The following is a 56,643-nucleotide window of genomic DNA, read 5'->3' on the forward strand; positions in this document are numbered from 1 at the left end:
TCACATTCCGAACCCGGAAGCTAAGACTCTTTGCGCCGATGGTACTGCAGGGGGGACCCTGTGGGAGAGTAGGACACCGCCGGACTTAACTTAGCAACAACAGAAAAGCCACCCCACCGGGGTGGCTTTTCTGCGTTTAACCCCCACCCCATCCCGCGAGCCGTGAGTAAAGCACCAGGATGAGCGCGTTTTCGGGGCTTACCTCACAGCTCGCGAACCACGGCAACCCGCGCGACGACCCCCGAGGGCGCACCACCCGCCGGTCGAGCCCGTCGAGACCCCGTGACCCGGCCTACCCAACGCAAAGGCGCTCGTCACCCGGTCTTGACGAGCTCGACCAGCGAGGCGGGCGCGACCCACACACATCCGCGAGCTGTGAGCAAAGCACCAGGATGAGCGCGTTTTCGGGGCTTACCTCACACCTCGCGAACCACGGCAACCCGTGCGACGACCCCGGAAAGGGCACCACCCGCTGGTCGAGCCTGTCGAGACCCCTTGAGCCGGCCTACCCACCGTCACCTCACGCCCGTCACCGGGTCTCGACGAGCTCGACCAGCGAGGCGGGCGCGACCCACACACATCCGCGAGCTGTGAGACAAGCACCAGAACACACGAGTTTTCGGGGCTTGCCTCACAGCTCGCGAACCACGGCAGCCGTTGAGAACCGCGCGACGACCCCGGAACACGACCCTCCGCTGGTCGAGCCTGTCGAGACCACGCGAAACGGACTGCCCAACGTACCCCACGCCCCGTCACCGGGTCTCGACACGTCCGACCAGCGGGACGGGCGCGACCCGCCGAACAGCGAGGCGGGCACGTCCGGCGGGGTGCAGCGGGGGTTAGCGGTCGGGGAAGCCGTGGGGGTGGCCGGTGAGGACGGGAGACAGCGTGTCCAGGCGGCCACGCTCGAGCAGGTGGCTGGTGTACTCGCGGTTGCGTCGTACATCGGCCACGCCGATGAGCAGGTATTCCGCCGGCACCGGCGGGAGCGGCGAGACGAACGGCGCCACCTCGGCGGCGAGGCTCTCGGCCAGTCGCACCCGGGTGGTGGGGGAGAGTTGGTGAGCCTGGCGCAGGAACTGCGCCACCCGACGGGAGAGCCGGTCCGGCAGGCGTGCGACGTCCACCGTGGCCGCCCAGGACTCGAGCACGGGCGGCAGTACGAACGTGGGTTCGCTGAACCGTGGCACGCGTTCGTGTTGGCTGTACGTGCCGGCGAGCAGGTCGCCCAACCGCTTCGACCGGGAGTTCAACAGCGCGCAGGTCACTGCGAGTCCGCCGAAGGTGAGGAAGATCTCAATCACGCCCATCAGCGCGCGGATGAAGGAGTGTCGCAGGCTGATCGCGCCGCCGTCGTCCCGCACGATGCGCGCCCCGATCGCCCACCGCCCCAGCGACCGGCCGCGGGAGACCGATTCCACCACCATGGGCACGACCAGGAGCGAGAATACGAGCCCCGAGATCGCCAGCGCCTGGGCCAATGCCTCGTCGATGCCGTCGCCGAACAGCAGCGAGACCACGAGCGCCATCAGCAGGAAGAACCCGACGTAGGCGAGCCAATCGATCATGGTTCCCGCGCCACGCAGGATCACGCTGGCCGGCCGAACGTCCAGCGCAACGGCCTCGCCGGTGACAAGCTCGTGCTCGATCAGGGAATCTTCACCATGATCGGCCGCTTTCCAGGGCTGCGCCATGTCTACTATTGAACCAGATGGATCTCGACGCGTATTCAGCGGCGCACCGCGCCGAGTGGGACCGCCTGACCGAACTCGGTCGTCGGCGGCAGCTCAGCGGTGCCCAATCCGATGAACTTATCCAGGGCTACCAGGCCGGAGCCACCCAATTGTCGGTGATCAAGACCGCGGCCGGCTCCACCGTGCAGGGCGACAGGCTTTCGGTGATCCTGTCCCGGGCGCGGCTGCGTTTCACCGGCACGGGCACGAACGTGCTCTCCCAGCTGCCGACCTTCTTCCTCGCCCAGTTGCCGGCGGCGCTCTACCGACTCCGCTGGCTCACCCTGGCCGTCGCGGCGTCGACCGCGATCATCGCCACCCTCTACGCCGTGTGGGCCACGAACAACCCGCAGGTGCTCGCCAACTTCGGTAGCCCGGCCGAACTCGCCCAACTCGCCAACCAGAACTTCGTCGGGTACTACTCTGAGAACCCAGCGGCCTCGTTCGCCGGTCGGGTGTGGACCAACAATGCCTGGGTTGCCGCGCAGTGCATCGCATTCGGCATCCTCGGCGTGTATGTGCCGTACATCGTGCTGCAGAACGCCCAGAACCTGGGCGTGACGGCGGCTGTGATGTTCGCCTACGACCAGGGCGACACGTTCTTCCTCTACATCGCCCCGCACGGCCTGCTCGAGCTGACCGCGATCTTCGTGGCCGCCGCTGCGGGCCTGCGCATCTTCTGGGCCTGGATCGCCCCGGGGCCGCGCACCCGCGGTCAGGCCCTGGCCGAAGACGCGCGCGCCCTGTTCACCGTGGCCATCGGGCTGGTGTTCGTGCTCTTCGTCTCCGGCATCCTCGAGGGTTTCGTCACGCCGGCACCCTGGCCGTGGCCGGTGAAGATCGGCATCGGCGCGCTGGCGCTGATCGCCTTCCTCGCCTACATGCTCGTCCTCGGCGGCCGGGCCTGGCGGGCCGGCCAGACCGGTGACCTCGCCGAATTCGAGGCCGGCAGTCCACGGGTCTTCGCGGGCTAGTCACTTCCGCGAACTGTGAGCTAAGCCCCCAAACTCTCATGTTTTAGGTGCCTTGCTCACGGCTCGCGAACCGGAGGGCTAGAGTCGGCCGGCGGCCTTGAGGGCGATGTACCGGTCCGCCAGCGCCGGCGGCAACTGTTCGGGTGAGCCCGTCACCACGTCTGCTCCGAGCTGCCGCACCGCGGCCGCCACCCGGGCCGAGTCCAGCATGGTGCGCTCGGCCGACGCCGCTCGGTAGAGGTCTTCCCGGTTCGACCGGTCCCGCACGAGATCGACCACGGCCGGGTCGGTGACGGATGCGACCACCACGGTGTGCCGCTGGGTGAGCTGCCCGAGAACCGACAGCAGCCCGGTCGACGCGCCAGGAGCATCCATCGGGGTGATCAGCACCACGAGGGCATGCTGCCCGGTGATCGCCCGAATCTGTCCCGGCACGGCGGTCCAGTCGATCTCGATGAGTTCGGGTTCGATCAAGGCCATTCCGTCGACCATGCGGCTGAGCAGTTCGGCCCCGGATGCGCCCTGCACGCGGGCGCGCACCCGGCGGTCCCAGGCCAGGAAGTCCACCCGGTCGCCGGCCGTCGACGCCAGGGCGGCCAGAAGCAGCGCTGCCTCGAACGCGGTGTCGAGGCGGGGCTCGTCGACTACCCGTGCGGCCGAGGTGCGGCCGGTGTCGATCACGATCACGATTCGCCGGTCACGCTCCGGCCGCCAGGTGCGTACAACGACATCGTTGCGCCGGGCGGTGGCCCGCCAGTCGATCGATCGAACGTCGTCGCCGCGAACGTACTCGCGCAGGGAATCGAACTCAGTGCCCTGCCCGCGCACGAGCACGCTCGTGCGGCCGTCCAGTTCCTTGAGCCGGCTGATCCTGGACGGCAGGTGCTTGCGGGAGTGGAACGGCGGTAGGACCCGGATGCGCGCGGGCGCGAGCAGGGTGGCCTGCCGGGCCCACAGCCCGAACGGCCCGGTCGAGCGAATCGTGACATGCGCTGCGGTGCGCTCACCGCGCCGGTACGGCCGGAGGGTGAGGGACAGCATCCGGCGCTCACCCGGCGGCAGGACGATCGCGGTGCGGTTGTTGCCCGCCCCCGCGGACGGCTGCCAGGCGTCGCGCACGATGCCGCGCAGCCGGCGCCGGCCCTCGTTGGAGAGGTAAAGCTCGCTGGTGACTTCTTCGCCCAACCGCACCCGGCTGGGCAGCACGCGGGAAATACCGACCCGGCGGGGCGATGCGGCCAGGGCGAGGTCGATCCCGCCCAGCACCAGAGCGAGCAGCAGCCAGCCGCCGAGCACGGCCAGGGCCTCCTCGGGGGTACCCCCGAGCAGCACGATCGGCACGACGCCGAGGGCGACGAGGAGGACGAAACGGCCGGTCAGCGTCATCGTTTAGATCGGAACCTGGACCTGCTGCAGCACGCCGTGCAGGATGGTGTCGACGGTGATGCCCTCGAGTTCGGCCTCGGGGCGCAGCTGGATGCGGTGCCGCCAGACGGGCAGCACCATGGCCTGCACGTGGTCGGGGGTGATCGACGAGTAGCCGCTGAGCCAGGCCCAGGCCTTGGCGGAGGCGAGCAGGGCCGTCGTACCGCGCGGGCTCACGCCCAGTTTGGCCGACGGGCTGTTGCGGGTGGCCCTGGCCAGGTCGACGATGTAGGCCAGCACGTCGGGGCTGGCCCCGACCGCGGCAACGGATGCCTGCGCGGCGGCCAGCTCGGCCGCCCCGAGCACCGGGGTCACACCGGCCGCCGTGAGGTCGCGCGGGCTGAACCCGGTCGCGTGCCGTCGCAGCACTTCGAGCTCGACATCGCGCTCGGGGATGTCGAGCACGAGCTTGAGCAGGAACCTGTCGAGTTGCGCCTCTGGCAATGTATAGGTGCCCTCGTACTCGATCGGGTTCATGGTCGCGGCCACGATGAACGGCTCCGGCAGCGCGAGCGACAGCCCGTCCACGCTGACCTGGCGTTCTTCCATCGCCTCCAGCAGCGCCGACTGGGTCTTCGGCGGCGTGCGGTTGATCTCGTCGGCGAGCAGGATGTTCGTGAAGACGGGACCGTTGCGGAACTCGAACTCGCCGGCCTTGGCGTCGTAGATCAGTGACCCGGTCACGTCGCCGGGCATCAGGTCTGGAGTGAACTGCACCCTTTTGGTGTCCAGGCTGAGCGCCTGGCTGAGCGAGCGCACCAGCAACGTCTTCGCCACCCCCGGTACGCCTTCGAGCAGCACGTGGCCGCGGGCAAGCAGGGCGATGATCAGCCCGGTCACGGCTCCGTCCTGGCCGACGACGGCCTTGCCCACCTCGGTGCGCACCTGCGCCAGCGCGTGGCGCAGGCTCTCGACCGACTCGTCGGCGGGGCCCTCTGCCGGAAGGCCGGCGGGGGCAGCGTCAGCGGATGTTGCGGGGTGACTGGTCATGGTTCCATTCTTCCGGTTGACGGAGGGGATGCGGGGGAGTCGCCGGCACCGGGCGCTGAGCCCGGCGGCCGGGCGGCGAGCACCGTGGCGCTTTCGAGGTCGTCGATGGCGTCCGAGAGGGTCATCATGGCGGCGTCGCCGGCCGGCTCCTCGCCGACGAGGACCGCGTGCACCCGGTCGGGGGAGCGCCCGGTGAGAGCGGCGACGGAGCGGATCACTTGGTCGAGGGGCGCCGTGCGGGGAAGCCCGGCCGCCTGCGCCATCCGGGTGATCGCCCCCATCCGGAGTGCGTCGATCGCCCGCAGGCGGGCGTTGCCGCGGGCGTAGAGCCGGGCGCGCCCCTCCATGGTCTCGCTGGCCCGCACGACCACCGGCAGGTTCTCGGCCACGAGCGGGCCGAACCGGCGGCCACGCCACACCATGGCGGCAGCGGTGACGACGAACAGGAGCAGCAGCACCGGCGTCACCCAGCCCGGCGTGAGCGCGCCCAGCGAGGGCGGGCCGGTCACCGGCACATCCGCCAGGGTGGGCAGGTACCAGACCAGGGTGTCCTCGGTGCCGAGGAGGTTGAGGGCCAGGGCGGCGTTACCGAAGCTGGCGATGGTCTCATTGGCGAAAACGGCGGTGTCGGCCACCAGGGTGAGCGTGTGGTCGGCCGTGACCCGTTCAATCACGGAATATGCCGCGTCGCCGCTCGGGAAGCAGCCGGTGTAGCCGGCGGCGTCCGAGGGCAGTCCGAGGGTCTTGCCGCCGGGTGAGATCGTCCCGGCGCGCTCCGCCGCGGCAACCGGGCAGTCGGCGTCGAGGGAATCGGCCGTGGAGACCCCGCCGAATCCGACCCCGGGCGCCAGAGCCTGCAGGGCGGTGAAGTCCGGGTCGACCAGCACGGTGTGCCGGGCGAGGCCGGGGAGGTCGGCCAGCTGCTCCGAACTGAGATACCCGGATGCGTCGGTGACGAACAACGTCGCGTTCCCGGCCTTCCCGGTTGCGTCCGCAGCCTCCTGCAGGGTGTTCACCGGAACGACGGTGACGCCCTGCTGGCGGAGCACCTCGACGACCGCCATGCCGCCCACCGGTGCGGGGTTGTCGGCGGCGAGCGGAGGACCCGCTGTGCCGCCGGCACCGGCGAAGAGGAAGGCGATGATCGCCACGACGATCGCGCCCGCACCGGCCACCAGCCAGAATGCCGAGCGGCGAAGTGCGGCGCGGATGGTGGGGGTGCTTGACCGGGCGGAGAAAGTCGGCGTGGCGGTGCTCACCGGGTCACCAACGCCGCCGGCTGTGTCGATGCCGGGCGGGCGGCGCGGAGATCGAGGTCAAGGGCGGTCAGTGCGCGATAGCCCGGTTCGGAGCCCTCAGCGCCCAGATATCGAACGCTCTCGAACACACTCGCGCTCTCCTGCAACCGGCCGCGTTCGGTGGGGAAGGCCGTGGCCGCCAGCTCGGCCACCGTATGGGCCGTCGTGCCGGGGGTGGGTCGCACTATGGTGCGTTCGGCCAGGCCCTGGGCAATGGCCCGGAACGCCTCTTCGCTCGCCAGTGCCCAGTCGCCGGCGGTCGCCGCAGCGGCTGCCGCCCGCCGGATCTGGTCGGCGGTGCGGCGGTCGTCGGCGGTGAACAGCCCGGCCGCCTGGGCGCGGCGCCGAGCGCGCCGGGGCAGCCCGAAGATCAGGATGGCGGCAACCAGCAGGCCGACGGCAACCAGGGTGGCGACCACGGGAACCCAGGCGGTGCTGCCGTCGCCGACGAACGACAACGACGAGAACCAGTCCAGGATGGCCTGGGACAGCCGGTCGAACCAGGTGGGCTGGGCCGCTTGATAGGGGGCTTTGGCGAGCTCGTCCCGCAACCACTGCTGGGCTTCCGGCGCGTCGGGATCGACCGGGATCCCCGACCACACCCCGCCGAGCGCCCCCAATGCGATCATGCCCAGGGCGACCCGGGGTCGGGCCGGCCGGCCTCGGCCCCGGGCAGATCGCCGCCGCCGACGAGATACGGGTCGGTCACGCCACTGCCGGGAGCCGCTTCGACGAAACGCTGCAGTTCGAGGTCGAGGCCTTCCTTACGCATCCGCAGGTCGATATAGACCAGGGCGACCGCGGCGGACTGCACGACGGCCGCGACCGCGCCAAAGACCAGGCTGATCAGGATGGTGAGGATGTAGAGGATGCCGGCTGGGATGTAGGCCTCGAAGCTGGCGTTGGGGTCGATCAGGCTGATCACCACGCTGAACAGCAGCGAGAGCGGGGTGGCCACGATCTGGGCCACGACATTGACGATCAGGGCGATGAGCCAGAGTACGCCGAGGGTGCGCCAGAAGAAGCCGCCCGTGAGCGACCAGGACCGGCGGATCGACTGCCGGATGCCGAGGCGCTCGAGCACGATCAGGCTCGGCACCACGGCGGTCTTCGTGCTGATCCAGGCGGCCAGCACGATCAGGCCGAGCCCACCGAAGACGCCGACGAGTACGGCCAGTGCGATCCACGCGCCGCCCAACAGGGCGCAGACGAAGACCAGGCCGCCGACGAGCAGCACCCCGACGAGCAGTGCCGCCGTCAGGAGCAGGGTCCATCCGACCAACGGCCAGACCCGGCTGCCCACCCGGCGCCACAGCGCCATCATCCGAAGCTTCTCGCCCAGGGTGGCCCTGGCCACCTCCTGCACGATGATTCCCTGCAGCAGGGCAGACGCCACCACCGCCAGGGCCATCGGGATCAGGGCGGAGAGCACGATGGTGAGCACGGCGCCGGCCTCGACGGCGTCCTGCTCGTCGACGGGGGCGGACGCCACCCGGCTGAGCGCGAAGAAACTGACAGCGCCCACGGTGACGAGGGTGACCAGCACAATGGCGGCCTGCACGAGCAGGGCGCTGCCGAACGTCGCCTTGGGGTTGCGGCGCAGAACCTGGAACGGCGCCCCGAGCAGGGTGCCGAAACCGAGCGGCCGCAGCGGGATCAGGCCCGGCTTGGGCGGCGGGGTCCACGCCGGTGGTGGGGTGCTGGCCCCGTAGCCGCCGCCGGGCGGAGGTGTCGGTGGCGAGGCCGGCGGCGGGAAGGCGGGGGGCGTGGGCGGGCCCGATGGGGCGTACTCGCCGTAGCGGGGTACGCCGGGAGGGGTGGTCGGGGGGTGCCAGTCTGGGTCCGTCACGCCTCCATGCTGGCATACCCGCGCGCCATGCGGGGCGCTGTCAGAAATCTTGCGGCCGTGTCGACTATTCTGGTGCCAGAGATTGCCCGCGTACTGCGCGTAATTGCCCGGTGACCGGGCGGAAAACGGATGTATGAACTCACGCATTTTGGTTGTCGACGATGACCCCGCACTGGCTGAGATGATCGGCATCGTTTTGCAGGGGGAGGGCTTCGAGCCGCACTTCTGCGCCGACGGCTCGCTCGCGCTCGACGCCTTCCACAGTGTCGCGCCCGATCTGGTGCTGCTCGACCTGATGCTGCCCGGCCTCGACGGTATCGAAGTGTGCAGCCTGATCAGAGCCGAATCCGGCACGCCCATCATCATGCTGACGGCGAAGTCCGACACCACGGATGTCGTGAAGGGCCTGGAATCGGGCGCCGACGACTACATGGTCAAACCGTTCAATCCCAAGGAACTCGTCGCCCGCATCCGCACCCGGCTGCGCCCGGTGCCGGTGGAGACGCCCGCCAGCCTGCAGATCGGCGACCTCATCGTGGATGCTGCCGGCCACGAGGTCAAGCGCGGCGACCAGAGCATCAACCTCACGCCGTTGGAGTTCGACCTGCTCCTCGCGCTGGCGTCCAAGCCGCAGCAGGTGTTCACCAGGGAGATGCTCCTCGAACAGGTCTGGGGATACCACTACAAGGCTGACACCCGACTGGTGAACGTGCACGTGCAGCGGCTGCGCGCGAAGGTCGAAGACGACCCGGACAACCCGCGCATCGTGATGACAGTGCGCGGTGTCGGCTACCGGGCCGGCGCGGCCGGCTAGGTTCCCCGGTGTCTGCGCGGTTCGACATGAACAGGGTGGACTGGCGCTGGTGGGGGTCGTGGTCTGCCCTGACCCGCCGGGTCAGGCACGGCTGGCGGCGCTCGCTGCAATGGCGCACGGTGGTGATCACCGTCGCGGCGTCCGGCGCGGCCATCGCGCTGGTCGGTGTCTACATGTCGGTCAGCGTCGGCAACGACCTGTTCCAGTCGCGGCTCAACCAGGTTCTGGTGGACTCCAACCGGGCGGCAACGGCGGCCCAGGGCATCCTGGATTCCTCCGACGCCGCCGACCGGGTGCAGGTGCAGACCCTACTTGAGTCCGCGCGCACCTCGATCTCTGCAGCGTCGTCGAGCCGCCTGGTCGCGGTGTTCAGGGTGCCGGGCCAGGAGTCGTCCACCGTCGCGCCGCAGGACTCGTCCACATTCGGCTCGTCCACCGAGGTGATCTCGCCGTCGCTGCGCAAGTCGGTGCAAGAGGATGCCGACGGCCAGTTCTGGCAGTCGGTGACGCTGGCCTCCGACGACGGTTCGTTCGTGCCCGGCATCGTCGTCGGCTCGCAGATCACCGTTCCGGTCGCCGGACGGTACGAGCTCTACATCGGCTACAGCCTCGCCGACGCCGAATCGACGCTCCTGTTCGTGCAACGCACCCTCGGCGGAGCCGGCCTCGCCCTGATCCTGCTGATCGGCGCCGTCACCTGGATCGTCGTGCGGTTCGTGGTCAACCCGATCCAGGTGGCCGCCGAGACCAGCCAGAAACTGGCGTCCGGCGACCTCGGCGTGCGCATCCCGGAGAAGGGCGAAGACGTGATCGCGACCCTGGCCCGGTCATTCAACGGCATGGCCGACAGCCTGCAGAGCCAGATCAGGGAACTCGCCGACCTGTCCGAGGTGCAGCAGCGCTTCGTCTCCGACGTCTCCCACGAGCTGCGCACTCCGCTGACCACCATCCGTCTGGCCGGCGACCTGCTCTACGACCAGCGGGAGAGCTTTCCTCCCGCCACCGAACGCACCGCGGAACTGTTGCACACTCAGGTGGAACGCTTCGAACTCCTGCTCGCCGACCTGCTGGAGATCAGCCGGTACGACGCCGGATCGGTCGAGCTCGAGTCCGAACCCACCAACCTCGTCCACCTGGCCGAGGGGGTCATCGACGGCATGCGCTCGCTCGGCGACTCGAAGGGCAGTGAGATCAGCCTGGTCGCGCCCGGCGGGCATCTCAACGCCGAGGTCGACCCGCGCCGGGTGCGCCGCATCGTCAACAACCTGATCGGGAACGCGATCGAACACGGGGAGGGCAAAGCCATCATCGTGTCGGTCGACAGCAACGAAAGCGCGGTCGCCCTGTCGGTGCGGGACTACGGCATGGGCATGACCGAGGAACAGATCCTGCATGTTTTCGACCGGTTCTGGCGGGCGGACCCCTCCCGCAAGCGCACCATCGGCGGCACCGGTCTGGGGCTGGCCATCTCCCTCGAAGACGCCACAGCGCACCGCGGCTGGTTGCAGGTGTGGTCGAGCCCGGGGGCCGGGTCCTGTTTCCGGCTCACCCTGCCGCGGCGCGCGAACGGGGCCATGACCCGGTCGCCGAACCCGCTGCCGCCGGCGGATGCCGCCGCACCCGGATTCGTCTCCACCCACGCCGAACCGAGAAGAGACCACCATGTCTAGGCCGATCAGGCTGCTGGCCGCCGCCGTGGGCCTGGCGCTCGTGCTGGCCGGCTGCTCGAGCATCCCGCGCAGCGGACCCGTGCAGGTCGGGCAGGATGCCGTCACCGGCGAGAATCCCGCGCCGGTGTTCCTGCCGTTCGGCCCGCGCGCTGGGGCCACGATGGAAGAGATCCTGGCCGGGTTCATCGACGCCGCCACCAGTCCAGACAACAACTACGAGATCGCCCGGGAGTTCCTCACCCCCAGTTTCAGCACGGCCTGGAAATCCGACACCGGCGTCACCGTCGACGACGGCTCCGGCCGGACCTTCGCCGCCCTCAACGAAAGCACCATGCAGTTCTCGGTGCGCCCGGTGGCCGAAGTGAATGCGATCGGCGAGTACCACGAGGAGACCCCGTCGGCGAGCCTGCCGCTGCGGTACGAGTTCATGCAGGTGGACGGGGAATGGCGCATCAGCGTCGCCCCGAACGGCACCGTGCTGGACCAGACCACCTTCAAGGATGTCTTCAGCGCGCAATCGCTGTACTTCTTCGACCCCGACTATCGCTACCTGGTGCCGGACGTGCGCTGGTACCCGCGCGGTGCATCCACCCCGACCAAGATCGTCAACGGCGTGCTCAGCGGCCCGAGCGAATGGCTGGCCGGCGCGGTGACGAGCGCGTTCCCCGAGGGCACGGCCCTCACCGCCGATGCGGTCACCGTCGTGGCCAGGGATGCCAAGGTCGACCTCAACAGTGAGGCGCTGAACGCCGACCGGATCACCCTGCAGAGAATGAAGAGCCAGCTGGAGAACAGCCTGCCGAGCGGCCTGACGGTGTCGATCACCATCAACCAGAATTCCCAGGACATCGACGCGCTCGGTGCGGCTGAACCCGTGGTCAACCCCCGCGTGGACGCCAGGGCCCTGGTGCTCCGCGACGGCGAATTCGGCTTCCTGGCCGCGACCGGCAAGACGGTCAACCCGCTGCCGGGACTGAGCGAGGCCATAGCCGCCCTGTCCCCGACCTCGGTGACCCTGTCGCCGTCCCAAACGGCGGCGGCGGCCCTCACCGCGCAGGGTGTGTACGGCATCCGGGTGGGCGATGAGGCCCGGATGCTCGATCCGCGGCAAGGCCTGATCGCCCCGTCCATCGACGGATCCGGCTACGTCTGGTCGGTGCCGGCCGACCGGCCCAACGAGCTGTTCGCCTACAACACCCAGGGCGCCGCCCTGGCCGTTCCCACGCCGTGGCAGGACGCCGCCACGATCGCCGCGCTCAAGGTCTCCAGGGACGGCACCAGGGTGATCGCCCTGCTCAGCGCCGGCGGTGAGACCCGCCTGGTCGTGGCAGCGGTGCTGCGGGAGAACGGTGCGCCGGTCGGCCTCGGTGACCCTGTGCAACTCGCGGTGGGAACGGGAACCCCGGTCGACGCGACCTGGATCGACCAGAGCACGGTGGCCTACCTGAGCGTGCAGGCCGACGGAGAGGACCGCATGGTCTCGCACGAGATCGGCGGAACCAGCGTGCGGCTCGAGTCCTCGACCGGCATCAAGACCATCACGGGCAGCAACCTGCTGCGGGACCTGCGGGCTCTCTCCACCGACGGTTCCCTGCTGGTGCAGCGCGGGGTCGGCTGGCAGGAACGGATCGACGGCGTCACCCTGGTCGCGACTCAGCAGGGCATCGGCGGCTGACCGGCCGCTCCTGCACGGGGCCGGCCGGCCGGCGGTTCTGCACCGGCCGTGCTCTCGCCCGCCCGCGCCGGGTGCCACCGGCCAGGGTGGGCCGATGGAACCGGAACACCGGATGCAGGGATGGGTGCGGCAAGCCGTGCGCGCGGCAGTGCTCGACGCCTGGGCGGTGCTGCTGCCCGCCGAGTGCAGTGGGTGCGGCCGGCCCGACCGCGCCCTCTGCGCGGCCTGTGCGGCCGCTCTGCGAGCCGACCCGCGCCCATCGGTCCGGGGCGAGCTCACGGTCTGGTCGGCCGTCGACTACAGCGACGTGACCGGCCGGGTGCTGGTGGCGTTCAAGGACGGCGGCCGCACGGATGCCGCGCCGGCGCTCGCCGCGGCCCTGTCCGTCGCGGTCGCGGCGGCTCTGGCGGCCACGGCCGACGCGGAGCCCGGCATCCTGCTGGTCACCGTGCCGTCCTCCCGGCAGGCGTGGCGGGCCAGGGGATTCCATCCCGTCGACCTGCTCCTGGCGCGCGGCGGCCTCCGCCCGGCCGCGCTACTCCGGCCGGCGGGCCGGGTCGCCGACCAGGTGGGGCTCGGCCGGGACCAGCGCCTCGACAACCGCCGCGGCTCGCTGGTCGCCGCCAGGGACCTCACCGGCTGCCGGATCGTGCTCGTCGACGACATCGTCACCACCGGTGCGACACTGCGGGAAGCCGCGCGGGCCATCCGTCATGCCGGCGGCGAAGTGGTCGGCGCGGCGACTGTGGCCGAAACCCGTCGGCACCACCCGGACAACTCCCGTTCACCGGAAACAGATTGACAAATACTGTGACTTATCCAGCTGGCACGACTACGGTTGTGCCAAAGGCGCGTACCAATCGCCCGGATCAGGGGCGGTTCGCCAGATCTGGAGGTCGTCATGGAAACTAACATTGTTGGACGAAACCTGGGGATCACTGATCGCTTCCGGGAATATGCGACGGAGAAGGCCGAGAAGATCGCCGGCCTTGCTGAGAAAGCCCTCGCCCTGGAAATCAAGGTCAGTCGTCACACCGAGAAGAGCGGTGCCGCCGGTAACGACCGCGTGGAACTCACCCTCATCGGTAAGGGTCCGATCGTTCGGGCCGAGGCCGAAGGCAGCGACAAGTATGCCGCCTTCGACATCGCTCTCGGCCGGTTGCTCGAGCGTGTTCGCCGGGCCAAGGACCGCAGGAAAGTGCACCGCGGCGGAGCCCACCGCCCGACCTCGCTGCACGACGCTTCGTCCTCCGGCTTTGCCGTGATCGACATCGTCCCCGCCGACGGGGAAACGCTGGAGCGCGTGCGCACCGGCGCCATCCCGGTCGTGCAGGAGGACACCGAAGCCGCGGTCGAGGCCGAAGAGGTCTACTCGCCCGTGGTCATCCGCCGCAAGGTCTTCGCTGCGGCCCCCATGACCGTAGACGACGCCCTCTATTTCATGGAGCTCGTCGGGCACGACTTCTACCTGTTCCAGGATGCGGAGTCGCACCGGCCCAGCGTGGTCTACCGCCGGAAGGGCTGGGACTACGGTGTCATCGAACTGGACCCGGATTCCGACCAGGCGCGGGTGCTGGCCTCGGTGGCCAGCGAGTCCAGCTCCTGACCAACTAGCATTGCTATAGTTGCCGGCTAGGTCGGCGCTACGTGCGTCCGACCGGACGACAGGCGTGTTCAACGCCGTGACGACTAGTGGAGTGCATTCGTGGCCTCAATCCTGGAAAAAGTTCTTCGTGTTGGCGAGGGGCGCATTCTGCGCCGGCTCGAAAGCTATGCGAAGGCCATCAATGCGTTGGAAGACGACTTCAGCACCCTCAGCGATGAGGAACTGAAGAACGAAACAGTGTCGCTGCGTGAGCGTTACTCGGGCGGCGAGTCACTCGATGACTTGCTGCCCGAGGCGTTCGCCGCCGTGCGCGAAGCATCCACCCGCACCCTGGGACTGCGCCACTTCGACGTGCAGCTCATGGGCGGCGCGGCCCTGCACCTCGGCAACATCGCCGAGATGAAGACCGGTGAGGGCAAGACCCTGGTCGCCACGACGGCGGCCTACCTCAACGCCATCACCAGCCGTGGTGTGCACGTGATCACGGTCAACGACTACCTGGCCAGCTACCAGAGCGAGCTGATGGGTCGTGTGTTCCGTGCCCTGGGCATGACCACCGGATGCATCGTCTCCGGCCAGACCCCCGCCGTGCGGCGCGAGCAGTACGCCTGCGACATCACCTACGGCACCAACAACGAGTTCGGTTTCGACTACCTGCGCGACAACATGGCGTGGCAGGCCACCGACATGGTGCAGCGCGGCCACTACTTCGCCATCGTCGACGAGGTCGACTCGATCCTCATCGACGAGGCCCGCACCCCGCTGATCATCTCCGGCCCCGCCTCCGGCGAGGCGAACCGCTGGTTCACCGAATTCGCCAGCCTGGCCAAGCGCCTCGTCGTCGACGAGGACTTCGAGGTCGACGAGAAGAAGCGCACCGTGGGTGTGCTCGAACCCGGCATCGAAAAGGTCGAGGACTACCTCGGCATCGACAACCTCTACGAGTCCGCGAACACCCCGCTGATCTCGTTCCTGAACAACGCCATCAAGGCCAACGCCCTGTTCAAGAAGGACAAGGACTACGTGGTGATGAACGGTGAGGTGCTCATCGTCGACGAGCACACCGGCCGCATCCTGATGGGCCGACGCTACAACGAGGGCATCCACCAGGCGATCGAGGCCAAGGAAGGCGTCGCGGTCAAGGCCGAGAACCAGACCCTGGCCACCGTGACCTTGCAGAACTACTTCCGGCTGTACTCGAAGATCTCCGGCATGACCGGTACCGCCGAGACCGAAGCCGCCGAGTTCATGAGCACCTACAAGCTCGGTGTCGTCGCGATCCCCACGAACAAGCCGATGCAGCGCATCGACCAGTCCGACCTGATCTACAAGAACGAAGAGGCCAAGTTCGGCCAGGTCGTCGAAGACATCGTCGAACGCCACGCCAACGGCCAGCCCGTTCTGGTGGGCACCACGAGCGTGGAGAAGAGCGAGTACCTCTCCCGCCTGCTGGCGAAGAAGGGCGTGCGGCACGAAGTGCTGAACGCGAAGAACCACGCCCGTGAGGCGGCCATTGTGGCCCAGGCCGGCCGCCTCGGCTCGGTCACCGTCGCCACCAACATGGCCGGCCGTGGCACCGACGTGATGCTCGGGGGCAACGCCGAGTTCCTGGCCGTCGCCGCGATGAACGCCAAGGGCCTGAGCCCCGTGGAGACGCCGGAAGAATACGAAAAAGAGTGGGACGACGTCTTCGCCGCGGTCAAGGCCGAGGTCTCCGTCGAAGCCGACAAGGTGATCGAGGCCGGCGGACTCTACGTGCTCGGCACCGAACGCCACGAGTCCCGCCGCATCGACAACCAGCTCCGCGGCCGCAGCGGCCGCCAGGGCGACCCGGGCGAGAGCCGGTTCTACCTGTCGCTCACCGACGACCTGATGCGCCTGTTCAACGCCGGTGCCGCCGAGAGCCTGATGGGCCGCCAGGGTGTGCCCGACGACATGGCCATCGAGTCCAAGGTCGTCAGCCGCGCCATCCGCAGCGCCCAGTCGCAGGTCGAGGGCCGCAACGCCGAGATCCGCAAGAACGTGCTCAAATATGACGACGTGCTCAACCGCCAGCGCGAAGCCATCTACGGCGACCGCCGGCACATCCTCGAGGGTGACGACCTGCACGAGCGCACCCAGCGGTTCCTCGAAGACGTCATCGACGAGGTGCTCGACGTGCACACCGGCGAGGGCAACGGCGACGACTGGGACTTCGACGCGCTCTGGACCGAGCTGAAGACGCTCTACCCGGTGGGCCTGACCATCGACGAGGTCATCTCCGAGGCCGGCAACAAGGGCAAGATCAACCGCGACTTCATGCGCCGGGAGATCATCTCCGACGCCAAGGTGGCCTACGCCCGCCGCGAGGAATCTCTCGGCTCACCGGCCATGCGTGAACTCGAACGCCGCGTGGTGCTCTCGGTCATCGACCGCCGCTGGCGCGAACACCTCTACGAGATGGACTACCTCAAGGACGGCATCGGCCTGCGCGCCATGGCGCAGCGCGACCCGCTGGTGGAATACCAGCGCGAGGGTTTCGCGATGTTCCAGCAGATGATGGGCCAGATCCGCGAAGAGACCGTCGGCTTCCTGTTCAACCTCGAGGTCGAGGTGTCCCAGCCCGCCGGCGCCGTCGACGCCCCGATCGTCGCGGCCAAGGGCCTCACGCCCCCGGCCGAATCCGCCGAGGAGAAGCTCAGCTTCACCGCCCCGAGCGACTCCGGCGGAGTGGAGGTGCGCAACCAGCGCGGCCAGATCCAGCAGGCCGCAACGGACCGCGCCCGCCGGGCCGCCGTGGCCGCAGCACCGGCCGACGCCGCTGCCGCTCCCGCCGCCCCGACCGGTCCGCCCCAGCGCGGCGCCTTCGGCCAGCGCGCCGAGTCCGACCAGCCGGCTGCGAACAACCGCGCGGAGCGTCGCACCCAGGGCAAGAAGAAGTAGCGCCACCCCAACTGCGCCCGGTGCGGACAATTGTGTCCAGCGCACCGGGCGCATTTGTCCGCCTGGGCAACAGGTGGCGGCTCAGCAGGGTCAGGGCAGGGTCAGAGCACGTTGATGGCGCTGGCCCGCCAGCGGTTGTCCAGCCCCTCCAGCCGTACCGCGACGGCCCGCACCCGCACCTTGCTGTGCACGATCACGACGGCCTCGATGATGCCGTCCCGTGGCTCGTTGATGGTGACCCGGCCGATCGTGATCGACGGCCGTTGGGCCCGCTGTCCCTTCACCGCGCGCGCCCGAGCCGAGAGCACCACGCGTTTGAGCAGGTGCCGGTAGACGTCGTCGCTGACCCACCTGGCCAGCTGGTCGAGCTCCCTGGCCCCGGCCAGGACTTCGATCACGCAGCGGGTCAGATTCACCAGCAGCGGCTCAGGGTCGGGCAGGGCAGCGCGCGTGCTCGGTTGATGACCGAAGAAGTCATCGGCGATGAACCCTTCCGGCGCGCTGCGCTCGGCGGCGCGGTCTGGCGCGTTCGGGTTCGCGTTCGCAGACGCGGGCTGGCGGGGTGCGGCAAGTGGATCGCTCATGGGTTGCTCCAGTTGCGTGGATCCGTGGTGTCGACGAAGAGAGCGGGACGAGTGGCGCTGTCGTGCGATGGAACACCTCACGGTCCCCGCAGCTCCGGAGGCCATGGCCGACACTAAATCACCCGACAACCAGCCTGTCTAGGCCTGGGGCGAGCTGTGGATAACATCAGCATCGGCCGCGGGGGCCGACTACCGTCGGGGTGTGCGCTGGGACAATCTGTTCGACGACCTCGAAGGTCAGCTCGAGAACGAGCTGAACGCCGAGGACGTCGAGATGCGTGCGGAAGAAGAGCGGCTCCGCCTCGGCCGGTTGGCGTTGCGCCAACGGCTCACCGGGGTGGTGAGCGGGGCACCGGCGACCCGGTTGCTGCGGGTGGTGCTGGCCGACAACGAGACGATCACGCTGCGGCCGACAACATTCGGGCGGGACTGGCTGGCCGCCGACCTCCTGGGCGCCGGCGCCGCCGCCCCGCAGTGCATCCTGCCGTTCGCCGCGATCGCGGCGGTGATCCTCGATCCGGCGCAGGTGACGCCCTCACTCGCCGAGCAGACGGAGCCGCCCGCCCGGCTGGTGGACCGGATCGGCCTGTCGTTCGTGCTGCGCGACCTGTGCCGACGGCGGAAGAGCGTGCAGCTGCGCACCGGGGTGGGCACGATCACCGGCACGATCGACAGGGTCGGCCGGGACCATCTCGACCTCGCCGTGCACGCCGCAGGCACGCTGCGTCGAGCGGGCGAGGTGCAGCAGGTGCGGATCGTGCCCGTGCACCAGATCCACCTGGTCAGGCTGGATTGAAGTCAGGGCTCGGGCCGGTCCTGGCCGTCGGTGGCGCCGGGGCGCAGGATGCGGCCGCCGGAGAGCTCGGGGATGTTCGCAAAATCGGACTGCTCCCACAACGACATCCGCCTGGCCTCTTCGTACTTCGCCTCGATGTAGGACTCCAGCACCACCCGTTCCACCCGCCAGGCACCGGCGGCACCGATCCGGATGGCGGGCAGCTCGCCGGTCCGCACCAGGTCGAGGGCCGCGGACAGGGTGAGGTTCAAGATCTCCGCCGTGTCGGCGAGAGTGAGGAAACGCCCGATGGACGCGGACGAGACGGGATCGCTCATGCACCTGATTATCCGACCTGTCGGCGCATCCCGCACCCTTCCACGCCAGCTGTGGATAACTTCAGCAGCCGAACTGCGGCCTTGCCACGATAGGAGGGCGGAACCGGCAGACGGCGAAGGGGCGGGCGTGGACGAGGTGAACGGATGAGACTCCGAGCGGAACCCGCTGCCGGCCGGCCCCCAGCGTCTACCCGGCCCCGGTTCTGGGTCGATCCGCGCTTCGTGCTGGGGCTGATCCTGGTGATCGCGTCCATCGTCGGGGTGAGCGTCGTCGTGGCCGGGAGCGACCAGAGCATCGCGGTGTACGCCGCCCGGGTGCCGTTGGCCGTCGGCGATCACCTCGACGCCGACGACCTGGTCGAGACCAGGGTGCGGCTAATCGGGGCCGACGACCTCTACCTGACGCCGGCCCGGATCCCCGCGGAGGGCCTGATCGTTACCCGCACGATCACCCCCGGTGAGCTCGTGCCCGCGTCCGCCGTCGGTACCAGGGCGGGCGAGGACGTCACCAGCCTGGTGCTCGACCTGCGTGGCCGGCTCTCGACGGGCCTCGCGGCCGGCTCGATGGTGGATGTCTGGTCGGCAGGATTGGTCGACAGCGGGGTGTACGGGCCGCCGGCGGTGCTGGTCGGACAGGCAACGATCGTGCGGATCCTGGAACCTGCCGGCCTGATCCAATCCGACGGCGGCCGATCGGTGGAGGTGCTCGTGCCCAAGGACAAGATCGCCGCCGTGCTGGAAGCCGTGGCCAACGAGGACGCCATCTCCCTGGTGGCAGTGAACACCCCGATCGGCGGCTGATCATGGTTACGCTGGCGCTCGCGCTCGACCGGGATACCGAGGACCGGCTGCTCGCCGACATCATCGAGAACGGGCACGAGATCGTCGCCCGGCCGGCGAATGTGCGCGAGCTGCTCGCGGTAATCGACCGGCACTCACCTGACGCCCTGATCGTCGGGGCCACATCCGGCACGCTCACCGCCGAGCTGCTCGCCGCCACCGACGCCAGCGGGATCCGGGTTGTGGCGCTCACTGCCACGGCCGAGGAACGCCGATACGTGGCCGGACTCGGCCTGCACGAGGTCGTCGCCGCCGACGCCGACTGGGCCGACGTGGAGCGGGTGCTGACTCTGGGCGGCGATATTCCGCTGCGGATCGACGACACTCCCGTGCATCCCATCCCGGCCGACGAGTCGCAGCAGGAGGCCACAGGGACGACACCGCCGCGGCCCGGCCGGTCGCGGGCGCGTCGGCGCGCCGACAGCGGCAAGCGGGCCAGGTCGTCTTCGACCCGGCAGACCCGGCGCCAGGCACAGGCCGCCGCCGCATCCACCGGCCCCGTCGCGGCGACGTCGGCCATCGGCGCGCACCCGTCGGGCGGCGACCGGGAAGCCGGAGGCTCCGCCGTGCACCGCCCGGATTCTGCAGACCAGGCGGCCGAGCACGCCGTTGCGGGCCTGACCGGGGAGGGCACCGTGATCGCGGTGTGGGGCCCCGCCGGCGCTCCGGGCCGCACCACCCTGGCGATCAATATCGCGGCCGAGATCGCCGCCGCCGGGCACACCGTCGTGCTGGCCGACGTCGACACCTACAGCGGCTCGATCGCGCCGAGCCTGGGCCTGCTCGATGAGGCCCCCGGCTTCGCCGCGGCCTGCCGGCTGTCGGGTAACGGCGCGCTCAGCCAGACGGAGCTGGAGCGGATCGCCCACCGGTACAACTCGCCGCGCGGTGCGTTCTGGGTGCTCACCGGCATCGGGCGTCCCTCCCGGTGGCCCGAGCTCTCTGCCGAGCGCGTGAACGGAACCATCGGGGCGCTGCGGCGGTGGACGGACTACGTGGTGCTCGACACCGGGTTCAGCCTGGAGAGCGACGAAGAGATCTCCAGCGACCTGTTCGCCCCGCGGCGCAACGCGGCCACCCTCGCCGCGCTCGGCGCGGCCGACCGGGTCGTCGCCTGCGGCCTCGCGGACCCCGTCGGCCTGGCCCGGTTCCTGCGCGCCTGGGGCGATCTCACCGAGGTGATCAGCACTCATCGGGTGGATGTGGTGATGAACCGGGTGCGCAGCAGCGCCGTCGGCCTCGGCCCGCGGGGGCAGGTGGAGAGCGCCCTGCGCCGGTTCGGCGGAATCGAGGCGGCCGCGTTGGTGCCGCACGACCAGGCCGGCGTGGATGCAGCCGTGCTGACCGGCCGCACGCTGCGGGACGCAGCGCCGCGCTCGCCGGCCCGGCTGAGCATTCTCGGCTTTGTGCGCGACGAGCTCTTGCCTGCTCCAGACGCCCGCCCGGCCCGGCACGCCTGGCCCGGTGCCTGGCGGTGGCGGCGCACCGCGACCGCCACCTGAGGCATCCGGCCGCTCGGCTCACCCCGGTAGGCCGGTCGTATTCTCGGCGGCCGCGAGCGGGATCACGCTGAGACCCCCGTCGGCGCCCACGATCAGCACCACCCGAGCAGCCTGGACGCCACCGAGTGCCTGGACGACCTCGGCGGGGTCCGGCAGCGCGGTGGCCGCACCCTCCCGCTGCCACAGGGTGACCTGGGCGCCGGTCAGCTCGTGCAGGTGCCGAACCACCGGCTCAGCGCCAGGACCCATGATGAGCACCAGCTCGCCGATCGCCGGAGGGTTGCCGGCCGCCACGGCGGCCACCGGGTCCGGGTCGGCTGCCGCGGCAGCGGCTGCCCGGTCGCCGCGCCAGAGCGCGAAGTGATAGGAGGACACCAGGCCCGTGGCCACCAGCAGGCCGAGGGGTGCGCGGATGCGGTCGACGAGCCCGGAGTCCGCGGCGAGCAGGATGTCGAAGAGCCTGAACCCGATCACCAGAATGGTGACCAGGGCAACGATGGCGCTGATGCCGAAGACGACGACCAGGTACACGCCGCGGCCCGACGACGCGCGCTGTCCGACTCCGAGGCGTGCGGCGGGCCGCCAGCTGAACCACCAGACCGGCGCGCCCACCAGCAGTGCGCTGATGCCGCCCAGCAAGAGCGTGTGCGGGCTCGACCCCACCAGCGGAGTCGCCAGCGCCGCCAACAACGCGTTCACGATCACGCCCAGGCCGGTGGCCGCGGCGATCAACGCGATCCCGCTGGTCACCAGCGTGCTCGCCTCCTGCACGGCGGCCGACCTGGCCGCCACGACGGCGCGATGATGCAGCCAGACCACGCCGCCGACCAGGGCCGCGGCGACCGCCGCACCGAGCGGGTCGAGAACATCCGGCATGGCGTCGGAACGGTCGACGACCAGCCGCAGCACCACGAAGAGCGCGGTACCGGTGCCGGTCAACGTCAGCAGGCAGCCGCCCAGGATGCCGATGCCCACCAGTGCCACGGCAGCGAGCGGTGTACGGGCCTGACTGGCGCCGTCGTACCGCCAGTGCCACCACCAGATCGAAGCACCACCGAGGGCCCACACCAGAGCCTGCACGGCGCCAGACCACCAGGGGGCGCCGACGGCGACGACCGGCGGGCCGCCGAGCGCCGCATCGAAAAGACTGGAGAGGGCGGTGATCGCGCCACCGACTCCGATCACCAAACCGAACAGCCCGCCGAGCACCGCGGCAGTGCCCGGCAGCCGGGACGGCGGCCGGCTACCGCGGTGCAAAACCAGCCGGTGGCCCACCCAGACGGCCGCCCAGACCAGGCCGGTGGCGGCCTCAGTGGTGACGCGCTCGCCCGTCACCGCACCGGCGATCGCCGTGAAGACCGCGGAGCCGGCAACGATCAGCGCCACGGTGGTCATCCCCACCAGGTACAGCGCGTAGGCCAGCGAGCTCCGCTCCGACGGATCGGCGAGGCGGCGCCAGGCGAACCAGCCCAGGAGCACCGCCAACGGCCCGCCGATCAGGGCGAAGGTCAACGACCCGGCCAGTCCCGTCGTCGCGCTGCCCACGAGGAGATCGTCGCTGAACACGTCAATAGCCCGGCCGATCAGGTCGGCGAGACCGGCCGCGGTCAGGCACACCAGCACGAAGAGAATCGTGTAGACGATGATCCTTCGCACCAGGGGGGCGGCAGAGGCTTTCGGCTGCGTCACTGGGGCTCATCCCCGGTGCCGGTCGGGCAGATTGTGAGTTGCCACGGCGCCTGGTCGACGAGCCAGTCGCCATCCGCCTGCACCAGGGTGAAGGCATCCTGGAACTCATACTCCGATGACCCGAACGGGCCGGCGCCGCTCGACGTCACGATCGACACGCGCACCGTCGCGGCCCTGCCGCGCTCGTCGGTGTCGAGGAGGGTGATGCGGATGTCGTCTCCGTACGCCGGCGCTCCGGCGTCGCAGCCGGTCAGCGCGGCGGCGCTGAGGTACCGGGCGGCCACCTCGTCGTCGCCGTCGAGAACGGCCGCCGAGTAGCGCTGCACGGCGCCAGCCGGGGTGTTCGCGTCGAGCCTGGCGGGTTCGGCAGTGGTGAAGACCACGATCAGCGCGACGACAACCAGGGCCACGATCACCCCGATAAGCACTACCAGCGCCCGATCGGGGCGCCCGGGCTGCGGCATCGGCGAAGCTGGTTCTGGCACACGATCAGCGGTGGTCATACCCCGAGCCTGTCGTATCCGGCGCTCGGGCACCACTGCCGCGGCCGATGACCCACCCTCCCGGAAGGGCGCCGTGCGGCCGGATCTCGTGCACTCCGCCGGGCGGCGGCGGCCGTAGGCTGTTCATGTGTCGACGCTCAGTGATCTCGTACTTGCCCAAGGCCGCAGCAGTGCGGAGGACGTCGACTGGCTGCACATGCTCGTCGCCGACGGCCAGCTGTTGGCCGACCTCGCCTTCGCCGACATCGTCGTCTGGGTGCCCACCCTCGCCGGTAGCTTCGTGGCCGTCGCGCACGCCCGGCCGTCCAGCGCCGCCACCCTGTTCTACCGGGACTTCGTGGGCCAGGAGATCAAGGCGGAGTGGCGCAAGCAGGTCACCGAGGCCTTCGACACCGCCAAGATCATCGACACCACCGCGCCGGACTGGTACGAGGAGACCCCCACCCGGGTGCGCGCCATCCCGGTGCGCCGCCGGATCAGCTCCAGCGGGGCCGAGATCACCCCTGAGCCCATCGCCGTGCTCACCCGGCACACCAACCTGAGCGAGACGCGCACGCCCGGCCGCCAGGAGCTCACCTTCAACGACTGCGCGAACGACCTGTTCGCCATGATCGCCTCCGGCGACTTCCCCGACCTCGGCGCCCCGACCGGCCCGCGTCGCGGCGCTCCCCGCGCCTCCGACGGCCTGATCCGGCTCGACCTGGACGGCGTCACCACCTTCGCCAGCCCCAATGCCCTCTCCGCCTTCAACCGGATGGGCTTCGCCGACGAACTCGAGGGAGAGTCGCTGGCCGAGGTGACCACGAGCCTGCTCAGCGGCAAGGCCGTCGTCGACGAGTCGTTGCCCCTCGTGGTGACCGGCCGGGCGCCCTGGCGCACCGATATCGAGGCTCGCGGGGTGACGGTGTCGCTGCGCGCGATCCCGATCCGCAACCGGGGCGAGCGCATCGGCGCCATCATCCTGTCCCGGGATGTTTCGGAGCTTCGCCACCAGGAACGCGAGCTGATCACCAAGGATGCCACCATCCGGGAGATCCACCACCGGGTGAAGAACAACCTGCAGACCGTGGCGTCGCTGCTGCGCATCCAGGCCCGACGCACCCACTCCGACACGGCCAGGGAAGCGCTCAACCAGGCCATGCGCCGAGTCGCGGCCATCGCAGTGGTGCACGACACGCTCTCGAGCGGCCTCAGCCAGAACGTGGACTTCGACGCCGTCTTCGACCGGGTGCTGCTGCTGATCGCCGAGGTCGCCTCCGCGCACAACACCACCGCGCACCCGAAATCATCCGGCAGCTTCGGCATCCTGCCGAGTGCGTACGCCACCCCGCTGGCCCTGGCGCTGACCGAGCTGGTCACCAACGCGGTCGAACACGGCCTGGCCGGACGCGAGGGCGAGGTCGCCATCGAGGCCGAGCGCGACGAAGAGACCCTCACCGTGCGGGTGCGGGACAACGGATCCGGCCTGCCCGAGGGCAAGGTCGGTTCGGGGCTCGGCACTCAGATCGTGCGTACCCTGATCCAGGGCGAGCTCAGCGGCACGATCGATTGGCACACCATGATGGGCTCCGGCACGGAGGTCACCATCGAGATCCCACTGCGATTCATGGAATTCGACTGATCGGGGCGGGCACCGGCGTACCCGGTCCGGAACCGAAAACGGGCGAGGAGCCGGGAGAACCCGGGCTACTCGCCCATACCGACACCAGAGGAACGGTGCCGAACGCTACGTTTTCGAGGGTGCTGGCTAGGACGCGCGGCGGGCGCGAGCGGCACGACGCTTGAGGGCGCGACGCTCGTCTTCGCTCAGGCCGCCCCAGACGCCGGAGTCCTGACCGGTCTCGAGTGCGTACTGGAGGCACACCTCGGTGACATTGCAACGCGCGCACACGGACTTGGCCTTCTCGATCTGGTCGACTGCGGGACCAGTGTTGCCAACCGGGAAGAACAGTTCCGGGTCAGCGGTGAGGCAGGCAGCTTTATCGCGCCAGTCCATAGGGGTGCTCCTTTATTGCGGGGGGATGCCTGGCCGATCGGCCGAAGATGCGGGGAAGGCCCAGGTTTCAGGAAGGTCGGATCTGCGTGGAGATCTGCTCACTACCCTGTGAGCGTCAACCGGGCCTCAAATATGGTCGCATAATAGGGGTGTCAAATCAATAGTTTTGTATGGGATATCGCTGTGATTCAACCGTTCGACCCCAGCCAGGACGGCCTGGACGAGCCCCGCCCTGCCCCCCGCTCGGGGGCGTTGAGGGCCCTGGTGGTGCTGTTAGCGGCCGAAGCGGCGTTGCTCTGGGCGCTGGTGATCTGGCTGATCCTCGAGCTGCTCACCGACCAGCCGACCTCGTTCGCGAGCGCCGTCGCGATCCTGATCCTCACCGTGATCGCCGCGATCTGGGTGACCACCATTACGGTGGCCACCCTCCGCAAACGCACGTGGATCCGGGCCGCCGCCGTGACCTGGCAACTCGTGCAGGTGTTCGTCGCAATCGGCTGCTTCCAGGGGCTGTACGCCAGGCCCGACGTCGGTTGGGCTCTGCTGGTGCCGTCCGTCGTCGTGATCGCGCTGCTGTTCACCCCGAGCGTGCTGGCCGCGACCAGCGCCCGCGAGTCGTAGCTAGCCCAGCCCGAGCTTCTTGCGCAGCATGGCCACGTGCCCGGTGGCCTTGACGTTGTAGAGCGCCAGGGTCACGACGCCGGCCTCGTCGAGCACGAAGGTGGAGCGCAGCACGCCGGTGACGGTCTTGCCGTAGGAGTTCTTCTCGCCCCAGGCGCCGTAGGCGTTGTGCACCGTCAGGTCTTCGTCGCTCAGCAGCGGGAAGGTGAGGTGGTCATTCTCGGCGAATGCCTTGAGCTTGGCCGGGGTGTCCTTGGAGAGCCCGAGCACCTGATACCCGGCCGCGGCCAGGGAACCGAGGTTGTCGCGGAAGTCGCAGGCCTGGGTGGTGCAGCCCGGCGTCATGGCGGCCGGGTAGAAGTACACCACGACCTTCTGGCCGCGATAGTCGGCCAGGCTGACGCTTCGGCCGTCCTGGTCGGTCAGGGTGAAGTTCGGGGCAGTGTCGCCTGCTGCGAGCCGGGAGGAATCGGTCATGGAACCACGGTACCCGGTCAGTTCTCGCCCTGTCGGTGCGTGGGTGCGGCCGCAAACGTCTCCAGGAGGCGCTGGAGGGAGTCCAGGCGGGCTTTGCCGGTCTCACCCAGGGTTCCGGCCGCGACGGCCTCGTTGATGGCGCAGTCGGGCGAGCTGGGCAGGTGGGTGCAGCCGCGCGGGCAGTTCTCGGCGATGGCGGCCAGGTCGGTGAAGGCGCGCAGGATGTTGTCGGTGTTGATGTGGCCGAGCCCGAACGAGCGCACCCCGGGGGTGTCGATCACCCAGCCGCGGCCGGCAGCTGTTTCGAGCCGCAGGGAAATCGTCGACGAGGAGGTGTGCCGACCCCGGCCGGTGACGGTGTTGACGACGCCGACGGCGCGATGGGCATCCGGCACCAGCGCGTTGACGAGAGTGGACTTGCCCACGCCGGAGTGGCCGACGAAGACGGTGTCGTGGCCGACCAGCGCGGCCGAAATCTCCTCGAGCGGCATGGCGTCGTCGCGGCTCTGGAACACCGGCAGGTCGAGCCCGGCGAAGTTGCTGAGGAACTCGGCGGGATCAGCCAGGTCGGTCTTGGTGATGCAGAGGATGGGGGAGACCCCGGCGTCGTAGGCGGCGACGAGGTAGCGGTCCACCAGCCGGATGCGCGGTTCGGGGTTGGCCGCGGCCACCACGATCAGCATCTGGTCGGCGTTGGCCACGATCACACGCTCCACGGCATCCGTGTCGTCGGCACTGCGGCGCAGCAGGGTCTCGCGGGGCACGATCCGCACGATGCGGGACAGGCTGCCCTGGGCGCCGCTGGTGTCGCCGACGATGTCGACGCGGTCGCCGGTGACCACGGCGTGCTTGCGCAGCTCGCTGGCCCTGGCGGCCGTGACCCGGCGTTCTGTGCGCTTGTTCTCGTCGAGCATCACGGTGTACCGGCCACGGTCGACCGAGAGGATGCGGCCGGTCAGGGCATCGCCGTGCTCCGGCCGGGTCTTCGTACGCGGTTTGGTGCCTTTGCGCCCGGGGCGGATGCGCACGCTGGACTCGTCGTACTGCTCCGGCTCATCGTCGTCAGGCGACGACCACCAGGTCACACTGTTCCCATCAATGGGCGCCGTTGTTCGCGAGCAGGCCGTGCCAGAGCTCGGCGAACTGGGGGAGCGTCTTGGCCGTCGTGCCGATGTTCTCCACCTCGATGCCCGCCACAACGAGGCCGAGCAGCGCGCCGGTGGTCGCCATCCGGTGGTCGTCGTAGCTGTGCCAGGTGCCGCCGTGCAGCGGCCGGGGTTCGATTCGCAGGCCGTCCGGCAGTTCGGTGACCTGGCCGCCGAGGTTGTTGATCTCGGTGGCGAGCGCGGCGAGCCGGTCGGTCTCGTGGTGGCGGATGTGGCCGATGCCGGTGATGGTGCTGGGCGAGTCGGCCAGGGCGGCCAGCCCGACCAGGGTGGGGGCCAGCTCGCCGCCGGTGGACAGATCGAGGTCGACGCCATCGATCCGGCCCGTGCCGGTGACGGTGAGCCTGTCGCCGTCGACGGTGACCGTGGCGCCGAACAGCGGCAACAGTTCTGCGAGGGAGGCACCGACCTGGGTGGTGGTGGCGGGCCAGCCGGTGATGGTGACGGTGCCTCCGGCGACGAGAGCCGCGGCCAGAAACGGGGCGGCATTGGAGAGGTCGGGTTCGATGTCGACCTCTGCACCCCGGATCGGCCCCGCAGCGACGTTCCAGACGCCGACCTCCGGGCTGATCACGGCCACACCACGCTGGGCGAGAGTCTCGATCGTCATCTCGATGTGCGGCAGGCTCGGCAGGCGCTGACCGTCGTGGCGCAGCTGCAGGCCGTTCGTGAACCGGGCGGCCGCGAGCAGGAGCCCGGAGACGAACTGGCTCGACGAGGACGCGTCGATGGTGACCTCGCCGCCGGCCAGGTCGCCGGTGCCGTGCACGGTGAAGGGCAGGGCGCCGCGGCCGTCGTCGTTGATGTCGGCGCCGAGGGCGCGCAGCGAGCTGATCGTGGTGCCCATCGGGCGGCGCTTCGCTCCGGCGTCACCGTCGAAGGTGGTCGGGCCGAGGGCCAGGGCGGCAACGGGCGGCAGAAAACGCATCACGGTGCCGGCCAGACCGCAGTCGATGGTGGTGGAGCCGAACAGCTCGCCCGGCGTGATGAGCAGGTCGGCGCCGTACTCGCCGGCACCGTCGACGGACTCGATGGTCGTGCCCAGCTGACGGAGCGCAGCGACCATCAGATCGCTGTCCCGCGAGTGCAGCGGCGCACGCAGCAGCGAGGGCGAGTCGGCCAGGGCCGAGAGCACCAATTCGCGGTTGGTCAGCGATTTGGAGCCGGGCAGCGACAACGTCGCCGCCAATGGCCGGGGCGCGACGGGCGCCGCCCACAGGGCATCAGTCTCTTCCGGCGAGCTGTCGCCGTAGGGATCGAACTCCGGCTTGGAATATCTCGAGATCAACATCGGTTATCAGAATAGTCGGGTTCGCTCCGTTGGGCCCGACTTGAGAACAGTTCGTAAGGGAGGTCACGGGTGCCAGCATCCATGCTCATGGAACGCACGCACGCGGTGCCTGACGGCGTCGACGGCTTAGAATTGCCCGTGATGACAACAGACACGACTGACATGCGGGACCTGTTCGAAGCACAGGCCATGCCGTTTATCGACCAGCTCTACGCAGCGGCAATGCGCATGACGCGGAACCCCTCTGACGCTCAGGACCTGGTGCAGGAAACCTTCGTCAAGGCGTTCGCGTCGTTCAAGCAGTTCGAACAGGGCACGAACCTCAAGGCGTGGCTCTACCGAATTCTCACGAACACCTTTATCAACACCTACCGCAAGAAGCAGCGCGAGCCGTACCAGGGCACCATCGATGACCTGGAGGACTGGCAGCTCGGCGGGGCGGAGTCCACGACGGCGACGTCGAGCCGCTCCGCGGAAGCCGAAGCCATCGACCACCTGCCGGACAGCGCCGTCAAGGACGCCCTGCAGTCGATCCCGGAGGATTTCCGCCTGGCGGTGTACTTCGCCGACGTCGAGGGCTTCTCGTACCAAGAGATCGCCGAAATCATGAAAACGCCCATCGGCACGGTGATGAGCCGCCTGCACCGCGGGCGCCGTCTGCTGCGCGAGTTGCTGGCCGGTTACGCGCTGGAGCGTGGACTGGGCACGGGCCAAGCTGCATCGAGCAAGAAAACACCCGGGAGTAAAGCGAAATGACCGATTGCGGTTGCGAGAAGGCCAAGGCCGAACTCGAAGAGTATCTGCACAACGAACTCCGCAAGGAGGACGCATTCGACATCCGTGAGCACCTCGAGCACTGCACGGATTGCAGCACGGAGCACAATGTGGGGCGCACCCTCACCGAGGTGATGCAGCGGGCCTGCAAGGAGACCGCTCCAGAGGACCTGCGCGACCAGGTGCTGCTGCGCCTGCGCACCATCCAGTCAGCGCACTAACTCCCGTTTACCGGCCAGAGTCCCCGTCTAGCCGATTCGCGCGACAGTGACTTCGATCGCGGACACGGCAGGGTCGCCCGCGGCGACGAAGTACTCCTCGATGGTGTCGTAGACCCGTCGGCAGACCTCGGTGGCCGCGTCCACGTCCTCGACGCCGATCGAGACGGATGCGGTGACCCCGGCCGTCGATTCCGTGACCGCGACGAGTTCCGGCGCGGACGGCTTCTGGGTGAGTGCGCCGATGACGTCCTTGACGATGCCCACCAGTACCGGTCTGGCCGGGTACAACTCATCGACCCCGGGCACACTGCCCACGATCGCGGCCAGCTGCTCAGCGCGATCCGGCTCGGTGTTCGGCGTCGGCGTGCTCTTCTGTGGCGTGCTCATGGCAACAGTGTAGATCGCTCACGCCGGCGCCTTCGCGCAAAAACTTTTTGAACTATTTCGTGACGAATCGGCCGCAGCGCTCGTCTGAACTAAGACGATGCCAATCCTGCCCGTAATCGGGGCTGGGAAAAAGCCCTGAGAAATCGTCGACAACTTTTCCGCCGCCACCCGTTCCACCCGATTCCCCCAGAAATTCAGCATCCGCTTCAGCCAGCACGACACCGGCACCAATCCGGGTCGCGCGATCACCGCCGATCGCGCTGAGGCGAGCCGTCGACGTGCCGCCGACGACAATCAACCAGGCACCCACCCGTGACCGATCCGGAGCACGCAACCGCGGCCCCGAGACCAACACCAGCGATCCGCATCAAGGAGTCCGCCCGATGTCCAGCCTCATCCCCGACCCGTCGAACTCGACCACCCCTCTGCCCGACAACGCCGGTGCCATCTCCGATGCCGCTGCCGAGCGACCCGGAGAGGGTGTGACGACGATCAGGGACAGCGTCATCGCCAAGGTGGCCGGACTGGCCGTGCGGGAAGTGCCAGGGGTGCACGCGCTGGGCTCCGTGCCCACCCGTGCTCTCGGTGCGATCCTCGACGCGCTCAGCAGCAGCGACGCCAGTCAGGGCATCTCGGTGAGCATCGCAGACGATGTCGTCACCGTTGAGATCGTGCTCGTGGCCGCCTACCCGGTTCCGTTGACCGCGCTCGCCGAGCAGGTGCGCGCCGCGGTCACCCTCGCGATCGAGGGACTGGTCGGCATGACCGTAGCGGGCGTGAACGTGACCATCACAGATATTTACGTGGCCGAGGAGGCCGGCGACAACGACGTCGCCGGCGTCCCGGCCACGTAATCAGACCGGCTCTCACGGAGCCCGGCCGGACGGGTCAACGCCTGTTCGGAGCACAGCAGTACCACGCAGTACCCACCACCAGGTACACCAAACAGAAAAGAGACACTCCATGGGGTTCTTCGGATTCCTTCTTCTCGGCCTCCTCGCCGGTGCCATCGCCAAGCTGATCCTCCCGGGCAACCAGGGTGGCGGCTGGTTCATCACCCTTCTGCTCGGCGTCGTCGGAGCCCTGCTCGGCGGCTACCTCGGTGGCCTGCTCTTCAACGCACCGCTGCAGGACTTCTTCTCCATCCAGACCTGGCTCCTGGCCATCGGTGGATCCATCATCGTTCTCCTGATCTACGGCCTCATCGCGGGTCGTCGTAAGGCGTAGCTCCACCCCGCGGGTTCTCCCGCACCCGACAGGCGGCACGACGGACACTGGTCCGCGTGCCGCCTGTCTGCGTTGGTTGTCTGCGTTGGTTGTCTGGGTTGGTGGGCGATGTTCCAACTTTCGGACGACGCCGCGGCCGGCCACCCTGGCCTACTCTCGGGACTGTGATGAAGACACCTGCCCCCGCACCGCACCCCGATCGACCACGCTCGGCCCGCCGGCCCGGCTCAGGCAGCCGGGTTCCGCTGTGGCTGCGGATCCTCATCCCGACGGCCCTGATCCTGGTCTGGTTCGTCATGTTCGGCGCCGGCGGCGCTTCATTCGGGCGCATCAGTGACGTCTCGACGAACGACCAGGTACAGCAGTTGCCGGCCAGCGCTGACGCGACCAGGGTGCAGGCGCTGCAGACGGAGTTCCGCGGCGACGACGTGCTGCCGGGAGTGCTCATCTACGAGCGCGCCGGCGGCCTCACCGAGAGCGACCAGGCCGCGATCACCGCGCAGGTCGCTGAGCTGGCCACCCTCGACGGTGTCGTCACCGAGAGCGTCTCGCCGGCCATCTTCTCCGAGGACGGCGAGGCGGCCGAAGCCATCCTCACCCTCGACACCCAAGTGAAACCCGCCGACACGGTCGAGCTGATTCGCGCCACCATCGCCGACAACCCGATCGCGGGCGTGACGACCTACGTGACCGGACCGGCCGGGTTGATCGCCGACCTTACCGGCGCCTTCGCCGGTATCGACGGCATCCTCTTGCTTACCGCGCTCGGCGCCGTGCTGGTGATCCTCATCATCGTCTACCGGTCGCCACTGCTGCCGCTGATCGTGCTGTTCACCAGCCTCTCCGCGCTCTGCGCCTCGGTGCTGGTGGTCGTTGCCCTGGCCGCTGCCGACGTGCTCATCCTGACCGGCCAGACCCAGGGCATCCTGTTCATTCTGGTGATCGGTGCGGCCACCGACTATTCGCTGCTCTACGTGGCCAGGTTCCGTGAGGCGCTGCGGGACAACGCCCGGAAGTGGGACGCGACCCTGGTGGCGCTGCGGGGCTCCTTCGAACCGATCCTCGCCGCCGGCGGCACCGTGATCGTGGGCCTGCTCTGCCTGCTGTTCAGCGACCTCAATTCGAACAAGGCGCTCGGCCCCGTGGCGGCCATCGGCATCGGCTTCGCGCTGCTCAGCGCCCTGACTCTGCTGCCCGCCCTGATGCTGTGGGCCGGCCGGGCCGCATTCTGGCCGGTGCGCCCCAAGCTCGGCTCTGCCCACCCGGGCCTCGAGGGCGACAACGCCAAGGGCGTCTGGCCGTGGCTGGCCCGCCTGATCAGCCGCCGCGCCCGGCTCATCTGGATCGCCTGCACGGTGCTCCTGGCGGTGGCGTCCATCGGCGCGTTCTCATTCAAGGCCGATGGGGTGTCCCAAAGCGAGTTCGTGCTGGGCACCTCGGAGGCCAGGGACGGCCAAGCAGTGGTCGGGGCGCATTTCCCCGGCGGCTCCGGAACCCCGGCCGTCGTGGTCGGCCCGGAGTCCGAGTTGCAGGCGATGACGGATGTTCTGCTGGCCAACGACGGCGTCGACTCTGTCACCGTGCTGTCCGAGGACTCCGTCAGCGGGTCGCTGCCGGTCACCGCCGACGGTGTCCAGGCGTTCGGCCCTCCCGGCACCCCCGCGGGCGACCCGACGGTGATCGACGGCGACGTCATGCTGCAGGCGACCCTCACCGACGTGGGGGACTCGGCGGCTGCCGAGGAGACGGTGCGGGAACTCCGGGTGGACCTCGACAGCGTCACGGGCACGGTGCTCGTGGGTGGGACCACGGCCATCGCCGTCGACACCACCGACACCGCCATCCACGACCGTAACCTGATCATCCCGATCATCCTCGGTGTCATCCTGGTGATCCTCATGCTGTTGCTGCGCTCGATCCTGGCACCGGTACTGCTCGTGGCCACCGTCGTGCTCTCGTTCGCGGCCGCGCTGGGGGTGTCCTCCTGGGTGTTCGACGGGGTGCTCGGCTTCCCCGGCGCCGACCCGGTGGTGCCGCTGTACGGCTTCGTCTTCCTGGTGGCACTCGGTATCGACTACAACATCTTCCTGATGACCCGGGTACGGGAGGAGTCCATCCGGTTCGGCACCCGCACGGGCATCCTGCGCGGCCTGGTCGCGACCGGCGGCGTGATCACGTCGGCTGGGCTCGTGCTGGCCGCCACGTTCGCCGCACTCGGGGTGCTTCCGATCCTGTTCCTCGCCCAGCTGGCCTTCATCGTGGCCTTCGGCGTGCTGCTGGACACCTTCCTGGTGCGTTCGCTGCTGGTGCCCGCGCTGGCCCACGACATCGGCCCGAAGATCTGGTGGCCGAGCAAGCTCGCCACCGCCGAGCCCCGCGAACCGTGAGAAAAGCCCCAAAACGCGCGCGCTCTTGGGGCTTCACTCACAGTTCGCGGGACTGAAAAGGGCCGCACCCCGAGGGGTGCGGCCCTTTTTCACGTCCGGACGCCTAGAGGGTGAGCGCGTTCTTGATCAGCTCGGCCTGCTCGGCGGCGTGACGCTTGGCGGAACCTGCCGCGGGGGAGGCCGAGGCGGCGCGGGAGAACAGCTTCACCTGGCGGCCGAGCTTGTCCTTGCCGAGGTTGTTCGTCTGCAGGTAGAAGAACGGCCAGGCACCCTGGTTCTCCGGTTCGTCCTGCACCCAGGCCAGTTCGGCGTTCGGGTACTGGTCGGCGACCTGCTTGAGCTCGGCACCGGGCAGCGGGTAGAACTGCTCCAGCCGTACCAGGGCGATCTCGGGGTTGGGGTTCTTCTCCAGGTCGGCCAGCAAGTCGTAGTAGAGCTTGCCGGCCATGAACAGCACCCGCTTGACGGCGGCTTTGTCCTGGATGCGGGCGTCGTCGAGCACTGGTTCGAACTTGCCGCTGGTGAAATCGGCGACCGGGCTGGTGGCCCCGCGCAGGCGCAGCATCGACTTCGGGGTGAAGACGATCAGCGGGCGGCGCGGACGCATGTAGGCCTGGCGGCGCAGCAGGTGGAAGTACGACGCCGGCGTCGAGGGACGCGCGACGGTCATGTTGTTCTCCGCGCACATCTGCAGGTAGCGCTCGATCCGGGCGGAGGAGTGGTCTGGGCCCTGCCCCTCGTAGCCGTGCGGCAGCAGCAGCACAACGCTGGAACGCTGGCCCCACTTCTGCTCGGCCGAGGAGATGAACTCGTCGATGATGGTCTGGGCGCCGTTGGCGAAGTCACCGAACTGGGCTTCCCAGAGCACGAGGGCGTCGGCGCGTTCCACCGAGTAGCCGTACTCGAAGCCCATCGCGGCGTATTCGCTCAGCAGGGTGTCGTAGATCCAGAACCGGGCCTGGTTCTCGCTGAGGTTGGCCAGTGGCAGCCATTCCTGGCCGTTGACCCGGTCGTGCAGCACCGCGTGGCGTTGCACGAAGGTGCCGCGGCGGGCATCCTGGCCGGCGAACCGCACCGGGGTGCCCTCGAGCAGAACGGAGCCGAGGGCGAGCAGTTCGCCGAAGCTCCAGTCGATGTTGCCGTTGCGGCTCATGTCGAGGCGCTTCTGCAGCAGTTGCTGCAGCTTGTTGTGCACGGTGAAGCCGGCGGGCTTGTTGTTGAACGTGTCGCCGATCAGGTGCACGACGCTTTCGGGCACGCCGGTGGTCTCGGGTTCGCCGGCTGCATCGTCGGGCACGCCGTTGCCGGCCAGCCCGCGGTGCGCCGCGGCGACCTCGTCGGTGATGATCGGGATCGACGCGGTCTGGGCGGCGTGCGTCTCCAGGAATGCCCGCTCCAGGCGGTCCTGGAAGTCGGCGTGCGCGGCCTCGAACTCGGCCTGGGTGATATCACCGCGGCCGACGAGCGCCTCGGTGTACAGCTTCCTGACGCTCCGCTTGGCCTCGATCAGGTTGTACATCAGCGGCTGGGTCATCGAGGGGTCGTCGCCCTCGTTGTGGCCGCGTCGGCGGTAGCAGACCAGGTCGATGACCACGTCGCGCTTGAATTCCTGCCGGTACGCGAACGCCAGTTCGGCGACCCGCACGACGGCCTCGGGGTCGTCGCCGTTCACGTGGAAGATCGGCGCCTGGATGGTCTTGGCCACGTCGGTGGAGTACACCGAGGTGCGGCCCTCGCCGGGAGGGGTGGTGAAGCCGACCTGGTTGTTCACGACCAGGTGGATGGTGCCGCCGGTGCGGTAACCGCGCAGCTGGGACATCTGCAGGGTCTCGAGCACGACGCCCTGGCCGGCCATGGCGGCGTCGCCGTGCACCAGCACGGGCAGGGTGGAGAAGGTGCCGATCGGCTTGCGGTCCTGCTTGGCGCGCACGATGCCCTCGAGCACGCCGTCGACTGCCTCGAGGTGGGACGGGTTCGCGGCCAGGTACACGGCCACTTCCTCGCCGTTGGTACCGCGGAAGGTCCCCTCTGTGCCGAGGTGGTACTTCACGTCGCCGGAGCCCTGCACACTGCGCGGGTCCTGGGTGCCCTCGAACTCACGGAAGATCTGTCCGTAGGTCTTGCCGGCGATGTTGGTGAGCACGTTCAACCGGCCACGGTGGGCCATGCCGATGCAGACCTCGTCGAGGCCGGCATCCGCCGAGCCCTGCAGGATCGCGTCGAGCAGGGCGATGGTGGACTCGCCGCCCTCGAGGCTGAACCGCTTCTGGCCGACGTACTTGGTCTGCAGGAACGTCTCGAACGCCTCGGCCTCGTTCAGCTTGCCCAGGATGCGCATCTGCTCATCGTGGGTGGGCTTGACGTAGGTCTTCTCCATCTTCTCCTGCACCCATTTGCGCTGGGCCGGGTCCTGGATGTGCATGTACTCGATGCCGGTGGTGCGGCAGTACGAGTCGCGCAGCACGCCGAGGATGTCGCGCAGCAGCATGGTGCGCGCGGTGCCGAAGCCGCCGGTGATGAACTCCCGGTCGAGGTCCCAGAAGGTGAGGCCGTGGCTGGCGATGTCGAGGTCGGGGTGGGTGCGCTGCTGGTATTCCAGCGGGTCGATGTCGGCCATCAGGTGGCCGCGCACGCGGTAGGCATTGATCAGTTCCTGCACGCGGGCGGTCTTGTCGACGGCACTGGCCAGGTCGACGCTGATGTCCGGCGCCCAGTGGATCGGATCGTACGGGATGCGCATGGCCGCGAAGATGTCTTCGTAGAAGTTGTGCTGGCCGATGAGCAGCTCGTGCACGATCTTGAGGAACTCGCCCGAACCCGCGCCCTGGATGACCCGGTGGTCGTAAGTGCTGGTCAGGGTGATGGTCTTGGAGATGGCCAGCCCGGTGAGGGTCTTCACGCTGGCGCCCATGAACTCGGCCGGGTAGTCCAGCGCGCCGGCGCCGATGATGCAGCCCTGGCCCTTCATCAGCCGCGGCACGGAGTGCACGGTGCCGATGCCGCCGGGGTTGGTGAGGGACACCGTTGCGCCGGAGAAGTCGTCGGCAGTGAGCTTGCCCTTGCGGGCGCGGCCGACGAGGTCCTCGTAGGAGGTGAGGTATTCGCCGAAGGTCATGGTGTCGGCGCGCTTGATGGCCGGCACCATCAGCGAGCGGGTGCCGTCGGGCTTGGGCAGGTCGATGGCGATGCCGAGGCCGACGTGCGCGGGCGCGATCACTGAGGGCTTGCCCTCGAGCTCGTCGTAGTAGACGTTCTGGCTGGGGAACATCTTGAGCGCGCGGATCAGCGCCCAGCCGATGAGATGGGTGAACGAGACCTTGCCGCCGCGGGCCCGCTTCATGTGGTTGTTGATCACGATGCGGTTGTCGATCAAGAGTTTGGCGGGGATGGTGCGCACGCTCGTGGCGGTGGGCACGGTGAGGCTGGTGGCCATGTTGGCCGCGAGGCTCTTCGCCATGCCGCGCAGCGGCGTCACGACATCCTGCGGGGCGGCGGGGGCGACGGTGCCGACGACGGGCTGCGGGCTCGTGATCGGGGCGTCAGCGGGAACCGGCTCGGGCTTGGGGGCGATCGAGGTGGTGCGGGCGGTTCGCGGACCACCGAGAACCGGGATCGGGGCGGTGATCGGATGCGCCTCGGCGGTCGGCGTTGCCGGTTCCTCCGTCAACGGTGGCACCTCAGCGGCGGCCGGGGCCGCGGGGGCGGCCGCACCCTCGGCAGCCGGCGCGGCAGCCTCGGACCGCGACTCTGCCGTCGCGGTCTGGTGGTAGCTGTCCAGGATCGGCCACCAGGACCGATCCACCGAGTTCTTGTCGATGAGATAACGCTCGTAGAACTCGTCCACGAGCCATTCGTTTGCTCCGAATTCAGCAGAGGCCATGTCTTCGGACCCACCGCCGGTCAACTGGTTCGACACAGCTGATCGCCCACTCTCTTCGTTGATTCTGATTATCCTTGGCGATCACAACCGCCGGGTCAGTGTGTTGATATCAAGACTAATCCCATCCGCGTGCTGCACCGGCACGGTCCCGGGCACTAGCGTTAAAAACATGCAGTTCTATGGAGCAGTTCCTCGCCACGATTTGACCTATTCCGACGTCTTCCTGGTGCCCAGCCAATCGGCCATCAGCAGTCGCCTCGACGTGTCCCTCGCCCCCGGCGACGGAACCGCAGCCACGATCCCGATCGTCTCCGCCAACATGAACTCGGTGACCGGTCCGCGTCTCGCGGCCTCCCTCGCCCGGCGCGGCGGCCTCGGCGTGTTGCCGCAGGACATGCACCTGCAGGACCTCGACACCGCCATCCGCTGGGTCAAGGCCCAGCCGGTGCAGTACGACACCCCGTTCGTGTTCGGCCCCGACGCCACGGTCGCCGAGGCGCTCCGCCAGGTGCCGCCGGTCGAGGGTCAGGGCCTGGTCATCCACGATGGCGATGACACCTACTTGGGCTGCATCGACGCCGCCCGACTCGCCACCGCCCTGCCGGATGCCCGCCTCGGCGACCTGCTGCACGGCCCGCTCGCCTCGCTCGACGCCGAAGACATCGACAGTGCCCGCGGCGCTTTCGATGTGATGACCGCCGCCGAGCTCGACTTCGCGCCGGTGCTGCTGCGCGGCAAGCTGATCGGCACGCTCAGCCGTAAGAGCGCCTTGCGCTCCACGCTCTACCAGCCGGCCGTGGATGCGTCCGGTCGGCTGTTGGTCGCCGCCGCGGTGGGAATCAACGGCGATGTCGCCGCCAAGGCCCGCGCCCTGGCCGCCGCCGGCGTCGATGTGCTTGTGCTCGACACCGCGCACGGCCACCAGGACGGCATGATCCGGGCGCTGAAGACCGTCTCCGGCCTCGGCCTCGGCATTCCCATCGTGGCCGGCAACGTGGTCACCGCCGACGCGGTGGAACACCTCGTCGGTGCGGGCGCCAACATCATCAAGGTGGGCGTCGGTCCCGGCGCGATGTGCACCACCCGCATGATGACCGCCGTCGGCCGCCCGCAGTTCTCGGCGGTGCTCGAAACCGCCGAGGCCGCCGGCAAGCTCGGTGCTCACGTCTGGGCAGATGGCGGGGTGCGCTACCCGCGCGACGTGGCCCTCGCGCTCGCCGCCGGCGCCGCCTCCGTGATGATCGGCTCCTGGTTCGCCGGCACCATCGAGGCTCCCGGCACGCTGGACACCGATGCCTCTGGTGCGCTCTACAAGGAGAGCTGGGGGATGGCCTCGACCAAGGCCGTTCGCGAGCGGTTCGACCGGCTCGACCCGTACGAGCTGGCACGCAAGACGCTGTTCGCCGAGGGCATCTCATCGTCGAAGATCTACCTCGACCCGCTGCGGCCGTCGCTGGAAGACCTGCTCGACATGATCACCTCAGGGGTGCGCAGCTCCTTCACCTATGCGGGCGCGGCCACCGTGGCCGAATTCCACGACCGGGCGAAGGTCGGCATCCAGTCGGCGGCAGGGTATGAAGAGGGCAAGGCGCTGGTGGTTTCCTGGTAGCGAAGGGGCCAACAGCCCAGTCGCTGCCGGTATAGTTGACCCCCTAATGGACGACCCCCCTTCTGCGAATTCGACCGACCATAAACCCTCGCCCGTGACTTGCGGCGGTGCTGCCCGTGTATGAATGGATCATGCTCGGGATCGGCCTGATCCTGACGCTCGGCACGGGCTTGTTCGTGGCCAGCGAGTTCGCGCTGGTCAACCTCGACCGCTCCGACCTCGAGGCGCGTCAGGGCCGCGGTGAGACTCGCCTGGCGATGACCATCGCCGCGCTGAAGATCACCTCGACGCATCTCTCCAGCGCGCAGCTCGGCATCACCCTGACCACCCTGCTCACCGGGTACGCGCTCGAACCGGCGATCAGCACTCTGCTGGCCGGGCCGCTCGGCCTGGTCGGCATCCCCGCCGTCGTCGTGCCCGTCGTCGGGTCCGCCGTCGCGATCGTGATCGCCACCCTGATCTCGATGATCATCGGCGAGCTGGTGCCGAAGAACTTCGCCCTCGCCCTGCCGATCCAGACCGCCAAGTTCGTGATCCCGTTCCAGACCGTGTTCACCACGGTGTTCAAACCGGCCGTGACCGTACTCAACGGCAGCGCCAACGGGCTGCTGCGCATGGTCGGCATCGAGCCCAAGGAAGAGATATCCGGCGCCCGCACCGCCGAGGAGCTCTCGTCGCTCGTACGCCGCTCGGCCAGTGCCGGGCTGCTCGAGGAAGACACGGCGACCCTGCTCAACCGCACCCTGCTGTTCTCCCGGCACACCGCCTCCGACGTGATGACCCCCCGGCCCCGTCTCGCCAGCATCCAGCGCACCGCCAGCGCCCAGGCCGTGATCGACCTCACCCGGCAGACCGGCTACTCCCGCTTCCCGGTGATCGACGAGAGCGCCGACGACGTCGTCGGCATCGTGCACGTCAAACAGGCCGTCGCCGTGCCGCGCACACGCCGGTCGGATGTTCCGGTGTCAGCCCTGCAGTCCGAGGCGTTGCGAGTTCCCGAGACCATGAAACTCGACGGCCTGCTCGCGGAACTGCGCGGCCGCGGGTTCCAGATGGCCGTGGTCGTCGACGAATACGGCGGTACGGCCGGGGTAGTCACCCTCGAGGACCTGGTCGAGGAACTCGTCGGCGAGGTTGCCGACGAACACGACCGCACCCGGGCCGGCATCGTGCGCTCACCCGGCTCGCTCACCTTCCCCGGCATGCTCCGCCCGGACGAACTCTCCGAACGTGCCGGGCTCAGCGTGCCCGACGACGGCCCATACGAAACCGTCGCCGGTTACGTGATGAGTGAGCTCGGCCGCCTGCCCGTCGTGGGCGACATCGTGCGCATCCCCACCGGAGAACTCCGGGTGGAACGGCTCGACGGCCGGCGCATCGACCGGCTGCGTTACACCCCTGACCCGCTCCCGCCCGAGCCGCCGGGCACGGGCGCCATTCGAACCATCCAGAAGGCAGCAGTGACCACCTCAGCTCCGCGCGAACGGGAGAACCGCCGATGAACGACTGGGCCGGAATCGGCTGGCTGTTCGTGCTGCTGTTGGGCAACGCGTTCTTCGTCGGCGCTGAATTCGCTGTGATCTCGGCACGCCGCTCGCAGATCGAACCTCTCGCCGAGGCGGGCAAACGCAGCGCCAAGACCGCGTTGTGGGCGATGGAACACGCCACCCTGATGCTGGCGACCTCCCAGCTGGGCATCACCGTCTGTTCGCTGCTGATCCTGAACGTGTCGGAGCCGGCGATCCACCATCTGCTGGAGATTCCGCTGGCGGTGACCGGCCTGCCGGAGGAAGCGATCGGCACGATCGCGTTCGTGATCACCCTGTTCATCGTGTCGTACCTGCACGTGGTCTTCGGCGAGATGGTGCCCAAGAACCTGTCCTTCTCCATTCCGGACCAGGCCGTGCTGATTCTCGCGCCGCCACTGGTGTTCTTCGGCCGCCTGGTGAAGCCGGTGATCGTGGCGCTGAACGCCACCGCCAACGGGGTGATCCGGCTCTTCGGCGTTCAGCCCAAGAACGAGGCCACCAGCACGTACACGCTCGACGAAGTGGCGACCATCGTCAGCCAGTCCACCAAGGAGGGCGTGCTCAGCGACGACTCCGGCGCCCTGAGCGCGGCGTTCGAGTTCACCACCCGCAAGGCCAAGGACATCGCCGTTCCGCTCGACCAGCTGGTCAGCCTGCCGGAAGGGGCGACGCCCGCCGACGTGGAGAAGGCTGTCACCCGGCACGGCTTCTCCCGGTACGTGCTCGACAGCGACAGCGGTGAGCCGGCCGGCTACATCCACCTCAAGGACGTGCTCGGTCTCAACGTCGACCCCGTCGGGGTCGGCCGGAACGGCTACACCGACCCCATCCCGGCCAAGCTGATCCGCCAGCTGGTGTCGATCTTCGAGGACACCGACCTCGAAGACGCCCTGGCCACCATGCGCCGCTCCGGTGCGCACCTGGCGCGCACGTTCACCGCGACGGGTGACGCCACCGGTGTGCTCTTCCTCGAGGACATCATCGAGGAACTCGTCGGCGAAGTGCAGGACGCCACCCGCCGCCTCTAGGCCAGGGCGGGCGCCAGCGCCGGAAGGGCGTCGATGATGCTGGTGATCACACCCTCGTCGAGGTTGGACGGGGCGATGTGCCTGGCGCGCTCCCGGATGCTCGGGTGCGCGTTGGCGACGGCGTAGGAGTGCAGGGCGGCGTCGAGCATCTCGGCGTCGTTGAGGAAATCGCCGAAGGCCATGGTCTGGTCCCGGCTGATGCCGAGGTGCTCCTGCAGTCGCTGCAGTGCCTTGCCCTTGTTCACCCCGGGGCGCATGATGTCGACCCAGCTGTCGCCGGAGATGACGACGTCGGCGGGGAGGCCGAGCGCCGTGACGGCCGGCCCGGTGCGGGTCTCCGCCCGGTGCCGATCGAAGACGGCCAGCTTGAGCACGTCGTCAGCCGCGCCGGCCACGGTGACGTCATCGACGATCTCGAGAGCTGCGTAGTACGGGCGCACGCTCGCGACGAACGCCTCGTCGGACCGCTCGATGTAGGCGGAGCGGGCCCCGCAGACGACGATGCCGAGATCGGCTCCGGCGGCGGCCGTCGCCCGCACCCAGTCCACAATGGGCGGAATGATCGCCTGGTCGACCGGTTCCAGCGCGATAGTGACGCCGGCCCGCACAATGTTGGTGCCGTTCTCGGCGATGTAGACCAGGCCGTCCCGGTCGCCGAAGATGGCGCGCAGGGTCTGGTACTGCCGGCCGCTGGCCGGGGAGAACAGGATCCCGGCCGCGAGGATGCGCTCGAGCAGCGGCCAGAACCGTACCGGAACCTGCCCGTCGGCGTCGAGCAACGTGCCGTCCATGTCTGACGCGATCAGGCGGATGTCGGCGGGTTGGATCGGGAACGTCATCCGTCCAGCCTAGTTGGGGTGATCTCTGGCTCCCCGACCTCGCCGTCGGCCCTGGCCGGGCGTACCGTGATCGGCGAAGCAGGAAGTGAGGGCAGATCATGTTGAGTGAATTGGAAGCGGCCGCCGTGCTGCCGGCCAGGGACCTCGGCCGGGCGAAGAAGTTCTACCGGGAGAAGCTGGGCCTGACGCCGACGGAGGAACGGGACGGCGAGTTGCGCTTTCGCGGCCCGGGCGGCAGCGCCGTCTTGATCTATGAAACCGAGAACGCGGGTACGGCCAAGAACACCGCACTGCTCTGGGTGACCGACGACGTCGTCGCCGAGGTTGCCAAGCTGCGCGAGGCCGGGGTGGTGTTCGAGGAGTACGACCTCCCCGGCTTGAAGACCGAGAACGGGATCGCCACGACGGGCCAGGAACGCGCGGCGTGGTTCAAGGACTCAGAGGGCAATATCCTCTGCGTCGCGCAGGACGCCTGATCCACGGTGTGGAACTGCCGGCTACGCCTCCGGCCAGCCCGCTCGCAGGTACTGGCCGGGCCAGTAGTCCAGGTGCACGCCGAGTTCGTGCGCGGCCCGGAGGGCGAAGTGCGGGTCGCGCAGGAACTCCCGGCCGAGCATGACCGCGTCCGCGGCGCCGGACGCGACGATGTCGTTGGCCTGCTGTGCCGTCACGATCAGTCCGACGGCGTTCACGGGAACCGCGGCGTGCTCCTTGACGTACTGCGCCAACGGCACCTGGTAGCCCGGCCCGAGGGGAATCTGTACCCCGGTGACGTTGCCGCCGGAGGAGACGTCGAAGAAGTCGGCTCCGGCCGCCGCGGCCCAGCCGGCGACGATCGCGGTCTCCTCTACCGTCCAACCATCGGGGGCGTAATCGGTGCCGGAGAAACGCACCAGCAGCGGCACGGCCTCGCCCACTTCGGCGCGCACTGCTGCCACGACGCGCAACAGCAGCCGGGCCCGGTTGGGCAGCGACCCGCCGAACTCGTCGGTGCGTTGGTTGCTCAGCGGGGAGAGGAACTGGTGCAGCAGGTAGCCGTGCGCGGCGTGCAGTTCGAGCACATCGAAGCCGGCGGTCACGGCCCGGCGGGCGGCCGCGGCGAAGTCGGCGACGACGCCGTCGATGCCGGCGGGGTCCAGGGCGACGGGGTCGGCGTAGCCGGGGAACGGCACCTCCGACGGCGCCAGGGCGGGCCAGCCGCCTTGCGCGGCGGGGACGGTGCCGCGCGCTGGGGTGCCCCAGGCCGGCCAGGTGGAGGCCTTGCGACCGGCATGGGCGAGCTGGATGCCCGCGGTGGCGCCGTGCCCGTGCAGATAATCGACAATGCGGGTCCAGGCGGTGGCCTGGGCGTCGTTCCAGATTCCGGTGTCCCGGTCGGTGATCCGGCCCTCCGGGCTGACCGCCGTGGCCTCGACGACGATCAGGCCGGCGCCGCCGGCGGCCATCGAACCGAGGTGCACGAGGTGCCAATCGGTGGGAACGCCGTCGCGGGCGACCACGGAGTACTGGCACATCGGCGCCACCCAGAGCCGGTTGCGGATGCCGACTCCGCGCAGGCTGATCGGGTCGAACAACGAGACCGGGTCTGCCGGTGTTTCGGTCGGATCGGACGGGGCGGAAACGGTGGCAGCGCTGATATCGGACACCGAAACAACCTATCGTGATCAGATGGCTAAACCACGACGCTGGCTGGAATGGGCAGGCGCCCAGGCGCGCGACTGGATCGCGGTACCGCAGGCGACCGACGACAAATACAGTCGCGGCGTGCTCGGCGTGCGCACCGGCTCCACCGAATACCCGGGCGCCGCGGTGCTCGGCGTTGAAGCGGCCAGCCGCACCGGCGTGGGCATGCTGCGCTACCTCGGCCCCCGACGGGTGAGCGCGCTGGTGCTGGCCCGGCGGCCGGAGATCGTCACCGCAGACGGCCGGGTGCAGGCCTGGCTGCTCGGCTCCGGCATGAACGCGGCCGCCCGCAGCCGCGAGACCACGGCGAAGCTGGAGGCGGCGCTCACCCAGGACCTCCCCACCGTGATCGACGCCGGCGCGCTCGATCTCGTCGGGGTAGGGGCCGGGGCGAAGGTCATCACCCCGCACTACCGGGAGCTCGCCGCCCTGCTGTCCCGCTCGGGTGACACCGTGACGGCCGCAGAGATCGCCGGCCAACCGGGGGAGTGGGCGATCCGGGCGGCCGGCCAATTGGGCGTGACCGTGCTCCTCAAGGGCAGCGTCACCTACCTCGCCTCCCCGTCCGGCATCCGGCTGACGGTGTCGGGTGCCACCCCCTGGCTGGCCACGGCCGGGTCCGGCGACGTGCTCGCCGGCATCCTCGGGGCGTTGCTGGCCACGAACGCCGCCCGCATCGACGCGGACGCCGACGCGCTGGCCGCTGTCGCCGCTACCGCCGTCGTTCTGCACGGGGCCGCCGCTGCCCTGGCTTCCGGCGGTGGCCCGATCGTGGCGCTGGACATCGCCGAGGCCGTTCCGGCGTCGATAGCGGCGCTGCTCGCCTGAGCCGGCGCCACACGCGGATGTGCCACAGTTGACCGTGCCAGAAACCCAGCCCGCCGCCACTGTGCCTGCCACCACGGTGCCGGCCGTTCTGCGCCGGCCGCTGGCGCTCTGGGGCGCGTTCGTGCTGGTGCACGGTGTGCTGATCGGGCTCAACCTCAGCGGCATCGGCTGGCCGCTCGGCGACGTGGAGCGGGTCTACCTGGGCTGGGCCGAAGGCACCGTCTCCGGCGCGTTCCGGCTCGGCATCGACACCGATTTCGTCTATCCGATCCTGGCGCTGGCACCGATCCTGGCCGCGCTGGTCTTCGGCGCCCCGCTCTACGTGCTCAGCTGGCTCGGCCTGGTCACGCTGCTCAACGGTGTGGCGTTCGGCGCCCTGATCGGCCGCCGTCCCGGCCGCGCCGCCGCACGGGCGGCCTGGTGGTGGCTGGCCTTCCTGCTGCTGCTCGGGCCCATCGCCCTGGCCAGGATCGACTCGATCACGGTGCCGTTGGCGATCGTGGGCGTGCTCTGGATCGTTCGCCGCCCGTTCTGGGGAGCCCTGCTGCTCACCGTCGCCACCTGGGTCAAGGTCTGGCCGGTGGCGGCGATCATCGCCCTGGTCGTGGCCTCCCGGCGGCGCTGGCAGGTCGTCGCGGTGTTCGCCGGCACCTCGGTCGTGATCATCGGCGCCGCGTTGCTCGCCGGGAGCGGGCTCACCGTTCTCAGCTTCGTGACCGAACAGACCAACCGGGGCCTGCAGATCGAAGCTCCGGTCGCCTCCTGGTGGCTGTGGCAATCCGCGTTGGGCATCCCGGGCACCCTGGTGTACTACGACCAGCAGATCCTCACCTACCAGGTGATCGGGCCGGGCACCGACCTGGCCGTCACGGTCATGACTCCGCTGCTGGTGCTCGTCGTGCTCGCCGTGCTGCTGGTCGGCTGGCGGGCCCAACGGGCCGGCGCCGCGTTCGAGCGCTTGTTCCCGCCGCTGCTGCTGGCGTTGGTGCTCACCCTGATCTCGATCAACAAGGTGGGATCGCCGCAGTTCATGACCTGGCTGGCCGCCCCGATCATCCTCGGCCTGGTCGGCGACTGGCGGGCCTGGCGGGCACCCGCGGCGGTGGCCCTGCTGATGGCGGCCCTGACCCAGCTGGTCTACCCGTACTTCTACAACTATCTGCTCGGCACCGTGCCGGCGATGGTGCTGGTGCTCTCGGTGCGCAACCTGCTGGAATTAGTACTGGTGGGGTGGATGCTCACCCGCATGTGGAAACTCGGCTCCCAGCCGGCCATGCCCGCACCGATCCGGCCCGGCGCATCCGAATCCCAGCCCGAACCCCAGAAGGAGTAATCATGCTCGTCGCATTCTCTGTCGCCCCCTCCGGCGGACCCTCTGATTCCGTGCACGACGCCGTGGCCGCTGCGGTGCGCGTGGTGCGCGAATCCGGGCTGCCGAATCACACCGACTCCATGTTCACCACCATCGAGGGTGACTGGGACGAGGTCTTCGCCGTGGTGAAGGCCGCGACGGATGCCGTGGGCGCGTTCGGCTCTCGGGTGTCGCTGGTGCTCAAGGCCGACATCCGGCCCGGCTATTCGGGTGAGCTGACCGCCAAGCTCGATCGCCTCGAAGCGGCGATGGCGGAGCCGGACGGCGCGTAGCCGACCCGGTGTTGTCGCCGGCGTAACCTCGGCGACACAGCCGACCCGTAGTCTGGATCGATGCCCTCACTTTCCACCGGGACGGCCCTGTCGCCGGTCCGCGTCCGTTTCGCCCTGCTCGCCCTGGCACTGGGCGGTTTCGCGATCGGCGCCACCGAATTCGTGGCCATGGGACTGCTGCCGAACCTGGCCGCCGACCTGCTGCCCGGCCTCTACGCCTCGTCGCCGGACGCGGCCAACGCCCAGGTGGGCTGGTTGATCTCCGCCTACGCCCTCGGCGTGGTCGTCGGTGCACCGACCATCGCGGCCGCCGCTGCCCGCTGGCCGCGCAAGAAGCTGCTGCTCGCGCTCCTGGCGGCGTTCACCCTGGCGACCATCGCGTCAGCGCTGCTGCCCAGCTTCGGGCTGGTGCTCGTGGCCAGGTTCGTGGCCGCACTGCCGCACGGCGCGTACTTCGGCATCGCCTCGCTGGTCGCGGCCGAGCTGATGGGTCCGGGCAAGCGCGCCCGCGGCGTCGCGATCGTGCTCTCCGGCCTCACCATCGCCAACGTCATCGGCGTGCCCTCGATCACCTGGCTCGGCCAGATCGCCGGCTGGCGCATCGCCTACCTCACCGTGGCCGCGCTGTTCGCCCTCACGTTTGTCGCCGTGATCATCGCCGTGCCGTTCCAGGCGGGCAACCCCGGCGCCACCATGCGTAACGAACTGCGGGCGTTCAGCCGGTTGCAGGTGTGGCTCGCGCTGCTGATCGGCGCCGTCGGTTTCGGCGGGCTGTTCGCGGTGTACACCTATGTGGCGCCGCTGGTGATCGAGGTCACCGGACTGCCCGCCCTCGCCGTGCCGCTGGTGCTCGTGGTGGTGGGGCTCGGCATGACGGTGGGCAACTTCGTCGGCGGCGCCCTCGCCGACCGCAGCGTGCGGCGCAGCATGTACCTGTTCTTCGCCGTGATGCTGGCGGCGCTGCTGCTGCTCGCCTTCTCGGCGCACACCCTGGCCGGCCTGTTGATCGGGGTGTTTCTGGTGGGCGGGGCGGCGTCCGCGCTGTCGCCGACCATCCAGACCCGGCTGATGGATGTCGCGCACGACAGCCAGTCGATCGCCGCCGCACTGAACCACTCCGCGCTCAATATCGGCAACGCGCTCGGCGCCTACCTCGGCGGTGTGGTGGTGGCGGCCGGACTCGGCTACGTCGCGCCGATCTGGGTGGGCCTCGGCCTCAGCGTGCTGGGTGTGGTGCTGGCCGTGACCACCTTCGCCATCGACCGCAACCGCCGGCGCCGCGGCGTCGATGTGCCGTACGGCACTCAGCTGATCGGCGTGATCAGCCCAAGCTGAGCCAGCCCGTTCGGGCGCTGAAAACGCAAAAAACCGGCGCGGGCCAGGGGCCGAGCGCCGGTTCGAGTACGACGGATCAGTCGGACTGCAGCAGGATGCCGTCGTGGATGGCGCGCTTGCGCAGGGCCACCTTGGTGCCGACGTCGAAGCCGGCCAGGCGGTACTTCTCGCGGATCCGCTTGAGGTAGGACTTCGCTGTCTCCTCGGAGATGCCGAGCTGGTGGGCGACGGCCTTGACCGGTTCCCCGGCGCCGTACAACGCCATCACCCGGCGCTCCTGCGCGCTGAGCCGGGGCGACGAGCCGGCCGCTCCGCTGTGCAGGGCGAGGTCGAGTTCGGCGGAGATGTAGGACTCACCCACGGAGGCGGCGTGGATCGCTTCGACGATGGTCGAGGCTTCTTCGGTCTTGACGAGGTAGCCCAGCGCACCGGCGGCGAGGGCCTCCCGCACCAGGGCCGGTTCGGAGTAGGTGCTCATCAGCACCGTCTTCACCCCGGCGGTCTTCAGGGTGGAGATCTTGAGCGAGACCGGGATGTTGTCCTTGAGGTCCAGGTCGAGCAGCACCACGTCAACCGGGAACTCAGGGTGGGTGAGGAGTTCGGGCCAGGTGGTCACGGCGGCCACCATGTTGATGTCGTCTGCGGCGCCCCTGATCCACTCGGTCAGCGCCCCCAAGAGCATCCGGTGGTCGTCGACCAGGGCCAACCGGATCGGATTGGCTCTGAGCGTCGCTGCTGTGTTTGTCACTACTGCCTCCTGTTGCGTGTTTCCCTGTCGAACGCTGTGCATGCCGAATGGCACGCTTACGCATCCGCAGGATTGTCAATACTGCATTCGATGTCAACGTGGAGCTGTCCGCTGCGCACCGAATCGATGTGAGGGCCCACTACTCGGATAGCTTGCCACGTCTCGGGGTCCACGCGACGCCGGGGCACACCCTCGATGATCATTTTGATCGGAAAACGCAACTTGTCGCCGATTGTCTGGCCGCTGATGCGTCCCAACGGCCCCAAAACGAGTGACACCGTGGGCTCCGCACCCTCGGTGTCGCTGATCAGAAGCCAAATCGCCAGGAGGAGCGCGTCGCGCTGTTCCGGCGAAAGCTGTCCGGCCAGTCCAGCCGGATCGTCCAGGTTCACGGCCGGTCCGAGGAACTCCGACTCGGTCAGTGCGTGGTGCAGCCAGGTCTCCCGGCGGCCCTCGATGAGGTGCAGGCGCAGCTGGGTGGCCAGGGTCGATGCGGCTGCGGCCTTCGCGGCGCTGAGCGGCAGGGCGGTCCGCCCGGTGGCGACGTCGTCGAGCAGGGTTTCGGCGTCGAGGTCGATCCGGGCCAGCTCCTCTGACGCGAGCATGCCGACGGCGGAGGACGGTTGGGTCACCGTGCTCTGCACCAGCACCAGGTCGAGCTCGCGTTGCACCATCCGCCGGAAGCCGCGCACGATCGACACCCCCACCAGCGGCGGGAACATGCACAGGGTGATGGTGAGGATGGCCGGGGCGAGGATGAACGGGTCGCTTCGAGCGTTGGTCAGCGACCCGGCAGCGATCACAGCGCCGAGCACCAGGGTGGCGGCCACGATCTCCCGCCCCCGCCGCACGGTGACGAGGATCGTGAACAGTGCGCCGACCGCCGCGGCCGCCGTGGGATAGGTGACGAGGTTGCCGCCGCGGCCGTAGCCGGCCAGGTCGAGGCCCACAATGATCTCGCCGGTGGCGAGCACGGTGAGAAACATCCAGGTCGGCATCCGGCCGGCGAGCCGGTTGACCAGCACCAGGGTGGTCACGGTGGCGGCGAACAGGATGATCCAGGCCGCCAGCGTGGGCAGCGGGTTGACGTACTGGTCCCACTGGATGGCGAAGCGCCAGAGCAGGAAGAGGGCGACGAACCCGGAACTCAAGGAGATGCCCACCCCGAGGTGCCGGCTGCCCAGGCCGGTCTGGTTGGCCCTGGTGGTGTTGACGGTGCGCTGCGGCCGGCGGAAGGTGCGCCGGCGTTCATCGCGTTCGTCGTCGAGCAGCTGCTTGTGCGCCCGGGCCGACGACGGGGCGGGGCGGGGTGAGACCTGCGACGACGGCGCCGTTCCGAACGTCACTTGGGCACCTCGAGCACGACCGTCGTGCCGGAACCCGGCGAGGAGAACAGTCGGGCGGTGCCGCCGACGTCTCGGAGTCGGGCGACCACGGACTCAGCGAAGCCGAGCCGTTCCTGGCTGACGGCGCTGAGATCGAAGCCCCGGCCGGCATCCGTGACCATGGCGCGCACGGTGGTGTCGTCGTCGGAAATGGTCACGTCTGCCCGGGTGACCCCGGAATGCCTGCGCACATTTTCGAGGCACTCGCCGAGAGCGAGTAGGAAGGAGTCCAGCACATCGCTGGGCAGCAACACCTGGCCGCTACCGTGCCAGTCGACGTCGAGCCCCATCCGGCCGAAGCGTTGCTTGACCGACTCGAGGGTGCTGCCGAGCATCGACGTGTTCGCCGGCTCCAGGGTATAGACACCCGAGCGGTGCGGCGTAGGCAGGGCGCCCAGCCGCAGCTGGTGCAACAGGCGGGCGTCGTCGTTGGACTGCTGGCGGAGGGCAGCGGGGCTGACGCCGACGCCGGAGTGGGCGAGCAACGTGAGGGTGGCCAGCACAGTGTCGTGCAGCAGCCGCGCGCCCTGCCGGCGCTGCGCCTCGAGTTCACTGGCGTGGCGCTCGGCCTGGTGCGCCCGGCCGATGGCGGCGATGCGTTGCAGCACCCGGGGAACACTCTGGGCGATCCACCAACCACCCAGCGACAGCGCCGCCCAGCCGCAGACCGTGAGCGCGAGCGGCAGTACCGACCCTCCGGCCGTGACGGTGACGAGGGCCACGGCAGCCACGGTCACACCGAACGAGGCGAACAGGAGCAATTGGCGCCGCGGCCCGACGACCAGCACGGCGGCGACACAACTCACCGCGCCGGCGGCGATAGAGGCGATCACCGATTCCTCGACGACGTTCAGCCCGACCTGCGGCCGTGGCACCAGCCCGATGACGAGCACGACGGCATTCCCGAGCAGCACGATCCCCAGCGCCCAGCGGAGCGCGCCGTTCTGGCCGAGCAGGTACTGGCAGCCGATCAGCAGCAGGATCAGTGGCACTGCAACCAGGACCACGGGAGCATCGACACCGGTGGGTACGGCCAGGTAGACCAGTGCCGTCACCGACGCTGCCAACCCGGTCACCCGAGCGGCCCGTCGTAGGACTCGGTCGCGCTCTCTGGCAATGCGTGGCATAAGTGCCGGCTCCTCGTGGATGCTCTCACTGCACCCTATCGGCCTCTGGGTGGGTCATCCGGGACGTGACTAGGACTTTAGTTCCGTGACCCACCCCGGTTCCGGTGTCGCAGCAGCCGGCGAAGCACGAGCCCGGTAACCAGGGCCATCGAGACGGCCATGAGCACTCCGGCCAGCACGCCCACCAGCAGAGTGACCCATCCCGGCTGGCCGGGCTGCCACAGCGGTGTGGCGACGGCGAAGAACACCAGTAGGCCGGCCGCCCAGGCCAGGGCGCTACCCAGCACCCACCATCCGGCCCCCGTCAGGTGCCGGCGCAGCTCGAAGAGCTGCGCGACACCGAGGCAGCAGAGCAGCACGAGGGCTCCCACAGCGCCGGCCACGACCTGCGCGGTGACCGGCCAGCGCTGCCAGACATCCGCCCACTCGGCCGGCAACAGGCCGATGAACCAGGCAATCGCCGCACCGAGCGCGGTGGCGCCCACCCAACGGGACCGGGACAGCGCGGGAACGGGCACCTTGAGCACCGTGGCCTGGGTCCACCCCAGCACCGCGCCCTCGACGGCACCGGCGAGGATGAGGGTGGGCCGGGCGACCGGTGAGCCCGCGAAGGCCAGCTGGGTCACGGCTGGCGCCAGAAAACCGACAGCCTCCCCGATGCTGACCCACAGCACCCAGTACCGCAGGAAGCGGTCATCGACCGTGGAACCGGATCGCCGTGCGTCCGGCCCGCGCCTATCGAGGGTCATGGGCAGCAGCGGCAGCGCCCGGGGTGACGGGGCCGGGTGTGCCGGCGGCTGGTCTGAGCATCGAGCCCGGATCGACCGGGCCCTGGTCGAGCCGGAACGGCGGGTACTCGTCGCGCATCAGGGTGGCGTAGACGATCACCCGGTACAGCCAGCGGTTGAGGCCGATGATGAGGTCGAAGAGCCCGCGGCGGTAGCGCCCGGTGAAGAGCAGGATCACGGCGGCGATGACGACCAGCACGGCCAGGAGGGAGAAACCGGCCCTGGCGCCGGTGGCCCAGTCGGTGGTCCAGGGCGTGCCGCCGCCGGCGAGCCACCAGCCGGTGCCGCCGGCGATGATGGAGACGATCACCAGATGAGGGATGACCAGGAGCCACCACTTCACCAGGACCAGACCGTGCAAGAGGCGGTCGGGGTAGTCCACCTCGAGGTCGGCCGGGTAGTCGGTGGCTGCGAGGGTGAACGGCGGGTACCTGTCGGTGCCGAGCGCCGAGTAGGCGTAGAAGCCCACCCGCCAGTTCCAACGCAAGACGCCGACGTTGTAGTTGAAGATCGCGTTCGGGTACCGGCCGGTGAACAGGATGGCGAAGCCGGCGACGATGGTGCTGATCCAGAGGCCGAACCACAGGAAGAACAGCACGATCAGGTGCGGGATCACGAGGATCCACTTGACCAGCCACAAGGCGCGGGAGAGGTCGGGGTCGAGCCGGCCGTTCAGTCGCGCCGGATAGTCGGCGCCGGGCGCATCCGCATCTCGCGGGCCTGCGCCGGGAGCCGGCTGGCCTGTGCTGCCGCCGGTTCGGCTGGACGGCGCCGGGCCGCCCCGGCCGAGCCCGATCACCCCGAGGATGACCAGGACAACGCCGACCACGAGTACGAGGATGCCGATCAGCAGGAGGGTGATCGCGATCGGGGCGAGCAGCCCGGACCGCACGCCGGCACGCAGGTCGACGGCGACGGGCCGGCTGGCATCCGCGTTCATCACCACCACAGTCCAGGAGCCCGGCTGCACCGACCAGACCACTTCCTGCGTGCCCGGCCCGCTGGCCGAGACGGTCCAGATGTCCTCCCGCGCCGGCGGGGTGGGCCGGTCGGAACCGGCGATGTCGCCGTAGCGCACCCGGAACGGGGTGGAGTCGATGCCGCGCACCTCGGTGTGTGCGACATTGTCGAGGTAACGATCGACGTCGCTGCGGGGTGCGATCCCGATGAAGACGTCCTCACCGGTGGTTCCGGTCGCCTCCAACCGGATGCGGGCGACGTCGATGTTCATCGGCGGGGTGGTGCCCGTCGTGGTCACGTCGCCCAGGGCCGGGCTGGTGAGGGCGTAGGAATTCGCCGTGAACGATGCTGTGCGGGTGGAGAAATAGCCGTTCTCGCCTTGCACCGCGGCGGCAACCCCGGCGACGCTGCCCGTGGCGGTGAGCCCGATGCCGGCCAGGGCCAGAATCGTGCCCAGAATGAGCATGATGAGGGGACCTGGCTTCATGACAACGGGACCTTTCCGAACGAAAAGGGTGCGGGCAGATGCGCAGCGCACACGGCTTTCACGTGCAGTCAGCGTTCTCCCGAACTATCGGGCTGTCAACCCTGGCGGCGGCCGGTCACCCCAGCAGGCGACGCAACTGGGCGCCGATGGCCGCGTTCTCGATCAGGAACCCGTCGTGGCCGTACCCGGACTCGAGCACCACCGGGTCATCGGCACCGTCGGCGCTGCCGGAGCCGAGGCCCCTCCCGGCGGGGAGCGCTGCCGCGATGATGCGCTGGCCGTCGACGGGGAAGAGCCTGTCACTGTCGATGCCCACCACCAGGGTGCGGGCGGTGACGCGGGCCAGCGCCGCGGCGACACCGCCGCGGCCCCGGCCGACATCGTGCGAGTTCATCGCCTCGACCAGGGTGATGTAGCTGTTGGCATCGAAGCGCCGGGTGAACTTGTTGCCGTGGAAGTCCAGGTAGGACTCCACGGCGAACCGCCCGTTCGAGCCCAGCGGGGTGATGCCGCTCTGCCAGCTGCGTTCGAAGCGCAGGTTGAGCTCGGACGGGCTGCGGTAGTTGAGCAGGGCCATCCGTCGGGCCAGCGCGAGGCCCCGGCTCGGCCCGTCACCGGCATCGGCGTCGTAATAGTCGCCGGCACGGAAGAGCGGGTCGGTGCGGATGGCTTCGATCTGCACCGAATTCAGCGCGATCTGGTCGGCCGTGGTGATCGGCGGGGCGGCGAGGATGGCGAGCCTGCTCACCCGGTCCGGGTGTTCGATGCCCCATTCCAGCACGTGCATGCCGCCCATCGACCCACCGACGATGGCCGCCCAGGTGTCGATGCCGAGGGAATCGCTGAAGGCGACCTGCGCGGCGACCTGGTCGCGGATGGTGAGGTAGGGAAACCGCGGTCCCCACTCGGAGCCGTCCGGGGCGAGGGAAGCGGGGCCGGTGCTGCCCTGGCAGCCGCCGAGCATGTTCGGTGCCACCACGAACCAGCGGTCGGTGTCGATGGCCAGCCCCGGCCCGACGATGCCGCTCCACCAGCCGGCGGTGGGATGCCCGCTGCCGGACGGGCCGACCAGGTGGCTGTCTCCGGTGAGGGCGTGCAACACCAGCACGGCATTGTCACGGGCGGGGGAGAGCTCTCCCCAGGTCTCGTAGGCGATCCGTACCGCGGGCAGATGACCGCCGGCCTCGAGGGTGAGCGCGCCCACATCCGCGAATTGCCGCCGGCCGACCGGGTCGCCGTCACGCCAGGCACCCGTGACCGGGGGCTTGCCCATGACTGAGCGCACCTGCGCGTCGGTGATGAGACTGGACGGGACGGTGTCCTCGGAGTATTGCCATTCCATACGGCTTTATTCTGGCCAGTTTCGGCTGCCGCCGTGGATTGTTACGTCACGTGCGCGCGCTCGCGAGTTCGCGAGAGCGGCCGAACGGTTGCCTCCCGCACGGGAGGCAACCGGCTTGCCGCTCTCGCGGAACGTGGCTGGCTCTAGGCGTTCGCGCGGGAGGCGAGCACCACGGCGCGGGCCGCAGCCAGACCGGCCTCGAGGTCGGCCTGCAGGTCGGCGACGTTCTCGATGCCCACCGACAGGCGCACCAGGCCCGGCGTGACTCCGGCGGTGAGCTGCTGCTCCGGGGTGAGCTGGGCGTGCGTGGTCGAGGCCGGGTGGATCACGAGGGAGCGCACATCTCCGATGTTGGCCAGGTGGCTGAACAGCTCGAGGTTGTCCACCAGCGCGCGACCGGCATCCACCCCGCCCTTGAGTTCGAACGACAGCACCGCGCCCACGCCCAACGGCAGGTACTTGTTGGCTGCGGCGTACCAGGGGCTCGACGGCAGGCCGGCGTAGTTGACCGAGGCGATGTCGGGGTGGTTCTCCAGGTACTCGGCGATGGCCTGCGCGTTCGACACGTGCCTCTCGATGCGGAGGCTCAGCGTCTCGATGCCCTGGATGAGCTGCCAGGCGCTCGCCGGGGCGATGGACGAACCGAGGTCGCGCAGCAGCTGCACTCGGGCCTTGATGATGAAGGCGAGGGAATCGCCGACGGCGGTGGTGTAGCTGGCGCCGTGGTACGACGGGTCGGGTTCGGTGAGCCCGGGGAATTTCTCCACGTTGTCGGACCACTTGAACAGGCCGCCGTCGACGACGACGCCGCCGATGATGGTGCCGTGGCCGCCGAGGAACTTGGTGGCAGAGTGCACCACGATGTCGGCGCCGTGCTCGAACGGGCGCAGCAGGTACGGCGTTGCGATGGTGTTGTCCACGATCAACGGCACCCCGTTGGTGTGCGCGACCTCGGCGACGAGGGCGATGTCGAGGATGTTGATCTTGGGGTTGCCGATGGTCTCGGCGAAGAACAACTTGGTGTTCGGCCGCACCGCGCGGGCCCACTCCTCGGCGTCATCCTGGTTCTCGACGAAGGTGGTGTCGATGCCGAGCTTCTTGAGGGTGTATTTGAAGAGGTTGTAGGTGCCGCCGTAGATGGAGCTGGACGACACGATGTGGTCGCCGGCCTGGGCGATGTTGAGCACCGCGAAGGTCGACGCGGCCTGACCGCTGGCCACGAGCAGGGCGCCGGAGCCGCCCTCGAGGGCGGCGACGCGCTCTTCGACCACGGCCTGGGTCGGGTTCTGGATGCGGGTGTAGATGTTGCCGAATTCGGCCAGCGCGAACAGGTTCTGGGCGTGTTCGGCGTTGTTGAAGACGTACGAGGTGGTCTGGTAGATCGGGGTCGCCCGGGCGTTGGTGACGGGGTCAGGGCGGGCCCCGGAGTGGACCTGCTTGGTTTCGAACTTCCAGTCGGCGGTGTCGCTCATGGTCGGTCTCCCTGTTCCTGCTCGAGCCGCATGCCCGAGTAATCAAGTGTGCGGAGCAAGCCACTCCGCGTCTCTGCAGCAACCATAGGCAGCGTGGCCGCGTGCGACAACGGGCCTGTGAAACACAGCGTCATCTGCGCGCGGCGGCGGTGGGAAGGGGCGCGCCGGTCTACGGCTTGCCGGGCCCGTGCGGCAGCACGATGGTGCCGGTGCGCGTGGATGGTT

Annotated in this window: 52 protein-coding genes and 1 rRNA gene (1 of these 53 only partly in view); 26 read left to right on the forward strand and 27 right to left on the reverse strand. The window is 69.2% G+C overall.

What is annotated here, in order from left to right; all coding sequences use genetic code 11:
• A 5S ribosomal RNA gene (gene rrf, locus CTB96_RS00795) occupies positions 1–85 on the forward strand; the annotation flags it as partial.
• Positions 86–839: 754 nt separating this feature from the next.
• Here the strand turns inward: rrf and CTB96_RS00800 are convergent.
• Entirely contained in the window at positions 840–1,694 is an 855-nt protein-coding gene (locus CTB96_RS00800) for an RDD family protein (protein ID WP_110125016.1), read from the reverse strand.
• 17 nt (positions 1,695–1,711) lie between these two features.
• On the opposite strand from CTB96_RS00800, the gene CTB96_RS00805 reads away from it, so the two are divergent.
• Complete coding sequence (locus CTB96_RS00805) at positions 1,712–2,707, forward strand: stage II sporulation protein M (RefSeq protein WP_110125017.1); 996 nt, start codon at positions 1,712–1,714, stop codon at positions 2,705–2,707.
• Between the two features lie 78 nt (positions 2,708–2,785).
• Here CTB96_RS00805 and CTB96_RS00810 read toward each other — a convergent pair whose 3' ends face one another.
• From CTB96_RS00810 to CTB96_RS00830, 5 genes are read right to left on the reverse strand one after another with little or no spacing between them, the layout of a single operon-like run.
• On the reverse strand, positions 2,786–4,093 hold the full coding sequence (locus CTB96_RS00810; RefSeq protein ID WP_110125018.1) for a DUF58 domain-containing protein: 1,308 nt from the start codon (positions 4,091–4,093) through the stop codon (positions 2,786–2,788).
• Between the two features lie 3 nt (positions 4,094–4,096).
• Positions 4,097–5,122 (reverse strand): AAA family ATPase, encoded by a 1,026-nt coding sequence (locus tag CTB96_RS00815; RefSeq protein ID WP_110125019.1) that lies wholly within the window; start codon positions 5,120–5,122, stop codon positions 4,097–4,099.
• On the reverse strand, positions 5,119–6,381 hold the full coding sequence (locus tag CTB96_RS00820) for a DUF4350 domain-containing protein (protein ID WP_146215718.1): 1,263 nt from the start codon (positions 6,379–6,381) through the stop codon (positions 5,119–5,121). Before CTB96_RS00820 ends, CTB96_RS00815 begins: the two co-directional genes overlap by 4 nt.
• Positions 6,378–7,049, reverse strand: coding sequence for a DUF4129 domain-containing protein (locus CTB96_RS00825; protein WP_110125020.1), 672 nt, complete (start codon positions 7,047–7,049; stop codon positions 6,378–6,380). Before CTB96_RS00825 ends, CTB96_RS00820 begins: the two co-directional genes overlap by 4 nt.
• A complete protein-coding gene (locus tag CTB96_RS00830; protein ID WP_110125021.1) occupies positions 7,046–8,269 on the reverse strand; it encodes a hypothetical protein in 1,224 nt (407 codons plus the stop codon). The genes CTB96_RS00825 and CTB96_RS00830 overlap by 4 nt, the downstream gene beginning before the upstream one ends.
• Positions 8,270–8,402: 133 nt before the next feature.
• Here CTB96_RS00830 and mtrA point away from each other — a divergent pair, with 133 nt between their 5' ends.
• The 6 genes from mtrA to secA all read left to right on the forward strand — a co-directional run bounded on the left by mtrA (position 8,403) and on the right by secA (position 16,956).
• Positions 8,403–9,083 carry an MtrAB system response regulator MtrA gene (gene mtrA / locus CTB96_RS00835; RefSeq protein ID WP_110125022.1) on the forward strand — a complete coding sequence of 227 codons (681 nt, stop codon included), beginning with the start codon at positions 8,403–8,405 and terminating at the stop codon, positions 9,081–9,083.
• Positions 9,084–9,109: 26 nt separating this feature from the next.
• A complete protein-coding gene (mtrB, locus tag CTB96_RS00840; protein WP_110125134.1) occupies positions 9,110–10,753 on the forward strand; it encodes an MtrAB system histidine kinase MtrB in 1,644 nt (547 codons plus the stop codon).
• Entirely contained in the window at positions 10,746–12,428 is a 1,683-nt protein-coding gene (locus CTB96_RS00845) for an LpqB family beta-propeller domain-containing protein (protein WP_181397089.1), read from the forward strand. Before mtrB ends, CTB96_RS00845 begins: the two co-directional genes overlap by 8 nt.
• 94 nt (positions 12,429–12,522) lie before the next feature.
• Entirely contained in the window at positions 12,523–13,230 is a 708-nt protein-coding gene (locus CTB96_RS00850; protein WP_248283148.1) for a ComF family protein, read from the forward strand.
• Positions 13,231–13,329: 99 nt separating this feature from the next.
• Complete coding sequence (gene hpf, locus CTB96_RS00855) at positions 13,330–14,034, forward strand: ribosome hibernation-promoting factor, HPF/YfiA family (RefSeq protein WP_110125025.1); 705 nt, start codon at positions 13,330–13,332, stop codon at positions 14,032–14,034.
• Positions 14,035–14,133: 99 nt separating this feature from the next.
• Positions 14,134–16,956 carry a preprotein translocase subunit SecA gene (gene secA / locus CTB96_RS00860; RefSeq protein ID WP_110125026.1) on the forward strand — a complete coding sequence of 941 codons (2,823 nt, stop codon included), beginning with the start codon at positions 14,134–14,136 and terminating at the stop codon, positions 16,954–16,956.
• 101 nt (positions 16,957–17,057) lie between these two features.
• Here the strand turns inward: secA and CTB96_RS00865 are convergent, their stop codons facing one another.
• A complete protein-coding gene (locus CTB96_RS00865) occupies positions 17,058–17,540 on the reverse strand; it encodes an Rv3235 family protein (protein ID WP_248283149.1) in 483 nt (160 codons plus the stop codon).
• 202 nt (positions 17,541–17,742) lie between these two features.
• Between CTB96_RS00865 and CTB96_RS00870 the strand changes: the two genes are divergently transcribed.
• On the forward strand, positions 17,743–18,336 hold the full coding sequence (locus CTB96_RS00870) for a hypothetical protein (protein WP_110125027.1): 594 nt from the start codon (positions 17,743–17,745) through the stop codon (positions 18,334–18,336).
• 2 nt (positions 18,337–18,338) lie between these two features.
• Here the strand turns inward: CTB96_RS00870 and CTB96_RS00875 are convergent, their stop codons facing one another.
• Positions 18,339–18,653: a helix-turn-helix domain-containing protein gene (locus tag CTB96_RS00875; RefSeq protein WP_110125028.1), complete on the reverse strand. Its 315-nt coding sequence runs from the start codon at positions 18,651–18,653 to the stop codon at positions 18,339–18,341.
• A gap of 144 nt (positions 18,654–18,797) precedes the next feature.
• On the opposite strand from CTB96_RS00875, the gene CTB96_RS00880 reads away from it, so the two are divergent.
• Positions 18,798–19,454, forward strand: coding sequence for an SAF domain-containing protein (locus tag CTB96_RS00880; protein WP_146215719.1), 657 nt, complete (start codon positions 18,798–18,800; stop codon positions 19,452–19,454).
• Between the two features lie 2 nt (positions 19,455–19,456).
• Positions 19,457–20,995: a CpaE/TadZ family protein gene (locus CTB96_RS00885; RefSeq protein ID WP_110125030.1), complete on the forward strand. Its 1,539-nt coding sequence runs from the start codon at positions 19,457–19,459 to the stop codon at positions 20,993–20,995.
• 18 nt (positions 20,996–21,013) lie between these two features.
• Here CTB96_RS00885 and CTB96_RS00890 read toward each other — a convergent pair whose 3' ends face one another.
• A complete protein-coding gene (locus CTB96_RS00890; RefSeq protein ID WP_248283150.1) occupies positions 21,014–22,684 on the reverse strand; it encodes a DUF5671 domain-containing protein in 1,671 nt (556 codons plus the stop codon).
• Positions 22,681–23,187 (reverse strand): LpqB family beta-propeller domain-containing protein, encoded by a 507-nt coding sequence (locus CTB96_RS00895; protein ID WP_248283151.1) that lies wholly within the window; start codon positions 23,185–23,187, stop codon positions 22,681–22,683. The genes CTB96_RS00890 and CTB96_RS00895 overlap by 4 nt, the downstream gene beginning before the upstream one ends.
• Before the next feature lie 127 nt (positions 23,188–23,314).
• Here CTB96_RS00895 and CTB96_RS00900 point away from each other — a divergent pair, with 127 nt between their 5' ends.
• Positions 23,315–24,808 (forward strand): sensor histidine kinase, encoded by a 1,494-nt coding sequence (locus CTB96_RS00900; protein WP_110125031.1) that lies wholly within the window; start codon positions 23,315–23,317, stop codon positions 24,806–24,808.
• Positions 24,809–24,934: 126 nt separating this feature from the next.
• Here CTB96_RS00900 and CTB96_RS00905 read toward each other — a convergent pair whose 3' ends face one another.
• Positions 24,935–25,183, reverse strand: a complete 249-nt coding sequence (locus CTB96_RS00905) for a WhiB family transcriptional regulator (protein WP_035837005.1) — start codon at positions 25,181–25,183, stop codon at positions 24,935–24,937.
• Between the two features lie 183 nt (positions 25,184–25,366).
• Between CTB96_RS00905 and CTB96_RS00910 the strand changes: the two genes are divergently transcribed.
• The gene (locus CTB96_RS00910; protein WP_248283152.1) at positions 25,367–25,804 is read left to right on the forward strand and encodes a hypothetical protein; all 438 of its coding nucleotides are present in this window, start codon (positions 25,367–25,369) and stop codon (positions 25,802–25,804) included.
• Here the strand turns inward: CTB96_RS00910 and bcp are convergent, their stop codons facing one another.
• Genes bcp through aroA form a run of 3 tightly spaced genes read right to left on the reverse strand, consistent with a single transcriptional unit; the run spans position 25,805 to position 28,738 of the window.
• A complete protein-coding gene (gene bcp / locus CTB96_RS00915; protein WP_110125032.1) occupies positions 25,805–26,281 on the reverse strand; it encodes a thioredoxin-dependent thiol peroxidase in 477 nt (158 codons plus the stop codon).
• Between the two features lie 17 nt (positions 26,282–26,298).
• Positions 26,299–27,366: a ribosome small subunit-dependent GTPase A gene (gene rsgA / locus CTB96_RS00920; protein WP_248283153.1), complete on the reverse strand. Its 1,068-nt coding sequence runs from the start codon at positions 27,364–27,366 to the stop codon at positions 26,299–26,301.
• Positions 27,367–27,376: 10 nt separating this feature from the next.
• Positions 27,377–28,738 (reverse strand): 3-phosphoshikimate 1-carboxyvinyltransferase, encoded by a 1,362-nt coding sequence (aroA, locus tag CTB96_RS20720; protein ID WP_248283154.1) that lies wholly within the window; start codon positions 28,736–28,738, stop codon positions 27,377–27,379.
• 141 nt (positions 28,739–28,879) lie between these two features.
• On the opposite strand from aroA, the gene CTB96_RS00925 reads away from it, so the two are divergent.
• Together CTB96_RS00925 and CTB96_RS00930 are read left to right on the forward strand one after the other, a co-directional pair.
• Positions 28,880–29,494, forward strand: coding sequence for a sigma-70 family RNA polymerase sigma factor (locus CTB96_RS00925; RefSeq protein WP_181397096.1), 615 nt, complete (start codon positions 28,880–28,882; stop codon positions 29,492–29,494).
• A complete protein-coding gene (locus tag CTB96_RS00930) occupies positions 29,491–29,733 on the forward strand; it encodes a zf-HC2 domain-containing protein (RefSeq protein WP_110125035.1) in 243 nt (80 codons plus the stop codon). The genes CTB96_RS00925 and CTB96_RS00930 overlap by 4 nt, the downstream gene beginning before the upstream one ends.
• 27 nt (positions 29,734–29,760) lie before the next feature.
• Here CTB96_RS00930 and CTB96_RS00935 read toward each other — a convergent pair whose 3' ends face one another.
• Together CTB96_RS00935 and CTB96_RS20290 are read right to left on the reverse strand one after the other, a co-directional pair.
• Complete coding sequence (locus CTB96_RS00935; protein WP_110125036.1) at positions 29,761–30,120, reverse strand: hypothetical protein; 360 nt, start codon at positions 30,118–30,120, stop codon at positions 29,761–29,763.
• Positions 30,121–30,172: 52 nt separating this feature from the next.
• Positions 30,173–30,418: a hypothetical protein gene (locus CTB96_RS20290; protein WP_146215720.1), complete on the reverse strand. Its 246-nt coding sequence runs from the start codon at positions 30,416–30,418 to the stop codon at positions 30,173–30,175.
• An 85-nt stretch (positions 30,419–30,503) separates the two neighbouring features.
• On the opposite strand from CTB96_RS20290, the gene CTB96_RS00940 reads away from it, so the two are divergent.
• The 3 genes from CTB96_RS00940 (at position 30,504) to CTB96_RS00950 (ending at position 33,734) form a co-directional block, all read left to right on the forward strand.
• Positions 30,504–30,974, forward strand: a complete 471-nt coding sequence (locus CTB96_RS00940; RefSeq protein WP_110125037.1) for an Asp23/Gls24 family envelope stress response protein — start codon at positions 30,504–30,506, stop codon at positions 30,972–30,974.
• Positions 30,975–31,083: 109 nt separating this feature from the next.
• The gene (locus tag CTB96_RS00945; protein ID WP_110125038.1) at positions 31,084–31,347 is read left to right on the forward strand and encodes a GlsB/YeaQ/YmgE family stress response membrane protein; all 264 of its coding nucleotides are present in this window, start codon (positions 31,084–31,086) and stop codon (positions 31,345–31,347) included.
• A gap of 167 nt (positions 31,348–31,514) precedes the next feature.
• Positions 31,515–33,734, forward strand: coding sequence for an MMPL family transporter (locus CTB96_RS00950; RefSeq protein WP_110125039.1), 2,220 nt, complete (start codon positions 31,515–31,517; stop codon positions 33,732–33,734).
• A 103-nt stretch (positions 33,735–33,837) separates the two neighbouring features.
• Here the strand turns inward: CTB96_RS00950 and CTB96_RS00955 are convergent, their stop codons facing one another.
• The gene (locus CTB96_RS00955; protein ID WP_181397090.1) at positions 33,838–37,650 is read right to left on the reverse strand and encodes a multifunctional oxoglutarate decarboxylase/oxoglutarate dehydrogenase thiamine pyrophosphate-binding subunit/dihydrolipoyllysine-residue succinyltransferase subunit; all 3,813 of its coding nucleotides are present in this window, start codon (positions 37,648–37,650) and stop codon (positions 33,838–33,840) included.
• Between the two features lie 133 nt (positions 37,651–37,783).
• On the opposite strand from CTB96_RS00955, the gene guaB1 reads away from it, so the two are divergent.
• From guaB1 to CTB96_RS00970, 3 genes are all read left to right on the forward strand, one after another.
• Positions 37,784–39,223, forward strand: coding sequence for a GMP reductase (gene guaB1 / locus CTB96_RS00960; protein WP_110125040.1), 1,440 nt, complete (start codon positions 37,784–37,786; stop codon positions 39,221–39,223).
• Between the two features lie 131 nt (positions 39,224–39,354).
• Positions 39,355–40,725, forward strand: coding sequence for a hemolysin family protein (locus CTB96_RS00965; protein ID WP_110125041.1), 1,371 nt, complete (start codon positions 39,355–39,357; stop codon positions 40,723–40,725).
• The gene (locus CTB96_RS00970) at positions 40,722–41,780 is read left to right on the forward strand and encodes a hemolysin family protein (protein WP_110125042.1); all 1,059 of its coding nucleotides are present in this window, start codon (positions 40,722–40,724) and stop codon (positions 41,778–41,780) included. The genes CTB96_RS00965 and CTB96_RS00970 overlap by 4 nt, the downstream gene beginning before the upstream one ends.
• On the opposite strand, the gene CTB96_RS00975 is transcribed toward CTB96_RS00970, so the two are convergent.
• A complete protein-coding gene (locus CTB96_RS00975; RefSeq protein ID WP_110125043.1) occupies positions 41,777–42,619 on the reverse strand; it encodes a Cof-type HAD-IIB family hydrolase in 843 nt (280 codons plus the stop codon). The genes CTB96_RS00970 and CTB96_RS00975 overlap by 4 nt on opposite strands.
• Before the next feature lie 98 nt (positions 42,620–42,717).
• On the opposite strand from CTB96_RS00975, the gene CTB96_RS00980 reads away from it, so the two are divergent.
• Positions 42,718–43,095 carry a VOC family protein gene (locus CTB96_RS00980; protein ID WP_110125044.1) on the forward strand — a complete coding sequence of 126 codons (378 nt, stop codon included), beginning with the start codon at positions 42,718–42,720 and terminating at the stop codon, positions 43,093–43,095.
• A gap of 21 nt (positions 43,096–43,116) precedes the next feature.
• On the opposite strand, the gene CTB96_RS00985 is transcribed toward CTB96_RS00980, so the two are convergent.
• The gene (locus tag CTB96_RS00985; RefSeq protein WP_110125140.1) at positions 43,117–44,193 is read right to left on the reverse strand and encodes an NADH:flavin oxidoreductase/NADH oxidase; all 1,077 of its coding nucleotides are present in this window, start codon (positions 44,191–44,193) and stop codon (positions 43,117–43,119) included.
• A 94-nt stretch (positions 44,194–44,287) separates the two neighbouring features.
• Between CTB96_RS00985 and CTB96_RS00990 the strand changes: the two genes are divergently transcribed.
• The 4 genes from CTB96_RS00990 to CTB96_RS01005 are packed head-to-tail and all read left to right on the forward strand — an operon-like array spanning position 44,288 to position 48,109.
• A complete protein-coding gene (locus CTB96_RS00990) occupies positions 44,288–45,130 on the forward strand; it encodes an ADP-dependent NAD(P)H-hydrate dehydratase (RefSeq protein ID WP_110125045.1) in 843 nt (280 codons plus the stop codon).
• 34 nt (positions 45,131–45,164) lie between these two features.
• Positions 45,165–46,463, forward strand: a complete 1,299-nt coding sequence (locus tag CTB96_RS00995; protein WP_248283166.1) for a glycosyltransferase 87 family protein — start codon at positions 45,165–45,167, stop codon at positions 46,461–46,463.
• Positions 46,464–46,465: 2 nt separating this feature from the next.
• Positions 46,466–46,774: a thiamine-binding protein gene (locus CTB96_RS01000; RefSeq protein ID WP_110125046.1), complete on the forward strand. Its 309-nt coding sequence runs from the start codon at positions 46,466–46,468 to the stop codon at positions 46,772–46,774.
• A 60-nt stretch (positions 46,775–46,834) separates the two neighbouring features.
• Positions 46,835–48,109 carry an MFS transporter gene (locus tag CTB96_RS01005; protein ID WP_110125047.1) on the forward strand — a complete coding sequence of 425 codons (1,275 nt, stop codon included), beginning with the start codon at positions 46,835–46,837 and terminating at the stop codon, positions 48,107–48,109.
• A 76-nt stretch (positions 48,110–48,185) separates the two neighbouring features.
• Here CTB96_RS01005 and CTB96_RS01010 read toward each other — a convergent pair whose 3' ends face one another.
• From CTB96_RS01010 to CTB96_RS01045, 8 genes are all read right to left on the reverse strand, one after another.
• Positions 48,186–48,857 (reverse strand): response regulator transcription factor, encoded by a 672-nt coding sequence (locus CTB96_RS01010; RefSeq protein ID WP_282433097.1) that lies wholly within the window; start codon positions 48,855–48,857, stop codon positions 48,186–48,188.
• A 56-nt stretch (positions 48,858–48,913) separates the two neighbouring features.
• Positions 48,914–50,203, reverse strand: coding sequence for a hypothetical protein (locus CTB96_RS01015; protein ID WP_110125048.1), 1,290 nt, complete (start codon positions 50,201–50,203; stop codon positions 48,914–48,916).
• A complete protein-coding gene (locus tag CTB96_RS01020) occupies positions 50,200–51,369 on the reverse strand; it encodes a sensor histidine kinase (protein ID WP_110125049.1) in 1,170 nt (389 codons plus the stop codon). Before CTB96_RS01020 ends, CTB96_RS01015 begins: the two co-directional genes overlap by 4 nt.
• 77 nt (positions 51,370–51,446) lie before the next feature.
• Complete coding sequence (locus CTB96_RS01025; RefSeq protein ID WP_110125050.1) at positions 51,447–52,118, reverse strand: hypothetical protein; 672 nt, start codon at positions 52,116–52,118, stop codon at positions 51,447–51,449.
• Positions 52,105–53,604: a DUF4389 domain-containing protein gene (locus CTB96_RS01030; protein ID WP_110125051.1), complete on the reverse strand. Its 1,500-nt coding sequence runs from the start codon at positions 53,602–53,604 to the stop codon at positions 52,105–52,107. The genes CTB96_RS01025 and CTB96_RS01030 overlap by 14 nt, the downstream gene beginning before the upstream one ends.
• A 115-nt stretch (positions 53,605–53,719) precedes the next feature.
• Complete coding sequence (metX, locus tag CTB96_RS01035) at positions 53,720–54,946, reverse strand: homoserine O-acetyltransferase MetX (RefSeq protein WP_110125052.1); 1,227 nt, start codon at positions 54,944–54,946, stop codon at positions 53,720–53,722.
• Positions 54,947–55,089: 143 nt separating this feature from the next.
• Complete coding sequence (locus tag CTB96_RS01040; protein ID WP_110125053.1) at positions 55,090–56,418, reverse strand: bifunctional o-acetylhomoserine/o-acetylserine sulfhydrylase; 1,329 nt, start codon at positions 56,416–56,418, stop codon at positions 55,090–55,092.
• Between the two features lie 169 nt (positions 56,419–56,587).
• A protein-coding gene (locus tag CTB96_RS01045; protein WP_110125054.1) for an acyltransferase family protein crosses the window boundary here: on the reverse strand, positions 56,588–56,643 show its final stretch. 1,057 nt of this gene lie beyond the right edge of the window; 56 of the gene's 1,113 nt are visible here — the last part of the coding sequence; the start codon falls outside the window, past its right edge — the gene reads right to left on this strand; the stop codon is at positions 56,588–56,590.

Source organism: Cryobacterium arcticum (genome assembly GCF_003185895.1).
In the GTDB taxonomy this organism is placed as follows: Bacteria; Actinomycetota; Actinomycetes; order Actinomycetales; family Microbacteriaceae; genus Cryobacterium; species Cryobacterium arcticum.

What these genes read in the sequence shown, in the direction of transcription:
- CTB96_RS00885 (WP_110125030.1), top strand. Translation starts at nt 19,457, where the DNA reads ATGGTTACGCTGGCGCTCGCGCTCGACCGGGATACCGAGGACCGGCTG.
- CTB96_RS00940 (WP_110125037.1), top strand. Translation starts at nt 30,504, where the DNA reads ATGTCCAGCCTCATCCCCGACCCGTCGAACTCGACCACCCCTCTGCCC.
- CTB96_RS00825 (WP_110125020.1), bottom strand. Translation starts at nt 7,049, where the DNA reads ATGATCGCATTGGGGGCGCTCGGCGGGGTGTGGTCGGGGATCCCGGTC.
- CTB96_RS00810 (WP_110125018.1), bottom strand. Translation starts at nt 4,093, where the DNA reads ATGACGCTGACCGGCCGTTTCGTCCTCCTCGTCGCCCTCGGCGTCGTG.
- CTB96_RS00850 (WP_248283148.1), top strand. Translation starts at nt 12,523, where the DNA reads ATGGAACCGGAACACCGGATGCAGGGATGGGTGCGGCAAGCCGTGCGC.
- CTB96_RS00935 (WP_110125036.1), bottom strand. Translation starts at nt 30,120, where the DNA reads ATGAGCACGCCACAGAAGAGCACGCCGACGCCGAACACCGAGCCGGAT.
- CTB96_RS00875 (WP_110125028.1), bottom strand. Translation starts at nt 18,653, where the DNA reads ATGAGCGATCCCGTCTCGTCCGCGTCCATCGGGCGTTTCCTCACTCTC.
- CTB96_RS00945 (WP_110125038.1), top strand. Translation starts at nt 31,084, where the DNA reads ATGGGGTTCTTCGGATTCCTTCTTCTCGGCCTCCTCGCCGGTGCCATC.
- CTB96_RS01005 (WP_110125047.1), top strand. Translation starts at nt 46,835, where the DNA reads ATGCCCTCACTTTCCACCGGGACGGCCCTGTCGCCGGTCCGCGTCCGT.
- CTB96_RS01000 (WP_110125046.1), top strand. Translation starts at nt 46,466, where the DNA reads ATGCTCGTCGCATTCTCTGTCGCCCCCTCCGGCGGACCCTCTGATTCC.
- aroA (WP_248283154.1), bottom strand. Translation starts at nt 28,738, where the DNA reads ATGTTGATCTCGAGATATTCCAAGCCGGAGTTCGATCCCTACGGCGAC.
- guaB1 (WP_110125040.1), top strand. Translation starts at nt 37,784, where the DNA reads ATGCAGTTCTATGGAGCAGTTCCTCGCCACGATTTGACCTATTCCGAC.
- metX (WP_110125052.1), bottom strand. Translation starts at nt 54,946, where the DNA reads ATGGAATGGCAATACTCCGAGGACACCGTCCCGTCCAGTCTCATCACC.
- CTB96_RS01030 (WP_110125051.1), bottom strand. Translation starts at nt 53,604, where the DNA reads ATGAAGCCAGGTCCCCTCATCATGCTCATTCTGGGCACGATTCTGGCC.
- mtrB (WP_110125134.1), top strand. Translation starts at nt 9,110, where the DNA reads ATGAACAGGGTGGACTGGCGCTGGTGGGGGTCGTGGTCTGCCCTGACC.
- CTB96_RS00895 (WP_248283151.1), bottom strand. Translation starts at nt 23,187, where the DNA reads ATGACCACCGCTGATCGTGTGCCAGAACCAGCTTCGCCGATGCCGCAG.
- CTB96_RS00970 (WP_110125042.1), top strand. Translation starts at nt 40,722, where the DNA reads ATGAACGACTGGGCCGGAATCGGCTGGCTGTTCGTGCTGCTGTTGGGC.
- CTB96_RS00975 (WP_110125043.1), bottom strand. Translation starts at nt 42,619, where the DNA reads ATGACGTTCCCGATCCAACCCGCCGACATCCGCCTGATCGCGTCAGAC.
- CTB96_RS01025 (WP_110125050.1), bottom strand. Translation starts at nt 52,118, where the DNA reads ATGACCCTCGATAGGCGCGGGCCGGACGCACGGCGATCCGGTTCCACG.
- hpf (WP_110125025.1), top strand. Translation starts at nt 13,330, where the DNA reads ATGGAAACTAACATTGTTGGACGAAACCTGGGGATCACTGATCGCTTC.
- CTB96_RS00905 (WP_035837005.1), bottom strand. Translation starts at nt 25,183, where the DNA reads ATGGACTGGCGCGATAAAGCTGCCTGCCTCACCGCTGACCCGGAACTG.
- CTB96_RS00845 (WP_181397089.1), top strand. Translation starts at nt 10,746, where the DNA reads ATGTCTAGGCCGATCAGGCTGCTGGCCGCCGCCGTGGGCCTGGCGCTC.
- CTB96_RS00815 (WP_110125019.1), bottom strand. Translation starts at nt 5,122, where the DNA reads ATGACCAGTCACCCCGCAACATCCGCTGACGCTGCCCCCGCCGGCCTT.
- CTB96_RS01040 (WP_110125053.1), bottom strand. Translation starts at nt 56,418, where the DNA reads ATGAGCGACACCGCCGACTGGAAGTTCGAAACCAAGCAGGTCCACTCC.
- CTB96_RS01020 (WP_110125049.1), bottom strand. Translation starts at nt 51,369, where the DNA reads ATGCCACGCATTGCCAGAGAGCGCGACCGAGTCCTACGACGGGCCGCT.
- CTB96_RS00950 (WP_110125039.1), top strand. Translation starts at nt 31,515, where the DNA reads ATGAAGACACCTGCCCCCGCACCGCACCCCGATCGACCACGCTCGGCC.
- CTB96_RS00800 (WP_110125016.1), bottom strand. Translation starts at nt 1,694, where the DNA reads ATGGCGCAGCCCTGGAAAGCGGCCGATCATGGTGAAGATTCCCTGATC.
- CTB96_RS00865 (WP_248283149.1), bottom strand. Translation starts at nt 17,540, where the DNA reads ATGAGCGATCCACTTGCCGCACCCCGCCAGCCCGCGTCTGCGAACGCG.
- mtrA (WP_110125022.1), top strand. Translation starts at nt 8,403, where the DNA reads ATGAACTCACGCATTTTGGTTGTCGACGATGACCCCGCACTGGCTGAG.
- CTB96_RS00805 (WP_110125017.1), top strand. Translation starts at nt 1,712, where the DNA reads ATGGATCTCGACGCGTATTCAGCGGCGCACCGCGCCGAGTGGGACCGC.
- CTB96_RS00880 (WP_146215719.1), top strand. Translation starts at nt 18,798, where the DNA reads ATGAGACTCCGAGCGGAACCCGCTGCCGGCCGGCCCCCAGCGTCTACC.
- CTB96_RS00980 (WP_110125044.1), top strand. Translation starts at nt 42,718, where the DNA reads ATGTTGAGTGAATTGGAAGCGGCCGCCGTGCTGCCGGCCAGGGACCTC.
- bcp (WP_110125032.1), bottom strand. Translation starts at nt 26,281, where the DNA reads ATGACCGATTCCTCCCGGCTCGCAGCAGGCGACACTGCCCCGAACTTC.
- CTB96_RS00990 (WP_110125045.1), top strand. Translation starts at nt 44,288, where the DNA reads ATGGCTAAACCACGACGCTGGCTGGAATGGGCAGGCGCCCAGGCGCGC.
- CTB96_RS00965 (WP_110125041.1), top strand. Translation starts at nt 39,355, where the DNA reads ATGCTCGGGATCGGCCTGATCCTGACGCTCGGCACGGGCTTGTTCGTG.
- CTB96_RS00925 (WP_181397096.1), top strand. Translation starts at nt 28,880, where the DNA reads ATGACAACAGACACGACTGACATGCGGGACCTGTTCGAAGCACAGGCC.
- CTB96_RS00930 (WP_110125035.1), top strand. Translation starts at nt 29,491, where the DNA reads ATGACCGATTGCGGTTGCGAGAAGGCCAAGGCCGAACTCGAAGAGTAT.